The following is a 54,957-nucleotide window of genomic DNA, read 5'->3' as shown; positions in this document are numbered from 1 at the left end:
GCGCGGCGACGCTGGCCGCCGCGCTGGACGCGGACCGCTTCGCGCCGGCCGACCGGCGCCTGCTGCTGCTCAGCAACAACGCCACCACCCCGGAGACCACCGCGTCGCTGGACACCATGCCCGGCTTCGCGCGGCTGCGCGGCCGCTTCGACCGGGTGCTGTCGTGGAACGACACGATCAGCCCCTTCCACCCCGGCGGCTGGTCACCGCGTGCGGACGATGTCCCGCTGTGGGAGCGGCACTTGCGGCTGCTGTGGGGCCTGGGCGACGACCGGGTCGAGCTGATCGTCGAGTCCATCCAGGTCAACCCGGCGCTGGCGCTGGCCCAGTTGTTCCCCGACGCGTCCATCGACGTCTACGCCGACGGGCTGATGAGCTACGGCCCGACCCGCAACAAGCTCGACCCGCTGGTCGGCACCCGCATCAACCGGCTGCTGCACCTGGACCTGGTCCCGGGCCTCAAGCCGCTGCTGCTCACCGAGTTCGAGGTCACGGCGCAGACCGTGCCGACCGACGCCTTCACCAAGGTGCTCGCCGAACTCTCCGACGACAGCGGCCCGTTGGATGTCCCGGAGGGCGCGGCGCTGCTGCTCGGCCAGTACCTCTCCGCGCTGGGCATCCTCACTCCCCAAGAGGAGGAGGAGCTGCATGTGCGGATGGTGCGCGGCGCCGTCGCGCGTGGCCACCGCGAGGTGGTCTTCAAGCCGCACCCGTCCGCGCCGGCCCGCTGGTCCCGGCTGCTGGAGCGGGAGGCCGAGAAGCTGGACGTCGAGCTGACCGTGCTGGACAGCCCGGTGCTGGCCGAGGTGCTCTATCAGCGGATGCGGCCCGCCCTGGTCGTCGGCTGCTTCTCCACCGCGCTGCTGACCGCCGCCACTTTCTTCGACCTGCCGACCGCGCGGACGGGCACCGAGCTGCTGCTGGAGCGGCTCACGCCGTACCAGAACAGCAACCGCGTCCCGGTCACGATCGTCGACGCGCTGGTGCCCACCCTCGACGACCGCGGCGCGCGGCCGCACGCCGCCGTGGCGGACATCCAGGGCCTGGTAACCGCCGTCGGCTATGCCATGCAGCACCAGATCTACCCGCAGTTGCGGCCCGCCGCCGAGCGCTACCTCACGGCCCGTCTCGACCAGGGCACCTGGCGCTACTTCAAGCGCCGCCGGCTCACCTCGCTCGCGTTGCCCGGAGCGATTCCCTCGCAGCTGTCCTTCCTCCCGCGCAACGCCACCGTGCGCCGGGTCGCACGCCGGGCGCGCGCCGTGCAGCGGCGGCTGAAGAAGCGGGCCGTCTTCGGATGACCACCCAGTTGACGGCCACCCCGGCTCCCCCGGAAGCGGACCGGATACCCGACGGTGTCGGCGTCGCCACCCTGCCGGCACCGACCCCCGAGCGGGGCCCGTCGCGGCTCCGCGCGCTGGACGGGCTGCGGCTGCTCGCCGCCCTGATGGTCGCCGCGTACCACTACGGCGGGCGCGACGGCGAGATATCCCTGGCCTGGGGCGGCTCTCCGGCACAGCAGTTCCCCACCGCCTCGGGCCTGTTCGCCTACGGCTGCCTGGGCGTCCAGATCTTCTTCGTGATCAGCGGCTTCGTGATCTGCCTCAGCGCCTGGTCCCCGCCCGGCGGCCGCCGCCTCCTGCCCTTGGGCACGTCCTCGCCCGGTACGGCACGGCTGCGGGCCTTCCTCGCCTCCCGGGTATCGCGCCTCTTCCCGGCGTACTGGGTGGCGATACTCCTGGTCACCGCGGTGTTCGCGCTGCCCTGGGTCGCCTACGAGGCGCTCGCGCCCAGCGACGTACTGACGAATCTGACCATGCTGCAGGAACCGCTCGGGGTGGACCGGGTGCTCGGCGTGTGCTGGACGCTCTGGGCCGAGATGCGTTTCTACGCGCTCTTCGCGCTCTGCGTCGTGCTGCCGGGCGCGACCCGCGGCCGGGTCGTGCTGTTCTGCGCGGGCTGGACGCTGGCCGCCGCGCTGGCGCAGGCCGCCCACCAGCCGGTCCTCGACATCGTGCTGATGCCCGAGTACGCCCCGTACTTCATCGGCGGCGTGGGCCTCTACCTCCTGCACCGCTTCGGTGCCCGCGACCCGATCGCCTGGGCGATCGTGCTGGTCAGCTGGCTGATCGGCCAGCACTACGCGGTCGCGCGGCTGTGGCACGCGCAGTCGGCCGAGGGCTTCTCCTACCGCTCGGCAGCCGGCATCGTCGCCGTCATCACGCTCGGCTTCGCGCTGGTCGCGGCCGTCGCCCTGGGCAAGATGCGATGGGCGAACTGGCGCTGGCTGACCGTCGCGGGCGCGCTGACCTACCCCTTCTACCTCGTGCACGAACACCTGGGCTGGGTCGTCATACGCGCGCTGCACCACGGCGTGGGCCTCCCCTCGTACGCCACGCTGCTGCTGGCCGTCGGACTGATGCTGCTGCTGGCATGGGTACTGCACCGGTGGGTGGAACGCCCCCTGACGCCCCTGCTGAAACGGTGGATCAACCCGAAGCGGCCGGCGGTCTGAGCGACGGGGGCACGGCCCGCCACATACGCGTGCGGCCGCGCCGGCGGATGTTCGCCGGCACGGCCGCACGGAGGAACGGGCACCTGAGGGGGGTGGGGCGCCCGGGGCGGGAATCGCCCGGAGGTAGCGGGGGGGCGGTGCTAGAGCACCAGGGACAGCAGCAGGACGCAGATGATCCCGACCACCGAGATCAGCGTCTCCATGACCGACCAGGTCTTCAGGGTCTGGCCGACGCTCATCCCGAAGTACTCCTTGACCATCCAGAAGCCGGCGTCATTGACATGGCTGAAGAACAGCGAGCCGGAGCCGATCGCCAGGACCAGCAGGGCGCCGTGCGTCGTGCTCATGTCCGCGGCGAGCGGGGCGACCAGTCCCGCGGCGGAGATGGTGGCCACCGTCGCGGAGCCGGTCGCGAGGCGGATGGCGACCGCGATCAGCCAGGCCAGCAGCAACGCGGAGATGTTCCAGTCCTTGGATATCTCCAGGATCATCTGGCCCACGCCGGAGTCCACCAGCGTCTGCTTGAAGCCGCCGCCGGCGCCGACGATCAGCAGCACACCCGCGATCGGGCCGAACGCCCGCTCGACGGTGGTGGCGATCCGGCCCCGGGTGAAGCCGGCCGCCCGGCCCAGCGTGAACATCGCCACGAGGACGGCGGTCAGCAGGGCGATCAGCGGCGAACCGATGACGTCGAAGATCCGCTGGGTGACGTTCTCGGGGTCGTCGATCACGATGTCGACCAGCGCCTTGGCCAGCATCATCACGACCGGGAGCAGCACGGTGGCGACGGTGACGCCGAAGCCGGGGCGCTTCTCGAGGTCCTCGGAGGGACGCTGCGGAACCATGTTCTCCGGCGGGGCGATGTCGACCCAGCGGGCCGCGTACCGGGAGAAGACCGGACCGGCGATGATCGCGGTCGGGATGGCGACGACGACGCCCAGGGCGAGGGTGACGCCGAGGTTCGCGCCGACCGCGTCGATCGCGACGAGCGGGCCGGGGTGCGGCGGGATCAGCCCGTGCATGACGGACAAGCCCGCCAGCGCCGGGATCCCGATCCGCATCAGCGAGAAGTTTCCGCGCTTGGCGACCAGCAGCACGACGGGGATCAGCAGCACGATGCCGACCTCGAAGAAGATCGGCAGCCCGACGATGCCGGCGATCAGCACCATCGCCCAGGGCATCATCCGCCCACTGGCCCTGGCCAGGATCGTGTCGACGATCTGGTCGGCGCCGCCGGAGTCGGCGAGCAGCTTGCCGAGGACCGCGCCGAGCGCGATCAGCACACCCGTGCCGGCGACCGTGGTGCCCAGGCCGGCCGAGAAGCTGGTGATGGTCTTGTCGAGCGGCGCACCGGCCACGGCGCCGAGCACCAGCGAGCCGATGATCAGCGACAGGAAGGCGTGCAGCTTGAACTTGGTGATGAGCAGGACGATGACGGCTATGCCGGCGAGGACGGCGATGCCCAGCTGCGCATGACCGGCCGAGGTGATGGGCTCGGTCGCATCCGCTGCGAGCATCTCGACGCTGAGATGTGTCACGGCGATTCCCTTGGTTGGACGGAGGGGGGAAGGGGGGATTGCTGCGGTGCCTGTGGGGGGTGGGGCTTCGGTGGCGCGGAGGGCCGGGGCCTTCGGCCGGTCTAGGTGGCCGGCTCCAGCTGCCGCAGCGCGGCGACGGCCCGCGCGGCGATCTCCTGCGGTGTGCCGGACACGTCCACGGCGACGCCCGCCTCGTCGGAGCCGAGAGGTTCGAGCGTGGCGAACTGGGAGTCCAGCAGCGCGGTGGGCATGAAGTGGCCCTTGCGCTCGGTCATCCGCTCCTCGATCAGCGCGCGGTCCCCGGTGAGGTGGAGGAAGACGACCCCGGGCGCGGCGGCGCGCAGCCGGTCGCGGTACGCACGCTTGAGGGCGGAGCTGCTGACGACGCCGCCCTTTCCGGCCCGGTCGTGTGCCCAGGCGCCGATGGCGTCCAGCCAGGGGCCGCGGTCGTTGTCGTCCAGCGGGGTGCCCGCCGACATCTTGGCGATGTTGGCCGGCGGGTGGAAGTCGTCGCCCTCGGCGTAGGGAATGCCCAGTTCGGCGGCGACGAGCGGGCCGATCGTCGTCTTGCCCGTGCCGGCCACTCCCATCACGACGATGACGTGGGGGGTGCTCATCCCGAATACCTCGCTGTCTTCATTGACCTCGTGCGTCGCCCCACTGAAACCTATTAGGTACGACGTATTCAAGAGTCTGTGATGCAAACGTCATACTTAATCTCGGCCGAGGGGGAGAACGTAGGCTTGGCCCATGGAAAACGAGGGGAAGGGGCTGCACGCCCGGGTGCTGGAGTCCCTCGGACCCGCGATCACCGCGGGGGACTACCCTCCGGGCACGGTCTTGCGCACGGACGAGCTGGAGGAGCGCTTCGACGTCTCCCGCACCGTCATCCGCGAGGCGATCCGGGTCCTGGAGTCCATGCAGCTGGTCGCCTCACGGCGAAGGGTCGGCGTGACCGTACGGCCCACCGAGGAATGGAACGTCTACGACCCGCGGGTGATCGGCTGGCGGCTGGCCGGCCGGGACCGCCCCCGGCAGCTGCGCTCCCTGACGGTCCTGCGCTCCGCCATCGAGCCGGTCGCGGCGGGACTGGCCGCCACCCACGCCACCCCCGCCCAGTGCGCCGAGCTCACCGAGCACGCCATGGGCATGGTGGCCACCTCACGCGGTCAGCAGTTGGACGCCTACCTCGTGCACGACACGGCCTTCCACCGGGTGGTGCTCGGCGCCTCCGGGAACGAGATGTTCGCCCGGCTCGGCGATGTGGTCGCCGCGGTGCTCACCGGCCGCACCCAGCACCATGTGATGTTCACCGACCCCGACCCGGCCGCGGTCACCCTGCACGTCCAGGTCGCCGAGGCGGTACGCACCGGCGACGCGGCGCGCGCCGAGTCCCTCACCCGCGAGATCACTGTCGGCGCGATGGCCGAACTGGACGTACTGGCACCGTAGTCGACCTCCACCACCCCGCGGCCGCCCCGGATGCGCCCGGTTCAAAACAGCGGCTGCTGGCCCGGGATCGGCGGCGCCTCGGGGTCGAAGAGCTTCTCCGCCGGCGCCATCATCGGAGCCATCCGCCGCGACCCCGGACAGGAGATCAGCTCCAGTCCGGTGCGCCGGCCGGGCGGGTCGTGACGGGCGAAGCGGCCGCCGACAACGGCGATCTCTCGGGTGCAGACGGGGCACGTGCGGCGGGGTGAGGACATGACACCAGTTTGACGCAGGCCGGTTCGGCGAAAGCCGGGCCCCCGGCCGGTGGCCACCGCAATGGGTGACCTCAGGAACGCCACACGCGACTCGCCCTTCCGGGCTCGCCCCCCACCCCGCTCCCCGCTCCCCGCTCAGAACACGTCCGTCGGCTCGTACGTCCCCCACACCTCGCGCAACGCGTTGCACACCTCTCCGACCGTGGCCTTCGCCCTCAGCGCCTCACGCATCGGGTAGAGGACATTGGCCGTTCCCTCGGCCGCCGTCCTCAACTCCGCGAGCGCCGCGGTCACCGCGCTCCCGTCCCGTCCGGCCCGCAGCGCCGCCAGCCGCTCGACCTGCTGCGCCTCGATCGCCGGGTCCACCCGCAGCGGTTCATAGGGCTCCTCCTCGTCCAGCTGGAAGCGGTTGACGCCGACCACGACCCGGTCACCGGCATCCGTCTCCTGCGCGATGCGGTACGCGTTCCGCTCGATCTCGCCCTTCTGGAAGCCGTGCTCGATGGCGGCCACCGCGCCGCCCAAGTCCTCGACGCGCCGCATGAGTTCGACCGCCGCGGCCTCCACGTCGTCCGTCATCGCCTCGACAGCGTAGGACCCGGCGAACGGATCGACGGTGGCGGGCACATCGGTCTCGTACGCGAGCACCTGCTGCGTACGCAGCGCGAGACGGGCGGACTTGTCGGTCGGCAGCGCGATGGCCTCGTCGAAGGAGTTGGTGTGCAGCGACTGGGTGCCGCCGAGCACCGCGGCCAGGCCCTGGACCGCCACCCGTACGAGATTCACCTCCGGCTGCTGGGCGGTGAGCTGGACGCCGGCGGTCTGTGTGTGGAAGCGCAGCATTTGCGACTTGGGGTTGCGCGCGCCGAACTCCTCCTTCATCACCCGGGCCCAGATCCTGCGCGCGGCACGGAACTTGGCGACCTCCTCCAGCAGGGTCGTACGGGAGACGAAGAAGAAGGACAGGCGCGGCGCGAAGTCGTCCACGTCCATCCCGGCGGCGATCGCGGTACGGACGTACTCGATGCCGTCGGCGAGCGTGAAAGCGATCTCCTGCGCGGGCGAGGCGCCGGCTTCGGCCATGTGGTAGCCGGAGATCGAGATGCTGTTCCACTTCGGGATCTCGGCGCGGCAGTACTTGAAGATGTCCGCGATCAGGCGCAGCGACGGCTTGGGCGGGAAGATGTAGGTGCCGCGCGCGATGTACTCCTTGAGCACATCGTTCTGGATCGTGCCGGTGAGCTGCTCCGGCGCCACTCCTTGCTCCTCTGCGACGAGTTGGTAGAGGAGGAGAAGCAGCGCCGCAGGTGCGTTGATGGTCATGGACGTGGAGACCTCGCCCAGCGGGATGCCGCCGAACAGCAGGCGCATGTCCTCGATGGAGTCGATGGCCACACCGACCTTGCCCACCTCGCCGGCCGCGATCGGCGCGTCCGAGTCGTGGCCCATCTGCGTCGGCAGGTCGAAGGCCACCGACAGGCCCGTCGTGCCGTGGGCGATCAGCTGCCGGTAGCGGGCGTTGGACTCGCGCGCGGTGCCGAAGCCGGCGTACTGGCGCATCGTCCAGGGGCGCCCGGTGTACATCGACGGATACACGCCGCGGGTGAAGGGGAACACGCCGGGCGCGCCGAGCCGGGTGTCCGGGTCCCAGCCGGCCCGGCCCTCCGGTCCGTACACGGGTTCGACGGGCAGCCCGCTCTCGTTGCGTCGCACACTCTCCGGCTCGCGCGCCATGGGTGTCGCCCTCCACTGGTGACCGGTGATCCCCGTGACCGAGAAGTAGCAGTTCTGCCGCCGCGACGGACTGTAGCGGCGGGCCGCGTGTCGTGCGGAGCGGCACGCTGGGCCCTGCCGTGAGCATGCCCGCAGGTTCGCCGCCCGGCCGCGCTGGGAAGCATCACCGGTGGCCGGCGCAGCCGGCGAACCCGGGGGTGGGACATGCGGCGTGGTGCGGGCGGTCGAACGGTGCGCGGCGGGCAGGTGGCTGCCGCGGCGCTCGTGGTGGCGGCGTTGGCGGTGGGCTGCCGGCCGGTGACCGTCACGGGCACCGGCGGATCGGCGGACAAGAGCGGACGGCACCTCCCCACGACCGCCGCCCCCGCTCCGGACGACGGCCCGCCGGCCACCGCCCGTCCCACGCCCCCGCCGACGCAGGACCGCACCGGGCGCCCCACTCCGCCCGCCCCGCAGCCGGTGATGGCTGCCGGCTCGCAGGGTCCGCGGGTCCGCGAACTCCAGGCGCGGCTGGCCCAGCTGGGGCTCTTCGACCGCTCCCCCACGGGGTACTACGCATCCGTCACGGCCGCCGCGGTCCGCGCCTTCCAGCGGCAGCAGGGTCTGTCGCGCAGCGGCGCGGTGCAGCCCGCCGCGTGGAGCGCGCTGCGCTCCCGCACCCGGCAGCCGTCGCACGCCGAGCTGTACCCACCCACGGCCAAGCCGATCGGCGCCCCGGATCCGCGCTGTATGACGGGGCGGGTGATCTGCATCAGCAAGCGGAGCGACACCCTGGCGTGGATGGTCGACGGCCGGGTGGTCTCGGCGATGGACGTCCGCTTCGGCTCGCAGTACACCCCCACCCGCGAGGGCACCTTCGCCATCACGTTCAAGAGCAGGCATCACGTCTCGACGATCTACCACTCGCCGATGCCGTACGCGATGTTCTTCAGCGGCGGCCAGGCGGTGCACTATTCGTCGGATTTCGCCGCCCGCGGCTACAGCGGCGCCTCACACGGCTGCGTCAACGTCCGGGACAAGGAGAAGATCGCCGCCCTGTTCGCCGCGGCGAAGAAGGGCACGAAGGTGGTCGTCCACCGCTAGGGGGCGCTGCGCCGGCCGCTGCTGGGCGGGCAAAGAGAAGGGGCGCGGGCAGGGCCGGGGGAACGTGCCCCGCCCGCGCCATGTGCGCGGAGCCGAAGGTACGGGGGGAACCCCGGCTCCTGCGCAGCCGATGACCAGTCGGCTTCACTTGCTACTGCGCCACCGGGCCGAAAAACGTCACAGCACGCTGCTCAGCGCGGTACCGGGGGTGGCGCTGCCGGCGTCCGGCGCGGTGGTGGAGGGCGCGGGGGCAGGTGTGGACGCGCCGGGTTCCGGGGTGGTGCTCGGTGCGGCGGGCGGGTGTTCGTCGTCGTCCTCGTCGCCGCCGCCCTGGCCGCTGCCGTTCTGACCGCTGCTCTCGCTGCCGCCCTTGCCGCCGCCGGAGCCGTCCTCGCCCTCACCGCCCGAATCACCGTCCTGGTGGGCGCGGAGGTACTTGCGGCAGAAGGCGTGCACCTTGTCGGCGCCTCCGGCGGCGCGTTCCAGGCGGCGGATGGTGTAGCGGTCCAGTCCGCCGTGGTTGCCGGATTCGTAGGCCCGGCAGAGCTTCTCCACGTACCTCTGGCGCGCACCGCGGTCCGGCGGGGTGTCGCCGTTGTCGCCCGCGCCCGCGGTGTCCTCGGGGCCGGGGCCGTCGCCAGGGGTGCCGGTCGCCGCGCCATCGTTGTCGCCGCCCGGTGCCGGGCTGCCGCTGGGCGGTGTCGTGCCCTGGCCGGGGGTGGCGTCCGGGGTGTGCTCGGTGGTGCCTTCGGTCTGGGTGCCGGGCTCCTGGGTTTCGAAGATGCCGGGGGTCTCCGCGGCCGAGACGCTGGCGGCCGGTTCGGGCTCGCCGCCTTCGAAGGGCGTCGGGAGCATGCCGGTGCCGGCCGCGACGGCGACGCCGCCGATGGCACAGGCCGCCAGGGCGACGGCGAAGCCGCGCCGGAAGGGGCGTGCGAGCCGGGTGCGTTCGGGGAGGTCGGCGCGCAGGGTGTGGGCGACGTCCGGCTGCTCGCCGGCGACGGGCCGGCGCCGACGCCCGGCGGAGCCGTGCCGCGCCTGACGGAAGGCGGCCAGTGCCGCGTCCTCGCCGGGCAGTTCTCTCGCCTGGGCGGAGCCCGCGCCGGCCGCCGCGGCAGCGGCATCGAGAAGTTGCCTCAGTTCGCGTGCGCCGCCGCTGTCCGGGCCTATCACCGGCTCACCGCGCAGCAATCGCTCCGCGGCGTCCTTGTCGAGCCAGTTGTACCGGTCGTCGGCCATCACATGTCCTTCTGCGTTCGTGCAGCCGTTTCCGTCACACCCGGTACGTACGATTCCGCCACGCCGTCGCGGCGCCTTCTGCCCTGTGCGGGCACCCCGCCCACCGTTCCACCACCCCCGCGCGGGGTGCGCGCGGCCCGCTCGGCGGGAGCGTCCTCGCGGTGGTCCGCGTCGTCCGCGACCTCGTCCGCCGGCCCGCCCTCCCCGGCGCGTGCGACGCTGTCGCCGCCGTCGGGATCCCGGCTCAGGTCCAGGCCAGCGCCCACCTCCGGCGCGTCGGCGAGCAGTTCGGCGAGGCGTCGCAGGCCCCGGTGCGCTGCGGTTCGTACCGCGCCGGGCCGCTTGCGCAGGACCTGCGCGGCGCCCTTGGCGTCGAGTCCGACCACCACCCGCAACACCACGGCCTCGGCCTGGTCCTGGGGCAGCCGGGCTATCAGCCCGAGGGTGCGGCCGGTCCCCAGGGCCTCCAGCGCCTCACTCGCGGTGTCGGACGCGGCGGGGGTGTCGGCGAGTTCACTCTCGTCGCCGCCGACCGCGGGGCGCCGGCCGCGCATGCGTATGTGGTCCAGGGCGCGGTTGCGGGCGATACGGGCGGCCCAGCCGCGGAAGCGGTCGGCGTCGCCGCTGAAGCGGGCGAGGTCACGGGTGATCTGGAGCCACGCCTCGGACGCGACATCCTCGGCGTCCGCTTCGCCCACCAAGGTCCGTACATATCCGAGAAGTCGGGGATGCACAGCGCGATAGACGGTACGGAACGCCGCCTCGTCGCCGTCCTGTGCCGCCTGCACGGCAACCGTCAGCCGACTGTCGTCCGGCTGAATGTCGTCCCCTCGCACGGGTCCATCCTGTCGCACGCGGAAAGTCCGCCGCCCGGTCTTTGATCACTTCGCTTCGCTGACCGCTATACGTCACGCGGCTCCGGACACCTGCCGGCCACCGCCCGCCGCCGGTCACTCGGCGCGCCGGGAACTCCTGGTAACCCGACTGTTCCTGCTGACCGTAACCCGTGCCGACGCACGCTCCGAATCCGGGCCACCGCAAGGAGCGACGACCGCCTTGGCCTCCGGACAACCGTAGAGCCGGGCGGATCGGCCGGCGCGCGGCCTTCCGCCCGCCGTGACGCCCGTCCGGTGCGCGCACGGATCCATCTGAACTCCCGGAATCACGGCTTTCTTCGACCGCGCGCAGTGGCGTGATCAGTGCGCCAACCGGCGCGGATGGGCACGTTACGGGCCACGGCCGGGCCGCGTCCAGAGCACTGGCCGTGCCTCGGCCCCCACCCCGTGTGACGCTTTCGGGCCGTCCGGCGCTGTATCGAATAGGGGCCGTGAGCGGCCCCTTCGCGAACGACGGCCGGGGCCTCTCCTGTGGGGGGTGGCGGCCCCGGCCGTCCCTCGCTTCTCTTCGGAGCCGGGCCGGTCGGGCCGGCCTGACCGGTCCCTATCCGGCCCGATCCGCCAGCGCCTTGAAGTCCTGCCAGGACATGGCGGGCGTCCGCGGATCCCATGTCTTCTGGGCCAGTGCCGCCAGCGGCAACCGGATGCCCCTCGCCACCTGCTCCTGTGTCTGCGAATCGGCCAGGTCGCACCAGATCGCGAACCGCGCGCCGGGCACCCGGTCGGGGCCGGTCTGATTCTGCGGCACCGCGACCGGCGCGGTGCCGCGCAGCACCCGCGGGGTCCAGCTGCGGTAGATCCGCTCGCCGGTCGGATAGGTGAACTCGTTGGGCTCGCCGAGCACGTAGTAGAGGTACTCGTCGTTGAAGTTCATGACGGTGCGGCCCTCGCGCAGGAACTTCGCCGGGTCGTTGGCACCCATTTCCTTACCGGTCCAGTAGTCCACCGTCCGGTCCTTGTCGGGGCTCACCTCGCCGCCGGAGAAGAACCCGTCGTTCCACGCCTCGATATCGGTCTTGCCCTTGGCCCGGACGGTCTTCTCCCGGTCGTTGAGCCAGCCGGTCGCCAGATCCTCGATGGTGCCGTTGGGCCCGTACTTCTCCTGCGCGGCCCGCGAGAGCTGCGGATAGGTCGTCGCGGGGGAACTGGACATCAGCGCCTGGTACTCATCACCGCCCAGGTGCCAGTTCGGTGCGGGGAACAGCTCCGAGAATTCCCGCATCAGCTCGTCGATCAGCTGGGCGGATTTCGGATTGGAGATGTCGATGGCGCCGCGCACCGTGCCGCCCTGGGCGTTGCGCAGCTGGAGGTCCTGGTGCTTGTTCAGGACGGCGCCCAGGTGACCGGGTGAGTCGATCTCCGGCACGACGGTGATGTGCAGACCTGCCGCGACCCGCAGCAGGTGGCGTACCTGGTTCTTGGTGAGGTGGTCCGCGGAGACGATCTCGGGGTGGGTGTCGCTCTGGATCCGGAAGCCCTGGTCGTCGGAGAAGTGCAGCTGGAGCTGGTTGAGCTTGAGGTCGCCGAGCTCCCGGATGCGGGCCTCGATCCAGGCCGCGCTGAACGGCTTGCGGGCGTTGTCCAGCATCATGCCGCGCTGGGGGCGGTCCGGCCGGTCCTCGATGGTGCCCTCGGGGAGCCCGCCGGCGGTGCGTACCGCCTGTTTGACGGTCCGGGTGCCGTTGAAGACACCGGCGTCGGTGGGTGCCGTGAGGGTGAGGCGGGTGTCGCGGGCGGTGAGGGTGTAGCCCTCGTCCGCGGTGTTGCGGGGCGGGGCATTGTTCGGCCGGTCGCCGCCCTTGCCGGTCAGCTTCACCTCGACGTCGCCGGGCCGTACGGGCTGCTCGCCCCAGACCGTGGGCAGGCCGCCCAGATCGCGGGCCATCATCCGGGCCTCGTCGGCGACGGTGCTCTTCTCGCCGGCCGGCACCACCACCCGGGCTCCCTTGGACGGGCGCCAGCCCCGCCCGTCGGCCGGGCGGAAGTCCCGTACCGCCGGGACGATGCGCGGCGGCCCCTTCACCGCCGCCCAGGTCGGGGTGGGTGCGGCCGACGCGGCGCCCGCGCTCTCCGAGGAGCCGGTGCTGCCCGGGGCGTCGGAGTCCGCCGCGTCCGAACAGCCGGCGAGCGCCAGCGTCGAGGCGAGTGCCGCCACCAGTGCCGCGCGCCCCGCGGGGCCCCTGCGCGACCTCGGCCGGGACGAAGGCGATGGCCACAGGGAGGCCGGCGGCCGGGTGAAGTGCGGCGGCCGGGTGAAGTGCCACGGCCGGGTGAAGCGCGACGGCCGCATCGGGTTCAACATCGTGCAATCCTCACATTTCGGGGCGAAGATATTGCCAGGTGTATGGGGCCTGTCGTCCACTAAGCACGGGAAAGCTCTCTCATCCGGGTGAAATTCGCGCATCCGTCGGACAGCGGTCGACAAGCGTCGTTAGCGTGGGTTCTCCATAGGTCAGCCGCTCGGGGCTCCCGGCTGGCCGGAACACCGCCGGCGTGTCCCGGCGCACGCACCACCGCCACGACACCCCTCACCTCCGCAGCCCTGCACCTCTTACCGTTCCTCCGCTCGCGTACCCCGGCTTCCGTCCGGGTCCCGTCCAGCTTCCACCAGCAGTCCGCCCGGCACCCGTCGAAGGGATCCATCCGCAGCCGTCCGCATCACCCGCGCCACGCCGGAACCGCTCACACCCGGTCCGGCCCACCCCTTGCCCGCCCGCATCCGCATCCGTCCGAGGAGCCCACGCTGTCCGGCGACAATCCGGCCGCCCGGCCGACGACGCTGCACATTCCGCAGCCCACACGCTGCGGCATACGCGCGCAGGGCGGGGCCACGCTGTCCCGGGACACCCCGACCGCCACCGGACTGGACCGCTTCAACGCCGCGGCCCGGGACCTCACCGAGGCCGCCCTGCTGACCTGCTGTGGCAGCCGTCGCTGGGCCGAGCGGGTCGCCGCGCACCGCCCGTACCCGGATCCGGACTCTCTCCTCGCCGCCTCCGACGAGGCCTGCTACGACCTGACCCCGGCCGAGGTGGACGAGGCGCTCGCCGAGGAATCCTTCTCCCCGCACCCGCTGGTCGGTGCCCGCGGCCCGGGCACCCTCGCCGCCCACACCGCCCTGCGCGCCGCGCACGCCGAGTACGAGCGGCGCTTCCGGCATGTCTTCGTGATCTGCCTCGACGGCTACCGCGACGACGAGCTGCTGGACCAGGTACTGGCAGGAATCCGCACCCGGATGGGCAACGACGAGGACGAGGAGCGGGCGATCACCACCGACGAATTGCGCCGGCTGATCCGCGGCCGGCTGGCACGACTCGTGGCTTCTCATCCGTAAAGTGACGGTTCGTGTTTGTGTGATAGCCCGTTGGTGCCTGTTTGATCACACCTAAGGACCCCGGGCGAAGGAACCGACAAGTCGTCGCTACGATGGCCAGGGCCGGTGGACCGTACCCGGCCGGGCCCGACCGACAGTGAAGCCGGCTGGCCCCAATCCCCGCTCCCGGAGGGTATTTCCGTGCCGGCTGGAACGCTGTACCGCGGCCGGGAAGGCATGTGGTCCTGGGTGGCTCATCGAGTCACCGGCGTCCTCATTTTCTTCTTCCTGTTCGTACACGTCCTCGACACCGCTCTCGTCCGGGTCTCACCCGAGGCCTATGACGATGTCGTTGCGACATACAAGACGCCCCTCGTCAACGTGATGGAGTACGGCCTGGTGGCCGCCATCCTCTTCCACGCGCTCAATGGCCTGCGGGTCATCGCCGTGGACTTCTGGTCGAAGGGCCCGAAGTACCAGAAGCAGCTGCTGTGGACCGTTGTCGGTATCTGGGTCGTGCTGATGGCCGGTGCCTTCTACCCCGTGCTGCAGCACACCCTGCGCACGCTGTTCGGGAGCTGATGAAGCGAGATGTCTGCTGAAACCCACTCCCCCGCAGGTGCCTCTGCGACGGACGACGTCCCGCTCTACGACGTCGACAACCCGGCGCCGGTGATCGAGCCGCCGCGCAAGCGCACCGGCAAGACCCCGCGCGCCTCGCGCGGCAACTTCGAGATGCAGACCTGGCTCTTCATGCGCCTGTCCGGCATCGTCCTCGTCGTCCTCGTCCTGGGCCATCTGCTGATCCAGCTGGTGCTGGACGGCGGCGTCTCGAAGATCGGCTTCGCGTTCGTCGCGGGCCGCTGGGCCTCGCCGTTCTGGCAGGGCTGGGACCTGCTGATGCTCTGGCTCGCCATGCTGCACGGCGCCAACGGCCTGCGCACCGTCATCAACGACTACGCGCAGCGGGACAACACCCGCTTCTGGCTGAAGATGCTGCTGTACACCGCGACGGTGTTCACCGTCCTTCTGGGCACGCTGGTGATCTTCACCTTCGACCCGAACATCCGCTAGGCCCCGGGGCTGAGGTAACGACCAATGAAGATCCACAAGTACGACACCGTCATCGTCGGCGCCGGTGGCGCGGGCATGCGCGCGGCCATCGAGTCGACGAAGCGCAGCCGCACCGCGGTCCTGACGAAGCTCTACCCGACGCGCTCCCACACCGGCGCCGCACAGGGCGGCATGGCCGCCGCCCTCGCGAACGTCGAGGAGGACAACTGGGAGTGGCACACCTTCGACACGATCAAGGGTGGCGACTACCTGGTGGACCAGGACGCCGCCGAGATCCTCGCGAAGGAGGCCATCGACTCGGTCCTCGACCTGGAGAAGATGGGCCTGCCGTTCAACCGCACGCCGGACGGCACCATCGACCAGCGCCGCTTCGGCGGTCACTCGCGTAACCACGGTGAGGCCCCGGTCCGCCGGTCCTGCTACGCCTCGGACCGTACCGGCCACATGATCCTCCAGACGCTGTACCAGAACTGCGTCAAGGAGGGCGTGGAGTTCTTCAACGAGTTCTACGTCCTCGACCTCCTGCTCCAGGACGTCGACGGGGTCAAGAAGTCCGCGGGTGTCGTCGCGTACGAACTCGCGACCGGCGAGATCCACATCTTCCAGGCGAAGTCGATCGTCTTCGCCTCGGGCGGCACCGGCAAGTTCTTCAAGGTGACCTCCAACGCGCACACCCTGACCGGTGACGGCCAGGCCGCGGCGTACCGCCGTGGGCTGCCGCTGGAGGACATGGAGTTCTTCCAGTTCCACCCGACGGGCATCTGGCGCATGGGCATCCTCCTGACCGAGGGTGCGCGCGGCGAGGGCGGCATCCTTCGCAACAAGGACGGCGAGCGCTTCATGGAGAAGTACGCGCCGGTCATGAAGGACCTCGCCTCTCGTGACGTCGTCTCGCGCTCCATCTACACGGAGATCCGCGAGGGCCGCGGCTGCGGTCCGGACGGCGACCACGTCTACCTGGACCTGACGCACCTGCCGCCGGAGCAGCTCGACGCCAAGCTCCCGGACATCACCGAGTTCGCGCGGACGTACCTCGGTATCGAGCCCTACACGGACCCGATCCCGATCCAGCCGACCGCGCACTACGCCATGGGCGGCATCCCGACGAACGTCGAGGGTGAGGTCCTCCGGGACAACACCACCGTCGTCCCGGGCCTGTACGCCGCCGGCGAGGTCGCCTGTGTCTCCGTGCACGGCGCCAACCGCCTGGGCACCAACTCGCTGCTGGACATCAACGTCTTCGGCAAGCGGGCCGGTATCGCCGCCGCCGAGTACTCCGCGGACGCCGACTTCGTCGAGCTTCCCGAGGACCCGGCACGCCAGGTCATCGACCAGGTCGAGCGGCTGCGCGACTCCAACGGCACCGAGCGGGTCACGGAGATCCGCAAGGAGCTCCAGGAGTGCATGGACGCCAACGTGATGGTGTTCCGCACCGAGCAGACCATCAAGACCGCGGTCGAGAAGATCGGCGAGCTGCGCGAGCGCTACCTGAACGTGTCCATCCAGGACAAGGGCAAGCGGTTCAACACCGACCTGCTGGAGGCCATCGAGCTGGGCAACCTGCTCGACCTGGCCGAGGTCATGGCCGTGTCCGCGCTGGCCCGCAAGGAGTCCCGCGGCGGTCACTACCGCGAGGACTACCCCAACCGCGACGACGTCAACTTCATGCGGCACACCATGGCGTACCGCGAGGTGGGCGCAGACGGCTCCGAGTCGATCCGCCTCGACTACAAGCCGGTCGTGCAGACCCGCTACCAGCCGATGGAGCGTAAGTACTGATGAGCACCCCGACTCTCGACAAGCACTCGGCGGCGCTGGACGCGGCCGAGGACGGCGCCTCGCACACGATCACCGTCACCTTCCGGATCCGCCGGTTCAACCCGGAGGTCTCGGAGGACGCCAGCTGGCAGGACTTCGAGCTGGAGATCGACCCGAAGGAGCGCGTCCTGGACGCTCTCCACAAGCTCAAGTGGGACCAGGACGGCACGCTGACCTTCCGGCGTTCCTGCGCCCACGGCATCTGCGGCTCCGATGCGATGCGCATCAACGGCAAGAACCGCCTGGCGTGCAAGACGCTGATCAAGGACATCAACCCGCAGAAGCCGATCACGGTCGAGGCCATCAAGGGCCTGACGGTGCTGAAGGACCTTGTCGTCGACATGGAGCCCTTCTTCCAGGCGTACCGCGATGTGATGCCGTTCCTGATCACGACCGGCAACGAGCCGACCCGTGAGCGGACGCAGAGCTCCGAGGACCGCGAGCGGTTCGACGACACCACCAAGTGCATCCTGTGCGCCGCGTGCACGTCGTCCTGCCCGGTGTTCTGGAACGACGGCCAGTACTTCGGTCCGGCCGCCATCGTCAACGCGCACCGCTTCATCTTCGACTCGCGTGACGAGGGTGGCGAGCAGCGCCTGGAGATCCTCAACGACAAGGACGGCGTCTGGCGCTGCCGTACGACCTTCAACTGCACGGACGCCTGCCCGCGCGGTATCGAGGTCACCAAGGCGATCCAGGAGGTCAAGCGCGCGCTGATCACGCGCCGCTTCTGATCACGCCTGACTCCTGACCCCGGCTCCGCTCCGGGTGGCCGCCCGGACAGCGAACCGGGTGACGACCCGGGCACCGATCCGGGTCTGCACGTCACGAAGGGCCCCGCTTCCGTACCCACGGAGGCGGGGCCCTTCGGCGCTCACCGGCGCGCTGACCGGGTAGACCAGCACCGGCGGCAGCGCGTCGTCCGCGAGCGCCACCGGCTCGTCACGGCAGAAGTACGACGGGACGAACACCAGCCCCCGCCCCGCGAGGCGCAGTTCCCGCTCGATGGGATAGTCGACCTCCAGCACCGGTGCCCGCCACCGCATCGCCGGCCCGAACGTCCGCAGCATCGCCTCGGCGCCCGACTGGCCCAGCGCGTGCGTGCGTAACGCCAGGTCCGCTGCGACCCGCTGGGCGATGCGCGGCCAGTGGGGGGCCACCGCGAGATGGTGGTAGGTGCGCAGGCTGCGGGCGAGCTGCCGGAGCGCGGCCGGCTCGCCGTCCGCGATCCCGCGCGCCCAGCCCGGCAGCGGCTGCTGCGCGGCCAGCACGTCCAATTCGGCGCGGAGCCTGGCCCGTGGTGTGCTCATCACGGCCTCCAGGCCCGGCTCGACGCCGTCCGCGGCGGCGGGCGGCGTGAGGAAGTCCGGGAAGTAGCCGTGGAGCGGGACCAGCGGCAGCAACGTCCGTAACGGCCCGGGGCCCTGCCGCACCGCGTGCCGGCGCCAGGCGGCCAATGTCGGCTCGGCACGGTGATCCCGCAGGCTGTGCAGGCTCAGCACGGTCTCCCACAAGGGATCCGCCCCGTCCGCCACTCGTGTACGGGCCAGATCCTGCGCAGTGAAGTGCACTCTCAGCACGCCATCCCCCCTGCTCCCACCGCTCCCCCGAACGGCGTGGACATTGAGGATCCGTCGCCCCGGCCCGTTCCGCAAGCGAAACGCGCGAGTCGGTGGAGACGGGGGTGAATGGGGAGGTGGAGGGAGCGAGGTTGCGGCGAGGGGACGGCGGGGCGGCGGGGAACCGGTTGGTGGTGGCCGGGCAGACAGCTGTCAGGCGGACCGGAGTGCCCTCGACGCCAGTGCCTCGTCCTGGGTGCGGCGCTCCCGCATGCTCCGCTCGTACGCCCCCAGCGCCTCCCGGTGACGCAGCAACCTCTCGATCTCCCCGTCCAGCTGCGCCATCTGCCGCTCCACCACGGTGCGGGAGAGGGCGCAGGAGAGGAGTGCGGGGCCGCCCTGGGCGCAGGGCAGCAGATCACGGATGGAGTCCGTGTTCATGCCGGCGGCGAGGAGTTCGCGGATGCGGGCGACGGTGTCGACGGACTCGGGGCCGTAACTGCGGTAGCCGTTGGTGTCGCGCCGGGCGGCGAGCAGCCCCCGCTGCTCGTAATAGCGAAGCGAACGCGTGCTGACGCCGGTGCGACGCGACAGTTCACCGATTCTCATCCGATCCCCCATGTCTTCTCGACGTGTCCAGTGACGGCGTTTCGAGCGCGCTCGCCGCCGACTTGACCTTCACACCGACGTCAAGGTGCAACCTCCTACCCATGACACACATTCCCGCGACCGGCGCTGCTTCCTCCCCCGCACCGGCCTCCGCTGCCGCATCACCTGACATGGCCAACTCCGCCACGCCCGTCCTGCCGCGCCTGTCCACCGCGGTAACGGGTGACGCGCGCGGCCCCGGCATCCTGCTGGCGCACGGCGCGACCGGCAGCATCGAGGGCAACTACGCCCAGCTCATCCCCGCCCTCACCGCCTCCGGCCACCGCGTCGTCGCGCCCGACTACCCGGGCTCCGGTCGTACCCCGCGCGCCACCGCCCCGTTGACGCTGGACTCCCTGGCCGACGCGTTGGTGGCCGAGGCCGACGCGGCCGGCCTACAGACCTTCACCCTGGTCGGCTTCTCGCTGGGCACCGCCGTGTCCGTACGGGCCGCCGTCCGCCACCCCGACCGGGTCCGCGGCCTCGTCCTGACGTCGGCACTCGCCCGCCCCGACCGGCGCCTCGGTGTCTGGCTCGCCCTGTGGCTGCGGCTGCTGGCGGAGGGGGACTACGCGGGCTTCGCGCAGGTGCGGGCGCTCAGCGGCCTGTCCCCTGAGTATCTGAACGGCCTGTCGCCGGCAGAGCTGGAAGCCGTACTGGACCCGAGCCCCGACCTCCCGCCGCCCGGTTCGGCGGAGCAGGCCGCGCTCGTACGGACCGTGGACACCACCGCCGATCTCCCACAGCTCGCCGTACCTGCCCTCGTCATCGCCACCACCCGGGACCAGCTCCTGCACCCCTCGCTCTCCCGCTATGTGGCCGACCACATCCCCGGCGCCACCTACGCCGAGATCGCCACCGGCCACGTGCCGATGGTCGAGCGGCCGGACGAGTGGCTGGGCCTCATCACGGACTTCCTGGCGGCACACCGGCTGTGACGGGGACCGGACCGGGTCGGGGGCGGGGCCGGCCGCCGATTAAGGTCGTGCCGTGGACGACGCGACGACGAGCACCGGGAAGGCGGCCGGGCCCGGGAGCGGCCCCGGGGCCAAGAGCGAGCAGACCCGGCGGCTGATCCTGGAGACCGCCCTGCGCCTCTTCCGCGAGCGCGGCTACGACCGGACCACAATGCGCGCCATCGCCCAGGAGGCCGGCGTCTCCGTCGGCAACGCGTACTACTACTTCGGCTCCAAAGAGCACCTCGTTCAGGGGTTCTACGACCGGATCGCCGAGGAGCACGCGGCAGCCGTCCAAGACGTCCTCGCCCGCGAGAGGGGCCTGTCCGGGCGGCTGCGCGGGGTACTGCTCGCGTGGCTGGACATCGCCGAGCCGTACCACGAGTTCGCCGCCCAGTTCTTCAAGAACGCCGCCGATCCCGCCAGCCCGCTCAGCCCCTTCTCCGACGAGTCGCGGGGCCCGCGGGACGCCGCCATCGCCCTGCATCGCCAGGTCCTGGCCGGCGCGGACATCAAACCCGCCGCCGAACTGGCCTCCCAGCTCCCGCAGTTGCTGTGGCTCCAGCAGATGGGCCTGGTCCTCTACTGGGTCCACGACCGCTCACCGCAGGCCGCCCGCAGCCGTGCTCTGGTGGAGCGCACCACACCACTCGTCGCGCGCGCGGTGGCCGCCTCCCGCTTTCGCGTACTGCGGCCCTTGGTGCGCGAAGTGACCGAGGTACTGAGCGAGTTCCTGCTCCACCCATCGGACCGGGTCGCACCGCCGGGAGAACCGCGCTCACGCGGCGAAGGCTGCGACGGCAAGAACTGAGAAGCCGCGGGGGCCTACTCCGCCTTCCCCTCAAGCTTTCCGTCAAGGACCTTCTCCAGAAAGGCATCCAGGTTCCGCACGGTCCGTGCGATCCGCTCCTCCAGCGGCAGCGTCTCCTCATGCCGCCCGGCGAGCTGCGAACGCTTACGGCCCCGGACGTAGAGGGAGCACGCGAGGTCGGCGCAGAAGTACGTGCCCACGGTGTTCCCCTGCCGCCCCGAGGGCCCCGCTCGACGCGCGGCGAGCAGGCTGACGCCGGACCCCGGATGCCCGGTCACACAGACCGAGCACACCGTCGTCTTGGTGAAACTCCGCCGCACCCCCTGCGGAACCCGCAACGTCACACCGACCAGCTCGTCCCCGCGCGGCGCCACCAGATACCCCCGGTCCGGCGCCCCCGGATCACGCCACCCGAGAAAGTCCAGCTCCGCCCAGGGCAGCTCGGCCAACCCCACGGGCAGGTTGATCCTGCTCGCCTCCCCCTTCGAGCAGTTCACGAACGACGTGCGTATGGCCTTCTCACCTACGGGCTCCATGGCTACGGAAACTAACAGCGGGGCGGGTGGTCGGTCCTGCGATTTTTTCCCGGCCCAGCCGGCGGCGGCCGCTCCACTGGAACAACAAGAGAGCTGCCGACCGTGTGGGAACGGTCGGCAGCTCTCTCAGATGTCACATGCGCGAGGGGTGAGTATGCGCCCCTCGCGGTCTCAGCCCCAGGCCTGCGTGCGGGTGTTGTTGCGGCGACGCATGGCAATCACCACACCGGCGACAATGCCGACGACGACCAGCGCCCCGACACCGATCCCGCCGAAGAGCATGAGCTTGTCGGAGGGCCCCATGGGCTGGTTGGGGTTCTGTCCCTTGTCCGCGCCGGCGACGACGGGCGTCTTGGACGCCTTGCCCTTCGGCATCGGCAGGGGGCCCTGTGCGGGGCCGGCGGGGATGTCCTTGTTGAGCGCGGCCTCGGGAATGATGTAGCCGTACCCGTAGTGGGCGTCGGGAAGATCGAGGTTCTTCTTCGAGGGCGTCAACCCGGCCGTCTTCACGAGACGGTTGGCAATTTGCCCCGGGGTGAGGTCAGGGAACTTCTCACGGAGCAGGGCAGCTGTGGCGGAGACGTAGGCGGTGGCGATGGAAGTACCGTTGCTCGTGCCATAGGCGTCATCGCTCTTTCCAGCAAGTACAGGGACGTCCACGCCGGGGGCTAGAAGATCGACAGTGGAGTTGTAGTTACTCTCCTCCCAGACCTTCCCGTACTCATCGACCGCACCGACGCCGATGGCACCAGGGCAGGCAGCCGGCAGATTCTTTTCCTGCATCCCGTCATTACCGACACCCGCAACCACGACGACGCCCTGCTCCACCGCATAGTGGATGGATTCGCACATATCCGGCGTGTTCGGGTCCGCCACGAACGACATGTTGATGACGTCGGCACCGTGATCCACCGCGTAACGGGTTGCGTCCGGAGTGTTCTTACCCGCAGTCAGGGGCAAGATCTTAACCCCGGGCGACAAGCCCTTGACGCCCGCAGAACCGCCGGGGCCGTGCCCATGCCCAGCGATGACGCCGACCATGCCAGTACCGTGATCCCGAATGTCTCCGCCCGGCTTCACAGGCGCGCTGGCTTCGCCCGTCGCATTGGGAAAGTCCTTGCCCGGGAGAAACTGGCCAGAAAGGTCCTGGTGGGCGGTACGAAACGCATCCTCGATGACAGCCACGGTGACCCCCTTGCCAGTACTCTGCTTCCAGATGTCCTGGGCACCGAAAGCGGTCAAAGGCCACTGAGCGTCCCGTGTTTGGTCCGCCACCGCCGAGCCGCCCGTGGTCAGAAACAGCGCTCCGGTCAGCGCAGCACCGATGGTCGCGCGCAGAGTTCGTGTGACCCTCATGCCTTGCTCCTCATTGCTTCCGTTCTGGGCGGATGTGACCGCCGGACGCGGGGTGCCCCACTCCGTGAACGCGCGGAGCACCCCCTCACGCCGACAGCGTCGTCGGCGTCCTGTCGCCTTACTCGATGACTCGCGGCGCCACATTACGTTGTGGTGTCCACGTCTCTTCATCCTCGATCAGGTAATCGGGACGCTGCTTGGTGGTGCGCTCATTCTCGCCCTTGCCGTTCCCCCTGGCCCCGGGGGCTCCGGCCATACCCTTGCCGCCCTGACCGGTGCCGGCCTTCGTGCCGCCGCTGCTGCGGTGCAGCCCGGAACCACCCTGCTTTGTACCGCCCATCGGGCCACCTGGCTTACCGACCATGCCACCGCGGGTACGGGCCTGCGCTCCGCTGCGGCCGGCCGCACCGCCACCACGGCCGGCAGCGCCGCCTCCGGCTCCGCCGCCCATACCGCCGCCGGGCATGCCCGCACGCCCCGCTCCGGCTCGACCACCCATGGCTCCGCCGCCGCGGCCGCCGCCTCCGGCACCCATGGCTCCGCCGCCCTTGCCGGGCATCCCGGGCATCATTCCGGGCATGCCTGCCGAACCGCCACCACCGCCACCGGCGCTGTGGCCACCACCACCGCCCGTGGAACCGCCGCCGGGAATACCCGGGTTGGTCGGCGTCATGGTGCCGCCCTGGAGGCCGTCGAGGCCCGTCTTCACGGGAGGAGACGGGTTGATGTTCACACCACGAGGGTCGAACGGCGCGCTCGGGCCGCTCGGCCCGTGCGGCGCGAGGTTAGACGGCTTGACGCGCGGGCCACCAGGCGTCGGCATGTTGACGGGCGCTGGAGACGAAGGCTGCCTCGGCTCCGTAGGCCAGTCATGGCCAGGCCCGGGCGCGGGTCCGGGGGAATCGGAAATCGCCGCATGGTTATCCCGGTAATTACTCGCCAGTTCCTCCATGACGATGACCGCTTCGACCTGACGCTCCTTGCTCAGGGAGAGATTGTCCCGGTTGAGCTCGAGCGCCATCTTGGCGTCCATCTTGGGGTCGGCCATGTCCTTATGGAACTGAGCGTCAGCGCCGTCTTTGCCGTTCTGGTCGACGAATCCCTCGAAGCTTCCGGCATCCTCGATTTTCGACATGGCTTTCTTGGCTTCACGCACACTATGCGCAACTCCACCATGCGGACCGGACGTGCGATTGCCGATCAGCATCGTCTCAATGTTTCGCGCATGACCGTAGGTCCTGTCGATCTTGGTCAGGACCTTCAGCGCTTCACGCCGGAACGAAGCAGCCGCGGTGCCGTGCCAGTGAGCCGAAGCGTGATCGATGGCGTCCATGAACGTCTTACGGATTCCCCCGCGCCCGTCTTCGCCGGCAAGCCGGTCAGCCGATGCGCGCCAATGATCACCCGCAGACTCGAGAGCGTCCGCGTCGGAGTTTTCGACCATCGCTCGGAGCGCATCGAGCCCGTGATGATGAAAGTTGGAGCTGGACTTTTTGACGACCTTGTGCGAACCGAATTGCTCTTTGAGTATCTCTTTCCGGTTCTTCTCTTCGATCTTCTTCTCGTAGTCGTCCGTGCCGTCCGTCTTGGGCCCGCTTACCATGGCCTCCCCCTGATCGTCAGTCTGGCGTTCGTTTACCTGTGGACTCAGCTGCCTTGCCGCATGGACGCCTTGGTCTCGTGCTCCTGGTCCTCATACGCGCCCCGGCTGCGCTCGGTCTTGTCGCCGAAGTCCGTGATGAGTTCGTGGAGCGCAGTGATCACCTGGGTCATGTAGTGCTGCATCTTGTCGTGCGACTCGGCAAGCTCATGGGCTTCGTCGAATTTGGAGCCGAACGCTGACTTCGGGATGGCAGTGCTGTACTTCACCTTCTGGCTGGGCTCGTCCATGTCGCCTCGAAGATGCTTGAGTTGGCGCACGACGCTGTCCAGCTCGTCGAGGTCGACCCTGAACTGTTCACCCACTGGTTTCACTCCCCCGTTAGCCCACGTCACAGGCCGATGAAGCCTGCGGTATGGGCAGCGTAAAGAGTGCCAACAGTAGGGAGTTGATGACCTTCGTTGCAAGATCGAATGTCGGGATGTGTACGATTTAGCGCGCCATGCGACCGCAGTTTGTTGATGGGTTGTTACCTGCCCGCCGCAACCGTTGCGGGTGCCGATCACGCCCGCAGCGAAGCCAGTTCGACGATCGTGATGTCCGGTGGCGCGCCCACCCGTACGGGTGGGCCCCAGGCGCCGGCGCCTCGGGTGACGTAGAGCTGGGTGTCGCCGTAGCGCGCCAGGCCGGCGTTGGTGGGGTTGGTGGCCTCGGCGATGTAGGTGACGGGCCACATCTGGCCGCCGTGGGTGTGGCCGGAGAGTTGGAGGTCCACGCCGTGGCGCACGGTGTCGTGGATGGTGACCGGCTGGTGGGCCATCAGGACGACGGCGCGAGTGGTGTCCCGTCCGCCCAACGCGCGGGCGTAGTCCGGGCCCTGGTGTTCGGGTTCGCCGGCGAGGTCGTTGATGCCCGCGAGGTCGAAGCCGGGGAGTTCGGTGCGCGCGTTCTCCAGCGGGTGGACGCCCAACTCCCGGACGTGGTCGACCCACTGGGCTGCGCCCGAGTAGTACTCGTGGTTGCCGGTGACGAAGTACGCGCCGTGCCGCGCACGGAGGTCGCGCAGGGGTGCGGCGGCGGGTCCGAGTTCGTCGACGTTGCCGTCCACCAGGTCGCCGACGATGGCCACCAGGTCGGGAGCGGTGCGGTTGATGGCCTCGACGATGCGCCGGGTGTGCCCGCGGCCGAGGATCGGGCCGAGGTGGATGTCGCTGACGACGGCGATCCGGAAGCCGTGGGCGGCGCGCGGCAGTTTGGCCAGCGGCACGGTGACGCGCTTGATCCGCGGAGTGCGCAGGGCCGTCGCGGCGCCGTAGCCGACGGTGGCCGTCGCGGCGAGGGTCGCGCCTGCCGCGACCGCCCGTGCGATGAAGACGCGGCGGGGTGGTGCGGGCAGCGGCGAAAGGGCGGGGGTGCGGGGCGGGAGCAGGGTCGGGCCCTGCTCCCGCGGGGCGGGCGGGGCGGGCGCGGCAGAGGGCTCCGCCCGACCGTCCGAGTCGGCAGTGTCCTTCCGACCGTTCGGGTCAGCAGTGTCCTTCCGGCCGTCCGGTTCCGGCCGCGGATCGGTGGGGCCACTGCGGTCGGCCGCGTCCGGGGCGGTGGGCTCTCCGCGATCCGTCCCGCGATCCCCCGCAGCCGCTTTGCCGCCGCTCGTCCCGCCAGGCACCCGTCGCTCGCCGGACGCCCGCAGCCACACCACCCGTACGACTTCCCCCACCAGCAGCGCCAGGGTGAGGTAGAGCACCAGGGCCAGCCAGAGGTAGCCGGGCCAGGCCAGTGCCTGCTGGAGGGGCAGGGGTGCGCCGGAGCGGCCGGAGATGAGGGCGCCGAAGGCCGTCAGGGGCAGGACGTAGGCGGCTACGGTGCCGGCCCGGCGGGGCCGGCTGCCGGGTGTGGTGGTGTCGCGGACGAGCCGGCACCAGAGGTAGCGGTGCACGCCGAAGAACAGTCCGATGACCGGCACCACGATCAGGGCGAAGATCACTGCTGCTTCCCGTGCCCGTTCTTCAGGAGGTGGACGAGGAAGGCGAGGAGGACGAAGCGGACGAATCGGACTGCTCGGTCGTGTCGCCGGGCGTGCCGTCGGCCGACCGGCGGCGCAGAGCGCGCACTCCACGGAACCCGATCACGCCGATCGCCGTCCCCAAGAGAAAAGACGTCACGGCGAGCACCAGATGGACCCAGAAGTAGGCGGTCGGGTCACCCGCGTCGTCAAAGGCGAGTCCGCTCCCGTCGTTCCAGAGGTTTTTGACGAAAGTGATCCAGATGAACCAGCTCCAGACCCCGAAGGCGAGCAGGAACCAGGAGACGGGGCGAGAGAGCTTCATGAGTTCCAGTATGGGCAGAGCCTCCATCCGGCGGTCGGCAGGGGCACTCTTCCGTGGGGTACCGGCGGCGACACGCCCCGGGGCGGGTACGTTCACCGACGTGCCGACGACCTTCTCTGCTTCCACGGCTGCCCCTACTCCCACCACCGGCGCCGCTCCGGCGCGCACGGCGTTCCCCGTGCGTACCGCCGCCGCGCTGGCTTCCTCCGCGCTGCTGGTGTCGCCGCTGCTGCTGGCGGGCACCGCTTACGCCGATCCGCAGGACGGCCCCAAGCCTCCCGCGGCGCCCGCTCCGCCGGCCAAGATGTCGCAGGTCGGCGGGAATAAGCTGGGTGCGCCCGGCGTCCAGGTCCGGTTGCGGGCCGGAGCGCCGAAGCTTCCGGGACCTGACCAGATCACGGCCCGTTCGTGGATCGTGGCCGACGCCGAGTCCGGAAGGGTTCTGGCCTCGAAGAATCCGCACTGGCGGCTGGCACCGGCCAGCACGTTGAAGATGCTGTTCGCCGACACGCTCATCCCCAAGTTCGGCAAGAACCAGACGTACAAGGTCAAGCCGGCCGACCTCGCGGGCATGGGAGCGGGCAGCAGCCTCGTCGGCATAAAGGAGAACCTGAGCTACACGGTCCATGACCTGTGGCTCGGTGTGTTCCTGCGCTCGGGCAACGACGCGGTGCACACCCTCTCGGCGATGAACGGCGGCACGGCGACCACCGTCGCCCAGATGCAGCAGCGCGCCAAGGAGCTGAACGCCAGGGACACCAATGTCGTCACGCCGGACGGCTACGACGCGCCGGGCCAGGTCTCCAGCGCGTACGACCTGAGTCTGTTCGCCCGCGCGGGCCTGCAGAACGCCGACTTCCGCGAGTACTGCTCGACGCCCAACGCGCAGTTCCCCGCCGAGAAGGGGAAGGACGGCAAGCGGAAGAGCTTCGGGATCCAGAACACCAACCGTCTGCTGGTGGGCGACTTCGACGTCAAGGCGTACCCCGGCATGGCAGGTGTGAAGAACGGCTCCACCAGCAACGCCGGGGCGACCTTCACCGGCGTGGCCCAACACGGTGACCGCAAGCTCCTCGTCACGGTCATGAACCCGGAGAAGAAGGAGCACAACGAGGCGTACCGGGAGGCGGCCAAGCTCCTCGACTGGGGCTTCGCGGCGGCCGAGAAGGTGCAGCCGGTCGGGCGGCTGGTCGGCCCCCGGAGCGAAGAGGGTGACGCGACCGCGGTCGGCGCCGACAAGAAGAACCCGAAGGGTGGGAAGGAGCACACCCAGGCGGCGCTGGACTCCGCGAACGGCACAGGTGGCGCCTGGACGGCCGTGGCGCTCATGGGCGGCGCCGTGGTGCTGCTGGGCATCCTGGCGGCCGGTGTCCACCGGCACTGGCCGCTGCCGGACCTGGTGCGGGGCCGCCGCCGGAAGTAAGCGACGGGCGGGCCGTGCCTCGGAGGTGGCAGCCCGCCCCCCTGGCGCGGCCGCCCCGTTACATCCGCAGCCGATGGCCGGGCGAGGTGCCGGGCGGGCCGGCCGATCCGCCGGGCGAGGCGGGCGGGCCGTCCGGCGGCCCGCCCGGCCCGGTGCCCGACGCCCCGCCCCGCTCATCGTCTGACGGCATGTCGTCGGCTTCCGGGCCCTCCGTGCTCGCCGAGCCTCCGTCGGCCTCCGTCCCCGCGTTTCCCTCCGCCACGGCCCCGTCCCCCGCGCTCGGGCCCGATGCCTCGCTCACGGCCCGCTCCTCCCCCGCTCCCGTCTCCTCGCTCGCCGGGTCCTGCGTCGCCGTCCAGGACGCGCAGAACACCAGCAGCTTGGCGGTGAAGTTGATCCACAGGAGGAGGGCGATCGGGGTGCCGAAGGCGCCGTACATGCTCCTTGAGGCGACTCCTTGGAGGTAGCCGCTGAGCAGCAGTTTCAGCAGTTCGAAGCCGATGGCGCCGATGAGGCCGGCGACCACGACGGCGCGGCGCGGGGGTTCGGCGCCGGGCAGTCGGGTCAGGACGTAGACGAGCAGCAGGAAGTCCGCGAGCACGGCGATGCAGAAGCCGGCGGCGGTCAGCAGGCTGCTGCCGATGCCGCCCTCCGGCAGGCCGATCACGTCGGCGACCCTGCCCACGGCGGAGGCCGCGAAGATCGAGCAGGCGACCGAGACCAGGGCGACGCCGCCGAGGCCGAGCAGCAGTGCGCCGTCCCGGAGTCTGCTGACGAAGAAGTTGGTGTCCTCGTCGTCCTTCTCCCACACCGCGCGCAGGCAGTCGCGCAGCGCCTCGACCCAGCCGATGCCGGTGAACAGCAGCGCGGCTCCGGCGATGAGGCCGACCGTGGCGGCGTTGTTGACCAGTCCGGCGAGGTCGAGCTGCCCCGAGATGCCGGGGATCTGCTCGGCGAGCTTGCTCTGGAGGGTGTGCAGTTGGCTGTCGCTGAGCAGTGCGGCGCCGATGGCGGCGGCGACCGTGAGCAGCGGGAAGAGCGCGACGAAGCTGGTGAAGGTGATCGCGGCGGCGAGCCTGGTCCAGTGGACCCGCAGCATCCGCTCGTATGCGCGCCAGAGGTGCGTGGTCATCAGCCAGGTCGCGGCCGGTCCGATCACCGGCAGCTTGCTCAGCCAATCCATGGCGTTCCCCTCTCGCGCCTCATGCCCTTCTCGTCTTACGGCGAGTGCCCCCGGAAATGCGGAACACTAGCCTCCGTGTACCCCAGAAACGCAGGCAGGTAGCAAGGGCCATGCCGATTCCCGCACCGGAGACCACGTCCGCGCGCCGTGAGGTCAGGCCGAGCACGTAGTGGGAGAAGCCGAGGCAGGCGAGTTGGACCAGCGCGCCGGCCACGTTCACCGCGAGGAAGACCGCGGCCTGCCGCAGCCGGCTCACGCCCGCGGTGGCACCCCGGTAGGTGCCGACCGCGTTGCCCGCGTACGCGACCGTGCAACCGGCCAGGAACGACAGCGCCTTCGCGGTGAGCGGGCCCAGGCCGGCCGGGCCGCGCAGCCAGAGGAACAGACCGAGGTCGACGGCGTACGCGCAAGCGCCGGCGACGGCGAAGCCGGCCATCTCGGCGAGCAGCCCGCGGCGGGCCGGCGCGCCGCGTTCGGGCTCCTCACGCGGCGGAGCGGTGGTGGGTGATTCGCTCATACGTCCGCGACGGCCATGGCGTACATCCCGATCCACACCACGCCGATGACAGCCAGTGTCCGGTCCCGCAGCACGACGTCCTCCGGTGCGCCGGCCGTGCCCCGGTCGGCGAAGACCGCGTAGCGCAGGACGGCGAGGATGAACGGCACCATCGACAGCTGCCGCCAGGGCAGCACGTCCGCGCTGCTGCCGCCGCTCTCCAGCGCCCACAGGCAGTACGCGAGGACCGCGCCGCCGGCCGCGAGCTGCCAGACGAATCGCAGATAGCCCTCGGTGTACTCGCGCAGCAGCGCGCGGGTCTGCCCCTTCTCGCCGGTCGCCCGGAGGGCTTCCGAGTACCTCTTGGCGGAGACCATGAACAGCGCGCCGAAGCCCGCGGTGATCAGGAACCAGCGGGAGAGCGGGATGCCGAGCGCCAGCCCGCCGGACATCGCCCGCATCAGGAAGCCGCTGGTGACGACGACGAGGTCGACGACCAGGACGTGCTTGAGGCTGACGCAGTAGGCCAGCTGCATCACGAGGTAGGCGACGATCAGCGCGGCGGTGGCGGCGTTGCACAGCACTGCCGCGGCGAACGGCACCAGGAGCGCCAGCAGCCCTCCGACGGCGTACGCCAGCGGCACCGGGACCTCGCCCGCGGCGACCGGGCGGCGGCACTTGTCGGGGTGGGCCCGGTCGGCCGCCGCGTCCTGAGCGTCGTTGATCAGGTAGACCGCCGCCGCCGCTGCCGTGAACAGGACGAAGACCACCGCGAGTTGGCTCAGGGTGCGGCCGTGGAAGAGGTCGCCCGCGGCGGCCGGCGCCGCCACGACGAGCACGTTCTTGACCCACTGGCGCGGGCGGGTGGTGCGCAGCAGACCCAGCGGCAGCGCCACCCAGCGCGACCGGCGGGCGGGCGCGGCGGGCGGGGTGGCCGGGTCGTCGGGCCGCGGCGGCTCCTCCAGGAGGGTGGTGTGCTCAGCCATGGGTACCGCCCGGGGAGGCCGGTACGGCCGCGCGCATCCAGCCCGCGCCCATCCGCGCGGTCAGGGCGCCCAGTGCGACGCCCGCCATGACGTCGGTCGGGTAGTGGACGCCCACGACGATGCGGGAGACGCAGACCGCCGCGGCCAGCGCCGGCAGCGCCGCACCGGCGGGCCGCAGCGCGCCGAGCGCCACCACGGCGGCGGCGGCCGAGCTGGCGTGGGAACTGGGGAAGGAGTGGACGCCCGCGGTGCGGACGAGCGGGGCGAGGTCCGTCAGGCGCGGGCGGGGGCGGCGTACGGCCCGCTTGAGGGCCATGCTCGCCAGGTGCGCGCCGGCGATCAGGGCCGTACCGCGCAGCCAGGTGCGGCGCCGGGGCCGGTCGGCCGCGGCTCCCGCGAGTCCGGCGGCGAGCCACAGTGCGCCGTGCTCGCCGCCGCGGGAGAGGGCGCGGGCGACGGCGGCGACCCGCGCGTCGGCGCCGCAGTCGCGCAGCGCCACGAGCAGTCGGTGGTCGATCTCTTCCGGAGACAGCGGGGTCACCTCTATCCGATCCATACGGTGCATACGAATCCATGAGCTCGTCGAAGCCTGGGGTCGGTGCTTGTACGTCGGTGCTGCGTGCGGGTGCGGCCTTGCCTCTTCGACTCTCACTGCCCGGAGGCAGACTTTCCTCGCGATTAGCCCAGACACACCATTAATCACTCTTTTCGGCGAGGAGCTGGCCCAGGCGGGAGCAATAGCCACTGATCGCCGGATAACCGGCACTACGGTCGATGGCATGCCGCCTGACGCGACCTCCGCGCCCCCGTCCCCCACCGTCCCGGCCGGCTCCGTCGCACCGGCCGCCGCCTCGGATGACCCGGACGGCTCCGCCGACCCCGTGGCCGGCCCCATCGGCTCCGTCACCGGCTGGGGCCGGACCGCCCCCACCGCCGCCCGCCTGGTCCGTCCCGGCTCGGCGGCGGACGCCGTGACCGCGGTGCGGGAGTGCGGGCCGCGCGGCGGTATCGCGCGCGGGCTCGGCCGGGCGTACGGCGATGCCGCGCAGAACGCCGGGGGCACCGTCTGGGACATGACCGGGCTGGACCGGATCCGCGGCATCGACGCCGAGGCGGGCGTGGTGACGTGCGACGCGGGTGTGAGCCTGCACCGTCTGATGCAGGTGCTGCTGCCGCTCGGCTGGTTCGTACCGGTGACGCCCGGCACCCGCTATGTGACGGTCGGCGGGGCGATCGGCGCCGACATCCACGGCAAGAACCATCACGGCTCGGGCTCGTTCGCCCGGCACGTACGGTCCCTGGAGCTGCTCACCGCGGACGGCGAGGTCCGCACCGTCGTCCCCGGCAGCGACCTGTTCGACGCCACCGCGGGCGGCATGGGCCTGACCGGCATCATCCTCGGGGCGGTCATCCAACTCCTGCCGGTGGAGACCTCGTTGATGAGTGTCGACACCGAGCGCGCCACGGACCTGGACGACCTGATGTCCCGGCTGACGGCCACCGACCACCGCTACCGCTACTCCGTCGCCTGGATCGACCTGCTCGCCCGCGGCCGGGCGCTGGGCCGCGCGGTGCTCACCCGTGGCGACCACGCCCCGGCCGAGGCCCTGGGCGCCCGCGCGCGGCGCGACCCGCTCGCCTTCCGGCCCGGCCGGCTGCCGGCCGCACCGCGCCATCTGCCGGAGGGCCTGCTCAGCCGCCCGGCGGTGGCCCTCTTCAACGAGCTCTGGTACCGCAAGGCGCCCCGCCGTCGCACCGGCGAGCTGCAGAGCCTGTCGGCGTTCTTCCATCCGCTGGACGGCGTACCGCACTGGAACCGGATCTACGGACGCGGCGGCTTCGTCCAGTACCAGTTCGTGGTGGGGCACGGGCAGGAGGAGACGCTGCGCCGCATCGTGCACCGCATCGCGGACCGCAGGTGCCCGTCCTTCCTCGCCGTGCTCAAGCGCTTCGGTCCCGCCGGGCCCGGCTGGCTGTCCTTCCCCACCGAGGGGTGGACCCTGGCCCTGGACATCCCCGCCGGACTGCCGGGCCTGGGCGCGTTCCTCGACGAGCTGGACGAGCAGGTCGCGGCGGCGGGCGGGCGGGTCTACCTGGCGAAGGACTCGCGGCTGCGCCCCGAGCTGCTGTCCGCGATGTACGCCGAGCTGCCCGCCTTCCGCGCGCTGCGCGCCGAGCTGGACCCGCGCGGGGTCTTCACCTCCGACCTCGCCCGCCGGCTCGGCCTCTAGGGCGTGTCCGCGAAGTGCCTCCCGGAGGGCGCCGCCCCGACGGGCCCCGCCCGCCGTGTCCCGTCCCGCGCATCTCCCCGATCACATCCGTCCCGCCCATATGAAGGACGCACCTGTCATGAAAGACGCTTTCGGCACCCCCCAGTCCCTGCTCGTCCTCGGCGGCACCTCCGAGATCGGGCTGGCCACCGCCGCCCGCCTTGCCGCCCGCCGCACCCGCACCATCTGGCTGGCCGGCCGGCCCTCCCCCGCGCTGGAGGAGTCCGCCGACCGGCTGCGGGACCTGGGCGCCGACGTCCGTACGGTCCCGTTCGACGCGCTGGACACCGACCGGCACGAAGAGACCCTCGGCAAGATCTTCGCCGACGGGGACATCGACATGGTGCTGCTGGCGTTCGGGGTGCTCGGCGACCAGGCCCGCGACGAGAACGACTCCGCGCAGGCCCTCAAGGTCGTCCGGACCAACTACACCGGCGCGCTCTCCGCGGCCCTGATCTGCGGCCAGGCACTGCGGAGCCAGGGCCACGGCTCGCTGGTCGTGCTGTCCTCTGTGGCCGGCGAGCGGGCACGCCGCTCGAACTTCATCTACGGCTCCAGCAAGGCCGGCCTGGACGCCTTCGCCCAGGGCCTGGGCGACTCTCTGCACGGCAGCGGCGTCCACGTCATGGTCGTCAGGCCCGGCTTCGTCCGCACCAAGATGACGGCCGGGCTGGCTGCGGCGCCCCTGGCGACGACGCCGGAGGCGGTCGCCGAGGCGGTCGAGGAGGGGCTGCGGCGGCGTACGGAGATCGTGTGGGTGCCGGGCGCGCTGCGCTATGTGATGTCGGCGCTGCGGCATGCGCCGCGTGCGGTGTTCCGCCGGCTGCCGATGTGAGGTCCGGGCTAGGGGGCGGCCACGATGACGGCCCCCTGAGGAGGAGCGGGATCTAGCAGGAAGGGGCCGGCGGCCGGGAGAGGTCGGCGGCCTGGCGCGGCACGCCGGCCGTCTGCGGGCCGAAGGGGTACTCCCGCTCCAGCCGCCACACCGCGTCCGCGCCCTGTTCGTAGAGCGCGAACCCGCCGATCGTCCACGTGGCGGAGAAGTCCCTGAGCTCGGTCTGGGCGCGGTCCATCGCCTCCTCGCCGATGCCGTGGGCGACCGTGACGTGCGGGTGATATGGGAACTGCAGTTCACGGGCGCACGGGCCGGACGCGGCGCGAATCCGGGCCTGCAGCGCGGTGCAGGCCGCCTCTCCCTCGACGAGCTTCACGAAGACGACCGGCGACAGCGGCCGGAAGGTGTCGGTGCCCTCCAGCCGGAGCGGGAAGGGACGGAAGGACGCCGCGACCTCGGCGAGGTAGCGCTCGATGCCGGGCAGCGCCTCGGCCGGGACCTCCGTCGGCGGGAGAAGGGTGATGTGCGTGGGGATGCCGTGCGCGGCAGGGTCCCCGAAGCCCTCGCGCTTCCTCTGCAGGAAGCTTCCGTAAGGCTCCGGGACCGCGATCGAAACGCCCAGCGTTACGGTCCCCACTGCGTTCTCCCTCCGGATGTTTCTGCGGCGCTGAAGGGCGCCGCTATCAGTGTGCCGGGTGCGCGCCCCGGGCGGGGAGCGTCATCAGTCCTGTTATAACCAGGACCTCGGGCCTTCGCGCGTGGACGCGAGGTCCCCCGGCCGCCCGCCAGGCCGGTCGGAACCGGCCTCGCGGGGCGCCGCGTCAGTGCTTCGCCGACAGCAATCCGAGCCGGTCATACGTGGTGGCGAGGGTCTCGGCGGCCACCGCGCGGGCCTTCTCCGCACCCTTGGCCAGGATCGAGTCCAGCGTCTCGGGGTCGTCCAGATATTCCTGCGTACGGTCCCGGAAGGGTGTGACGAAATCGACCATCACATCGGCGAGATCGGTCTTGAGAGCGCCGTATCCCTTGCCCTCGTACGCGCTCTCCAGGTCCGGGACGGCCGTACCGGTGAGCGTGGAGAGGATCGTCAGGAGGTTGCTGACTCCCGGCTTCGCCTCGCGGTCGAAACGGATCACCGTGTCGGTGTCCGTCACGGCGCTCTTGATCTTCTTGGCGGTGGCCTTCGGCTCGTCGAGGAGGTCGATGATGCCCTTCGGCGAGGACGCCGACTTGCTCATCTTGATCGACGGGTCCTGAAGATCGAAGATCTTCGCCGTCTCCTTGACGATGTACGGGTTGGGGATCGTGAAGGTATCGCCGTAGCGGCTGTTGAAACGGTCCGCGAGATCGCGGGTCAGTTCCAGGTGCTGGCGCTGGTCCTCGCCGACCGGGACCTGGTTGGCCTGGTAGAGCAGGATGTCGGCGACCATCAGCACGGGGTAGGTGAACAGGCCGACCGTCGTGCGGTCCGTGCCCTGCTTCGCCGACTTGTCCTTGAACTGGGTCATCCGCGACGCCTCGCCGAAGCCGGTCACGCAGTTCATGACCCAGCCGAGCTGTGCGTGCTCGGGCACATGGCTCTGGACGAAGAGCGTGCACCGCTCCGGGTCGAGGCCGGCGGCCAGCAGCTGGGCCGCGGCGACGCGGGTGTTGCGGCGCAGCTCCGCGGGGTCCTGGGGAACGGTGATCGCGTGGAGGTCGACCACCATGTAGAAGGCGTCGTGGGACTCCTGCAGGGCCACCCACTGGCGCACCGCGCCGAGGTAGTTGCCGAGGTGGAAGGAGCCGGCGGTGGGCTGAATACCGGAGAGCACACGCGGACGATCGAGAGCCATGGCACCGATTGTCTCAGGTCCGCGGGCGGCCCCGCCGCGTGGTCCGCGAAGCGGGCGGAGCCGGCGTTCGGAGGGGCCCGCCGGGCGACCGGCGGACCCCTCCGCGGTACGTCAGGCGGTCGGCAGTCCCGGTGCCGGGTAGCTCGCCATCAGCTCGGTGACCTCGCCCCTGATGACGGCGAGGGCTTCCTCGTCGCCGGCGTGGGCCGCCGTCACCGCGCGGTCGATCCACTCCGCGACCAGCGCCATGCGGTCGGCGCCCAGGCCCCGGGACGTCAGCGAGGGCGTGCCGATCCTGATGCCGGACGGGTCGAAGGGCTTGCGGGGGTCGAAGGGGACGGTGTTGTAGTTCACGACGATGCCGGCCCGGTCCAGCGCCTTCGCGGCGACCTTGCCCGGCACGTCCTTGGACGTGAGGTCGATCAGCACGAGGTGGTTGTCCGTGCCGCCGGAGACCAGGTCGAAGCCGCGGGCCAGCAGCGCCTCGGCGAGCGCCTTGGCGTTGGCGACGACGGCGTGGGCGTAGTCCCGGAAGGAGGGCGCGGCCGCCTCGTGCAGGGCGACCGCGATGGCGGCGGTGGTGTGGTTGTGCGGGCCGCCCTGGAGGCCGGGGAAGACTGCCTTGTCGATGGCCTTGGCGTGCGAGGCGCGGGACATCAGCATGGCGCCGCGCGGGCCGCGCAGTGTCTTGTGGGTGGTGGTGGAGATGACGTCGGCGTGCGGGACGGGCGAGGGGTGGGCGCCGCCCGCGATCAGCCCGGCGATGTGCGCGATGTCGGCGACGAGGACCGCGTCGACCTCGCGGGCGATCTCGCCGAAGGCGGCGAAGTCGATGGTGCGCGGCACGGCCGTACCGCCGCAGAAAATGATCTTCGGGCGTTCCTTGCGGGCGAGGTCGCGCACCTCGTCGAAGTCGATGCGGGCGGTGTCGGCGCGTACGCCGTACTGCACGCCGTGGAACCACTTGCCGGTCGCCGAGACGCCCCAGCCGTGCGTGAGGTGGCCGCCCATCGGCAGCGACATGCCCAGCACGGTGTCGCCGGGGTCGGCGAAGGCGAGGTAGGCGGCGAGGTTGGCGGGCGAGCCGGAGTACGGCTGGACGTTGGCGTGCTCGACGCCGAAGACGGCCTTGGCGCGCTCCACGGCCAGCGTCTCGACGCGGTCGATGTTCTGCTGGCCTTCGTAGTAGCGACGGCCCGCGTACCCCTCGCTGTACTTGTTCTGCAGGACGGTGCCGGTGGCCTCCAGCACGGCCGCGGAGACGTAGTTCTCGCTGGGGATCAGCCGCAGCGTGTCGGCCTGGAGCTGTTCCTCCGCGCCGACGAGCGCGGCCAGTTCGGGGTCGGCGGCGGTCAGCGCGGGATGGGAAAGGGGAAGCGTCATGGCGTCCTCCGGGGCGATCGATCGGTGGTCCGGTCTCGGTCCCGGGGTGCCCAGGCGGGGCGGCACCTCGTGATGGTGGCCGCACACCGTTCCCTCGGGGTTGCTTCCCCGTACGCCAGTCGCGGTGTGCGCCGCCGAGTCTAGACAACCCGCGCGCGACGGTGGGCGGGAAGCGCCATCGCCGAAAGGTTTCTTCGCAAACCACCCGCGCGACAATGGAAAGGGACGCGAATCCGCTCGCCTCCCGCAAGGTCTACGGAACGGAGTCACCGGTGTCGTCCACGGAACGCAGCATCGCCGCCGCCGAAGCCCACAGCGCGCACAACTACCACCCGCTTCCGGTCGTCGTGGCCACCGCCGAGGGCGCCTGGATGACGGATGTGGAGGGCCGGCGCTATCTGGACATGCTCGCCGGCTACTCCGCGCTCAACTTCGGGCACGGCAACCGCCGCCTGCTCGACGCCGCCAAGGCGCAGCTGGAGCGGGTCACCCTCACCTCGCGCGCCTTCCACCACGACCGGTTCGCCGACTTCTGCACGCAGCTCGCCGAGCTGTGCGCGATGGACATGGTCCTGCCGATGAACACCGGAGCGGAGGCCGTCGAGACGGCGGTGAAGACGGCACGCAAGTGGGGCTACAAGGTCAAGGGCGTCCCGGACGGCCGGGCGAAGATCGTCGTCGCGGACAACAATTTCCACGGCCGGACCACGACCATCGTCTCGTTCTCCACGGACGCCGAGGCGCGCGCCGACTTCGGTCCGTACACCCCCGGCTTCGAGATCGTCCCGTACGGCGACCTGGCCGCCCTGGAGGCGGCGGTGGACGAGGACACCGTCGCGGTGCTGCTGGAGCCGATCCAGGGCGAGGCGGGTGTGCTGGTGCCGCCGCCGGGCTATCTGCCGGGCGTGCGGGAGCTGACGCGCAGCCGGAACGTGCTGTTCATCGCGGACGAGATCCAGTCCGGGCTCGGGCGCACCGGGCGGACGTTCGCCTGCGAGCACGAGGGCGTGGTCCCCGACATGTACGTGCTGGGCAAGGCCCTGGGCGGCGGCGTGGTGCCGGTCTCGGCGGTGGTGTCGTCCCGCGCGGTGCTGGGGGTCTACGCGCCGGGCGAGCACGGCTCGACGTTCGGCGGGAACCCGCTCGCCTGCGCGGTGGCCCTGGAGGTCATCGCGATGCTGCGGTCCGGTGAGGTCCAGCAGCGCGCCACGGAGCTGGGCGAACATCTGCACAGTGAGCTGCGGCTGCTGGTGGGCAGCGGCGCGGTGGACGCGGTGCGCGGGCGCGGCCTGTGGGCCGGGGTCGACATCAATCCGTCGCGCGGCAGCGGCCGGGCCGTCTCGGAGCAGCTGATGGCCCGCGGGGTACTGGTCAAGGACACCCACGGCCAGACGATCCGGATCGCGCCGCCGTTGGTGATCAGCAAGGAGGATCTGGACTGGGGACTGACGCAGCTGCGGGAGGTGCTGGGCGCGTAACCCGGCAGGGCGCGCCGGGCGGCGCGAGCGCGGCCCGGAGCCGGCGGGGGGGCGCAATGCGCAACGGGCGGTCGGCGGGCCGAAGCCCCGGCCGCTCGTTGCACCGTTCGTCGCACCGTTCGATGGGCGGGGCGAATGCGCCCCGCCTCGGACGCCGCGCCTGGCTCAGGTGCGCGCCCCGTCCCAGGTGCCCCGGGCGCCCCGCCTGCTCAGAGGATCACGTGCGGCAGGAAGCGGGCGTACTCGTCGGTGACCGGCCCCGAGGACTCACGGATGCCGAGCCCCGCCGCCTCGTCCTCGACGACCCACGCGCCGAGCACCACACGGTTGCCGTCGAAGTCCGGCAGCGGCGCCAACTCCTGGTAACAGCACGGGTCGTCGGGACCGCGCAGCACCGGTTCCGCGCCCGGCTCGTGCAGGGTGACACCGGCGCCCTCACGGCCGAGCAGCGGTTTGGTGGCGTAGCCGCCGGTGCGGGCCAGCTCGCGCGGCCCGTCGAGATAGGCCGGCAGCAGGTTCGGGTGGCCCGGGTAGAGCTCCCACAGGACGGCGAGCAGCGCCTTGTTGGAGAGCAGCATCTTCCAGGCGGGCTCGATCCAGAGCGTGCTGCCCGTGCCGCCGCCGTTGTCGAGGGTGTCCAGGACCTGCGGCCCGAAGCCGTCGGTGGCCAGCCACTCCCAGGGATACAGCTTGAAGCAGGCGCGCATGAAGCGCAGCCGCTGGTCGACGAAGCGGCCGGAGAGGCGGTCCCAGCCGATGTCCTCCATGGAGATCGCGACGGTCTCCAGGCCCGCCTGCTGCGCCGTCTCCTCCAGGTAGGCGACGGTCATCAGGTCCTCGCCCAGCTCGTCACCGGACGAGTGCGCGAAGTGCAGCGGCGCGCCCGGCGGCAGCAGCGGGGCCTGCCGCTTCCACGCCGCCACCAGCCGCTCGTGCAGGGAGTTCCACTGGTCTGCGCCGGGGAACCGCTCCTCCATCCAGAACCACTGGGGGCTGGCGGCCTCGACCAGCGAGGTGGGCGTATCGGCGTTGTACTCCAGCATCTTGGCCGGACCGCTGCCGTCGTAGTGCAGGTCGAACCGCCCGTACAGGGACGGCAGTTCGTCGCGCCGGCGCCAGGACTCGGCGACCAGGCCGGCCAGCCGGGGATCGTCGATCCCGAGGTCGGCGAAGCGGTCTTGCTCCACGATGTGCGCGGCCGCGGCCAGGCACATCCCGTGCAGCTCCTCGACGACCTCCTCCAGCGCCTCGACCTCGGGCAGCGAGAACTCGTAGTACGCGCTCTCGTCCCAGTACGGGCGGAGGGAGTCGTCGGGGAAGCGGGTGAGCGGGTAGATCAGGCCCTGCGCCTCCACGGTCTGCTGCCAGTCGGGGCGGGGGTCGATGGTGTGCCGTCGCATTGCCCGGGAAGCCCGCTCAGCCGCCGATGCGGCCGTGCGAGCCGCCCGAGCTCGAACCCGAGCAGCCGAAGCCGCCCCGGTCTACGGCCTGGCTCTTGCTGAATGTGCCGTCGTCGGCGTACCGGCCACCGGCGTTCTCCGGCCCGTAGTACCAGCGGCCGTCGACGGACTGCTTCCCGAGCCCGCCGCTCTTACCGCCCTTGCCGTACGAGCCCCCGCTACTGCTGCCGGACGTGCTGCCGCCGGAGGAGCAGTTCTTGGAGTCGACGATGCGGTAGCCGTTGATCGTGTCGTAGCTGTTGCGGTCCACGCAGCGCTTGTCGGGCTCGGAGCCGCAGGAGGTCAGGGCGGCGGCCAACGCACCCATGCCGCCCAGAATCACCGTGCTCGACCGCAGCCGTCGACGTGCCTTCTCGGCCATTTTCTCGCCTTCCCCCGTGAAGTTGGTATGAGCGGTGGTCAGCCTAGACGGGCACCCGCGCGCCCCCGGCAAGGGGCCGTGGACGATTCCGACTCCACCGCCTGCGTGCTGTTTTCGTCGCCCTTGAGCCGGTTACACCCCGGGCGGGCCACGGCAGGGGCCCGCCAAATCCCCTGGAAGACGCGGAGTTACGACGCTTACGCTCGCTCCGAGGAGCCTCCTACGGCTCCGATACGCAGGCCGTACGCCGCCCCTCCGACCGAAGGACCAGGACATGACGGAGCGCACACCGGTGCTGGAGCGACTGCCCGGGGAGATGACGCTGCGCCGTCCCACGGTTTCGGACCATCCGCGTCTGCTGGCGGCCCTGGCCGACTGGTGGGGTGGCCAGGGCGGCGCCGCCGGTGTGCTCCAACGGCAGCTGTTGCTACCGCGGTTGTTCCTCCAGCACTTCGCCGACACCAGCTATCTCGTCGAACGCGCCGACGGCACCGTGCACGCGTTCCTCATCGGCTTCCTCTCCCCGTCCGACCCGGAAACCGCGTACATCCACTTCATCGCGGTGTCCCCGGACGGCCGGGGGAACGGCTGGGCCGGCGGCCTCTACCGCCGGTTTTTCGCCATGGCCCGCGACCTCGGCCGCAGCCGGGTCCGCTGCATCACCAGCCCGGCGAACCGCACATCCATCGCCTTCCACACCCGCATGGGCTTCCGGATGGAGCCGGGCGACCGGCTCGACAACGGCGTCCCGGTCCACAGCGATTACGACGGGCCGGGCCTGGACCGGGTGTCCTTCGTACGGGATCTATGATCGCCCGGCAGCACCGGACCGGCCTCGCCCCGGGCTTCGGCGACCCGCAGCGTGTCCGTGAGGCACTCGATCAGCCTGGTCGCCGCGAACCGCACTTCATCCGGCGCCGCGGGCTTCGCGCCGTCCAACATGTCGCGGGCGAGTCGAACGACGGCCCGCGCCGTGTCGAGCTGCTCTCGTTCCACCTCGTCCGCCAGACGGGACAGCAGGCAGTCGCCGCCGTCCGTCGAGAGATAGGCGGGCTTGCCCTCCGGGCCGTCCCACAGGAGACGACGAAGGCCGGTCACCAGCGGGCCCCTTCCACGGACAGGACGTAGGGGCGGACCGTCGCGGTCGCGTCCCCGACGAAGACCTGGAGCACGGGCCGCCGGGCCCGAACGACAATCCTTCGCACCGGCGCGGATTCCGGCCGACTCGGCAACAGCGCCGCTTGCGTGCGCCCGGCCAGGCGCAGGCGTCCGCGTCGGGACACCGCGCCGCAGCCGGTCCGCGCCCTCTCGGACGGCGCTAGAAGCTGAAGGTCATGAAGGCCCCGTACCCGCCCTTGGCCGCCTCGGTGAAGAAGGCGACGAGTTCCTCGTAGGAGCTCTCCAGCCACTCCAGCTCGCCGTCCGGGTCGAACCTCCAGCTGTTGGGGTACACGTCTTGCTTCGTCATCAGCTCCGGGTCGTAGTGGGCCGCGAGCTTCTCCCACGGGGTCGCCCGCAGTTGCCGTGCGACGCTCTTCACCTGCTCCGCGGTCCACCCGAACAGGGTGCCTTCCTCCAGGATCTGGAACCCGTCCATCAGGAACTCGAGGTCCACGTCCGTCTCGTCGAGCAGGAACTGCAGGCCGGCCCACGCCTTGTCCGGGCCGCCGTCGGGGCGATCCGACATCGAGAGGTCGTCGGTGCCGTAGAGCTCGTCGACGTATTCATCGGCCCAACTCGGCTCCCGCTCCGCCCTGTCCAGCTCCTCCGTCGTCGCGCAGATGAACCCGATGCTCACACCCATGAAAAAAATCCCCCTTGGCGTACTGCCCGTTCGGCTTGATCGACCCTTTGATCGACCAACGCCGGCGAGTGTTCCACGGGGCTCTGACAATGGGCTGTGTCATCGCGACGAGCGACGCTACGGCTCTACGGCTCTACGGCTCTACGGCTCTACGGCGCAGGCAACGCGCTCACCAGCGCGTCCAGCACGTTCGCGAACGAGTGGTCGGGCGGGGTCCCGTAGCCGACGACCAGGGCATCGCGGGAGACCGCGGTGGCGGCCGGGTCCGTGTAGAAGGTCAGCCCGTGGACGGCCAGGCCCTGGCGGTGGGCTGTCTGGAGGGTGGACTGTTCGGCGCCCGGCGGTAGTTCGAGGATGGCGTGCAGGCCGGCGGCGATGCCGGAGATGCGGACGTGCGGGGCGTGTTCGGTCAGGGCCGCCACCAGTTGGTCGCGGCGGCGGCGGTAGCGCAGGCGCATGGTGCGCAGATGGCGGTCGTACGCGCCGGAGGAGAGGAACTCGGCGAGGGTCAACTGGTCGAGCGAGCCGGACTGCCACTCGCCGGTGCTCTTCACGGCGAGCACCTTGTCGACCAGACGATCTGGCAGCACCATCCAGGCCAGCCGCAGCCCGGGGGCGAGGCTCTTGCTGGCGGTGCCCATGTAGACGACGTGATCGGGGTCGAGGCCCTGGAGTGCGCCGACCGGCTGACGGTCGTAGCGGAACTCGCCGTCGTAGTCGTCCTCCAGGATGTAACCCCCTGTGGCACGCGCCCAGTTGACGGCTTCGGCGCGGCGGTCGGGGTGCAGTGGAACGCCCATCGGAAACTGGTGGGCGGGGGTGAGGAGCGCCGCGCGTACGTCGTCGAGCGCCGACAACTCGCTGGTGCGGGCGCCACGTTCGTCCACCGAGAGGGGGACGGTGCGCAGGCCGACGCGGGTGATGACGGTGCGGTGGAAGCCGAGGCCATAGGACTCCACGGCCAGTTGGCCGTCGCCCTGACGCCAGTCCTCGCCGGGGCGGCGGGGGTTCCGGGAAGCCTGCGCGGTGCGGCCTCGGACCTCACCGGGCCAGTTCGGCGGGCCACCGCCCTCGCCCCGCAGCGCCCGGCTGACCAGTCCCAGCCCCTGCATGAAACCGGCGCAGACGACGATGCGGTCCGGGTCGGCGCGTACGCCACGGGCGCGGGCGAGATAGTCGGCGAGGACGGTGCGCAGTTCGGGACGGCCAGCGGCTGTGCCGTAGCCGAAGACCTCGTGGGGGGCCGCGGTCAGCGCGCGGCGGGCGGCGGCCAGCCAGGCGGTGCGCGGGAACGAGGAGACGTCGGGAGTACCGGGGGTGAGGTCGAAGCGCGGCTGGTCGGGCCGGCGGTCCTGCTCCGGGGGGCGCCGCCGGGCGGGCGGGGTGGCACGCGCGCCTGGCGACGCTCCCCCGGCCCCGTCCGGGCGGTACCCCCAGGCGACGCGCGTGCCGGAGCCCTGGCGGGCACTGAGCCAGCCCTCGGCGACCAGTTCCGCGTAGGCGTCGGCGACGGTGTTCCGGGCGATGCCGAGGTCGGCGGCGAGCGAGCGGGAGGAGGGCAGCCGGCTGCCGGGAGCCAGCCGCCCGGTCCGCACGGCCTCGCGCAGCGCGCGCATCAGGGCCGCCCGCAGACCTCCAGGACCGCTGAGGTCCAGGTGTAGATCCCGCCCGAAAGTGGCCCAGGAATTGTCCATGAAAGTGGACCATACCGCTGCGCCACTGACGACGTAGCGTCATTGTCATGACGACTCAGACAGCCCGGCACACCCACGGGCCCCGGATGCACTGGACGAAGCTCGCGCCCGAGGTTTTCAAGGCCATGTCCGCACTGGACGCGGCGGCGCGGCGCGGACTCGACCCGGCGCTGGTCGAGCTGGTCAAGATCCGTGCGTCACAGGTCAATCACTGTGCGTTCTGTATCGATATGCATATCAAGGATGCACGGAAGGCGGGCGAGAGCGAGGAGCGGATCTACCTCCTCAATGCCTGGGAGGAGGCGGCCGGCTTCTACACGGAGCAGGAACAGGCCGCTCTCGCCCTCACCGAGGCGATCACCCTCCTGACCGACGGCTTCGTCCCCGACGCCGTCTACGACCGCGCCGCCGCGACCTTCGAGGACGCCGAACTGGCACAGCTGATCGCCCTGATCACCACCATCAACGCCTGGAACCGCTTCGGCGTGGCCACCCGCATGGCACCGGGACGGGTGTGAGCACGGTGTCCGCGACCGCGGCCGCGCTGCGCGCCCTGCACCACGGGCCGGAGCTGCCGCTGGTCCTGCCGGGCCCCTGGGACGCGGCCAGCGCGAAGGTGTTCGCCGACGCCGGGTTCCCGGCGCTCGCCACGCCGAGTGCGGGCGTCGCGGCGTCCCTCGGCTACGAGGACGGCCGGACCCCGGCGGACGAGATGTTCGCGGCCGTCGCGCGGATCGTACGGGCCGTGGACGTGCCCGTATCGGCGGATGTGGAGGCCGGATACGGGCTGTCCGCGAAGGAGTTGGTGGGCCGGCTCTCGGACGCGGGGGCGGTGGGCTGCAACCTGGAGGACAGCGACCACGCGTCCGGCGCCCTCCGGGACGCGCGGGAGCAGGCGGAGTGGCTGGCGCAGGTACGGGCCGAAGCGGGCGACGCGCTGGTGATCAACGCCCGGATCGACACGTTCCTGGTAGGCGTCGAGGGCGCGGAGGAGGCGATACGGCGTGGCCGGCTGTACGCCGAGGCGGGCGCCGACTGCGTCTACCCGATCCTCGCCCCGCCCCCGTTGCTGGCCGAACTGGCCGCCGGCATCGGGCTCCCCGTCAATGCGGTGGGGACGCCCGACGGACCCTCGCCGCGCGAGCTGGGGGCCCTGGGCGCGTCCCGGATCACCTTCGGCCCGGGGTTGCAGCATCAGGCGATGGCCGCGGTCAAGGGGCTGGCGGAGCGGCTGCGGGAGGCGGGCTGACCCTGCGGAACGGCGGGCCGGCGCACGGCGCGCCGGACCTCCGCACCGGGTTCGTTCACCCGTTGGCGAACTTCTGGCTGATGCCGTTGAAGACGCGCTGCGCCTCGGCGCCCAGATGGGGGCCGGCCAGCCAGGTGTGGGCGTTGGAGCTGATCGAGCTGTTGGACACCAGCGTCAGCTTGCCGCCGCGGGTGACGAACCAGCCACCGCCGGAGGTGCCGCCGGTCATCGTGCAGCCGATGCGGTGCATGGCGGGCGTGCCCTCCTGCATGGTCAGGCGGCCGGGGCGAGCGGGGCAGTTCATCATGCGGGCGCCGTCGTACGGCGCCGCCGCGGGGTAGCCGAAGGCGTCCAGCGAGCTGATGCCGTCGGCGGACGGTGCGCCGAACCAGACCTGCGCGGCGGCGCCCACGGTCTCCTGGAGCGACTTGCCGCCACCCCGTTCCGGCTTCACGTGCAGCACCGCGAAGTCGTAGGCGGAGCCGCCGTTGCCGGAATCGGTGCTGCCCATGTTCATCCACTCACCGGACGTGGTGATCCAGTCGGCCCAGAACCTGCCGTAGGGCGTGACCTCTTGGGCGGGGGCGCTGCCGACCTGGTTCATGGGCAGGCCGTTGTCGTTGTACGACGGCACGAAGACGATGTTGCGCATCCAGCCGCCCTGCTTGCCGGAGTGCACGCAGTGCCCGGCCGTCCACACCAGGTTGGACCTGCCCGGGTGCGCCGGGTCCTCGACGATGGTGCCGGAGCAGACCATCGGCCCCTTCGGGCTGTCGAAGAAGATCTTGCCGACGGGTGCCATGTTCCGGTGGTACGGCCGTCCGACCTGCTCCGCGGTGACCGGGCGCGGCTCGGGGTCGGTGGCGGCGTACTCACTGCCCGCGCCGGTGGCCCGTACGCCGATGTCGGGGGCAGCCTCGGCCTTCGCCAGCCGGTCCGTCTTCCAGTGGTCCTTGATGATCGGGTTGGCGAAGTCGGTTGCCTTGCGGGCCCAGCGGTCCCAGTTCTTCCAGCCGCCGTCCTGCCACTTCTTCAGGTCGTCGAGGCTGGTCGGCATCCCGTCCGGCAGCAGACCGCCGCCGTCCTTGCCGCCGTCCTCGCCGCTGCCGGAGCCCTTGTGCTGCTGCTCGGCGGCGGCCGAACCACCGTCCGCAGCGGCGGTGTTGTCCTCGGGGCCGCAGGCGGTGGCGGTGACCGCGAGCAGCGCGGCGAGCACCGCGGCAGCGGCGGTGGAGCGGCGTATGGATGGCATGGTGCGTCTTCCCCCTGGTGCGTGCCGGCCCGCTGCCGACCGCCGATAAATGTCATGCCCCCGGCGGGGCTGCGCCCTACTATGCCGTCACGCCGCGCAGGGGGGCCGCCCCGGGCCCGGTTGTCCGGCCTGCGCGGGGAAGGAGCGGGACGGTGACGGCGATGGAGGACGGCGGGATCGCGGTGCGGACCGCGCGGCTGGTGTTGCGCGGGTTCACCGCGCACGACGGGGCGGCGCTGGCCGCCCTGCACGGCGACGACGATGACGGTCAACTCCCGCTCGCGGCGGGTCATGGAGAAGACGGGCCTGCGGTAGGTCCGCACGTTCTTCGAGGAGTGGCCCGACCACATCGAGGGCGCGGAGTACGGCGATGTGGAGTACGCGGTGACCCGCGAGGAGTGGGCGGGCCGGTAAGCCCGGCGCCGCCGAGCGTCCGGGCCATCCGCCCCGGTGCCGCCCATCAGGCCCCCGCCGCGCCCGTTGCCCCGCCCAGCCCCGCCTGGTGCGCCAGCAGCGCGGCCTGCACCCGGCTGGCCGTGCCGGTCTTCTCCAGGATGCGGCCGACATGCGTTTTGACGGTGCCCAGCCCGATGTCGAGGCGGCGGGCGATCTCCAGGTTCGGCAGTCCCGCGCCGAGCATCGCCAGCACCTCGCGCTCGCGGCCGGTCAGCGCGGCGAGCCGCTGGTCGGCGGGGGCGGTGGCGGACGACGTCCCGATCAGTCCGCCGCCCTGCAGCATCCGTTTGACGACGTGGCCGGTGACGCCGGGGGAGAGCACCGCGTCACCGGCCGCCGCGGCCCGTACGGCGCTGATGAGTTCCTGCGGCCCCTCGTCCTTCAGCAGGAAGCCGCCGGCGCCGGCATGCAGGGCGCGGGTGACGTTCTCCTCGTCGCCGAAGGTGGTGAGCATGACGACCTGCGGCTTGGGGTCGAGCCGCACCAACCGCGCCACGGCGGCGAGGCCGTCGAGCACCGGCATCCGGATGTCGAGCAGCACGACGTCGACCGGCTGTGCGGCGGCCCGTTCGACGGCTTCCGCGCCGTTGCGGGCCTCGGCGACCACGTCGATGTCCTCGGCGTGCCGGAGGATCAGCCGGACGCCGTGCCGGATCATCTCCTCGTCGTCGGCGAGCAGCACCCGGATCCGGCCGTCGGCGGCCGGTGCGGGCGTCGGGGACTTCTCGGGGGGCGTGGCGGTCATCGGGCGCTCCGTGGGCGGTGGGTGGGTGGACGGCCATGCCTGGACGGGCCGGTCATGGGCCGGCCGGCGCCATCGGGACCGTGAAGGTGGCGCTGTTCACCAAAACGTCGCCCCGGAAGCAGTACCGGGTGACCTCCAGCCCCTTGGGCTTGCGGTGCGTCTCGTACGGGAAGAGACAGTCGGTCCCCGGCGGGCGGGGCGGCTCGCGGCCCGCCGCGGCCGCGCTGACCACGTCGCTGCCCCATCCGACCACCGACCGGACCTCTTCCCTGGTCATGCCGGTGCGCACCGTACGGTCGGGCACGCTTTCCGCGACCGGCCGGGAGCTCTCCACCAGGGAGATGCCGAAGAACAGCATCGCGCCGACGCCGGCGATGCCCAGCAACGCGGCCGCCGCACCCGGCAGATGGCGCAGCGCCCCGGAACGGGACGCCCCGGCCACCAGGTCGTCGGCGCGTGGCGCGGCGGCGTCCGTGCCGTCCTCCGGGACGGCGGTGTCGGGATGGCTGGGCAGTGACACGTCGACGAGGAACCCGCCGACCGCGGTGGGCTCCGCGCGCAGTTCACCGCCGAGCAGCCGCGCCCGCTCCCGCAGCCCGGTCAGGCCGCGCCCGGTGCCGAGGCCGGTGGTGGCCTCCGGCGGGGCGGGCGGCGCGCCGTTGCGGACCCGCACCCCGACGCGGCCGCCGGCGCGGGTCACGGTCAGCTCGACGGTGGCGCCGGTGGCGTAGCGGTGGACGTTGGTGAGCGACTCGCGGACCACGCGGTGCACGGCGCGCCGTACCCGCGGCTCCAGGTCCGCCAGATCGGGGCCGTCCCAGGCGAAGTTGACGGGAATGCCGACGGCCCGTGACTCCTCGGCGAGTGCCTCGATGTCGGCGCGGGTGCCGGTCGCGTCGGTCAGCACCCCGGTGCCGGTGTCCCGGCCCAACGGGCCCAGTACGCCCAGCACTTCGCGCAGTTCCTGCATCGCGTCCCGGGTCGCGAGCCGGACCTGCGTGGCGTCGTCCTTGAGCTCCGGCGCCTTGGCGGCCAGCGCCATCTCCAGGCCGCCGCTGTGCAGCGAGATCAGGCTGAGCCGATGGCCGACCAGATCGTGCATCTCGGCCGCGATCCGCGCGCGCTCCTCGACCCGGGAGGCGTTGTCGGCGAGCCGGCGGGCCTCCTCGGCCGCCGCGGCGCTGTGGCGCAGGGCCACGACCAGCCGGTCCTGCTGGCCGACCGAGCTGCCGACCAGGCCGGGGATCAGGACGCCGACGCCGGCGACCACCACGCCCAGGGTGAAGCCGACCAGCCAGCTGCCGTAGCCGGCGGCGGTCGTGCCGTACACGCTGATGACCACCGGGAGGCCGGCCGAGGTCAGCAGCATCCCGCCCCGGTGGCGCGGGGCCTCGATCCGGCGGGCCACGGTGAAGGCGGCCACCGCCGTCAGCAGCCCGACGGTCGGCAGCGCGCCCGCGATGGCCGCCAGGCCGAGCAGCGCCATCAGCGGCAGCCTCCTGCGCAGGAGCACGAGGGCCACCGCGGCGCACCCCAGGGCCGCCTTCACCTCGGAGGGCAGTTCGTCGAAGAAACCGAAGGTGCTCGTGGAGGCGGCCACGAGGTAGAGCACCACCACGCATCCCTCCGCGGTGCGGGCGAGCCAGCGGCGTCCGGGCGCGGTGCTGTCCCGGGGAGTGCGGTGCGGATCGGGCGGCAGGGAGGACATGCACTTGATTATCGGCACGGGACCGGCGCCCGCCGTGCACCCGGAGAACGAGCCGGGGCGCGGGCCCGTATACCCAAAGGCATACAGGGCCCGCGCCCCGGGCGCGGCTGCTCGGCGCGGCTACTTCTTGTGCAGCCAGGACTTCCAGACGTCCGGGTGCTTCTCCACCCAGCGCTTGGCCGCCTCATCGGCGGTCAGCCCCTGCGAGGCGATCATCTCGGAGACCTCGTTCTGGTCGTCCTTGGTCCACTTGAAGGACTTCAGGAACTCCGCGGCCTTGCCACCGCTCTTGGCGAAGTCGGTGTTGAAGAACTTCTGCAGCGGCGTGGTCGGGTACTCGCAGTCGACGGACTCGGGGTCCTTCGCGCCCTTATCCGCGCACTCGTCGGTGTACTTCGGGAGCTTGACCTCCACCATCGGCACCTGGTTGAAGAGCCACTGCGGCTCGTACCAGTACGTCAGGAAGGGCTTCTTCTCCTTGGCGAACTGCTGGATCTGGGTGATCTGCGCCGCCTCGGAGCCCGCGAAGACGACCTCGTAGTCGAGGTTCAGGTTCTTCACCAGCGCCTTGTCGTTGGTGACATAGGACGGCGAGCCGTCCATCAACTGGCCCTTGTTGCCGCTCTCCGAGGTGCGCAGCTCCTTGGCGAACTTGTTGAGGTTCTTCCAGTTGGTGACCTCGGGGTGGGCGTCGGCCCAGTACTTCGGGACGTACCAGCCGATGTGGCCGGTGACGCCGTTGCCGCCGCCCGCCGTGATCGTCTTCTTGTCCTTGACGTAGCGCTGCTCCTCCTCGGGGTGGCCCCAGTCCTCCAGGATCGCGTCGACCCGGCCCTGGCTGAGCGCGTCCCACGCGGGGATCTCGTCCACCTGGACGGTGTCGACGTGGTAGCCCATCTCGTGTTCGAGGAGGTACTTCGCCACCGCGACGTTCGACTGCGCGCCGACCCAGGTCTGCACCGAGAGGGTGACGGACTTGGAGCCCTTGGCCGCGGCGAACGGCGAGGTCTGCTTGGTCATGTCGGCCTTGCCGCAGCCGGACAGCGACAGCAGCACCGCGCCGGCCAGCACCGAGGTGCCGAGGGCAGTTCTGCGGGCCACGCGCGGCTTTCGCGCCTTGGATGCAGGAGTACGGGACATGGTCAGGCTCCCTTCCCCGTGCGGCGTTCGGTGGGCTGGGTGACCCGGTCGAGCATCAGGCCCAGGCAGACGATGGCGACGCCCGCGACCAGGCCGAGGGCCAGGTCGCCGGTGGCGAGGCCGGTGACGACGTCGTAGCCGAGCGCACCGCCGCCCACCAGACCGCCGATGATGACGACGGCGAGCACCATGACGACACCCTGGTTGACGGCCAGCAGCATCGCGGGCCGGGCCAGTGGCAGCTGGACCTGGCGCAGGATCTGCCAGCGGGTGGCGCCGAGCGAGCGCGCCGACTCCATGGCCGCCGGGTCCACCTGGCGCAGGCCCTGGGTGGTGATGCGGATGACGGCGGGCAGGGCGTAGACCACGGCCGCGGCGGCCGCGGGGGCACGGCCCACCGCGAACAGCGCGACGACCGGGATCAGGTACACGAACTGCGGCATCGTCTGCATGACGTCCAGCACCGGCCGCAGGATGGCCTCCAGGCGCTTGCTGCCGGCGGCCAGGATGCCCACGCCGAAGCCGATCACCAGGGTCACCACGAGAGCGGCGATGACCTGGGAGAGGGTGTTCATGGAGGGCTTCCAGACGCCCAGCACGCCGATGGCGGCCATCGCGAGGACGGCGGTCAGCGCGGTGCGCCAGGTGCCGATGAGCCAGGCCAGCGCGGCGACGATGAGCAGCGCCCCGTACCAGGGCAGTGCGGTCAGGCCGTCGCGCAGCGGGTTGAGCACCCAGTCGGTGAAGTGGCTCGCCCAGTCGGCGGTGCCGCCGACGACGGGGACGCCGGAGTAGAGGTGGTCGACCATCCACTCCTTGAAGTTGTTGACGGGCCGGGCGATGGGCACGGTCCAGGCGGTCGGCCAGATCAGCGAGCCGGACAGCCGGCCGGCCACCGCGAGGAGGGCGGTGAGCACGGCGATACCGGCCCACGCCGGCCAGCCGCGCAGCAGCTTCGGGCCGGTGGTGTCGGCGTCGGCGCCGAGGCGTTCGCCGGCCGCCGCGGTGGTGCGGTCCATGACGATGGCGAGCAGCACGATCGGGATGGCGGCGGCGAGCGCGGCGCCGACGTCGACCGAGGCAAGCGCCTGGTAGACGCGGTCACCGAGACCGGCCGCGCCGATCATGGAGGCGATGACGACCATGCCGAGCGCCATCATGATCGTCTGGTTGAGGCCGAGCAGGAGTTCCTTGCGGGCCAGCGGGAGGCGGGCGGTCAGCAGCCGCTGCCGGCTGGTGGCGCCGAGCGAGGCGACGGCTTCCAGGACGCCGGCGTCGGCGCCGCGCAGACCGAGGGCGGTCAGCCGGGCCATCGGCGGCGCCGCGTAGATGACGGTCGCCAGCAGCGCGGCCGGGACGCCGATGCCGAAGACCAGCACGACCGGCAGCAGGTAGGCGAAGGCGGGCAGCACCTGCATGGTGTCGAGGACCGGCCGCAGCAGTCGGAACGTGCGGTCCGACAGCCCAGCGGCGAGGCCGAGCAGCGCGCCGACGACGACCGAGGCGAACACCGCCACGACCATCAGCGCGAGCGTCTGCATGGTCGGCACCCACATCTCCAGCAGACCGCTGACCACGAAGGAGATCAGAGCGGTCGCGGCGATCCGGAGGCCGGCCACGCGCCAGGCGATCAGCGTCACGCCGGCCGTCACACCGGTCCAGCCGAGGGCGAGCAGCAGCAGGTACACGCCGCGTACGGAGATCACGACGGCGTTGCTGAGGTGGCCGAGGAAGTAGACGAACAGCGGGTGGCTGTCGCGGTTGTCGATGATCCAGTCGCTGGTGCTGCCGAGCGGGCCGGAGACATCGACGGTCAGCGAGGAGGGCCAGGCGGCGCCGTACTTGGCCTGCAGCAGGGGGGCGAGGACCGCCGCGACGACGGCGAGCAGCAGGAGCTTGGCCAGGCCGCGGCGGTTCAGCATCTGCTGCACCGGGGTGGGCTTGACGAGGGTGGCGAACCGCTGGGGGGTCGGGGGCGTGGCGAAGCTCATGCACGCCCCCGCTTCACGGTGCCGGCGGACACCTGCATCGCGGCGGCGCGCTGGGCCTCGCGCCAGCGGCGCAGCAGGCCGGCGCGCAGCCGCGCCGCCGGGGTGGCGGCCGGTGCGCGGGAGGCGGCGGCGCGCAGGGGGCCGCCGCGGGGGGTGGCGGCATACATCAGGCAGCCACCTCGCCGGGCTGGGGGCGGTCGATGCGGGCGACCACGTTGAGCAGGCAGGCGTGGTCGACGATGCCCAGGCAGCGGCCGTTGTCGACGACGCGGGCGGCGCCGCCGGAGCGGACGACCGCCTCGATGGCGTCGGAGATCAGCGTGTCGGGGGTGAGCGCGGGGCCCTCGTCGGCCTCGCCGTCCTTGGCGGGGCGCATCGCGCGGCGGACGGTCAGCACCTGCTCACGCGGGACGTCCCGGACGAAGTCGCGGACGTAGTCGTCGGCGGGGGAGCCGACGATCTCCTCGGGGGTGCCGAGCTGCACGATCTTGCCGTCGCGCATCAGGGCGATCCGGTCGCCGACCAGCAGGGCCTCGGCGAGGTCGTGCGTGATGAAGACCATGGTGCGGCCCTCGTCGTGGTGCAGCCGGACGACCTCTTCCTGCATATCGCGCCGGATGAGCGGGTCGAGGGCGCTGAACGGCTCGTCGAAGAGCAGCACCTCGGGGTCGACGGCGAGCGCGCGGGCCAGCCCGACGCGCTGCTGCTGGCCGCCGGAGAGCTGGCCGGGGCGGCGCTTCTCCAGGCCGGCCAGGCCGACCTTCTCGACGACCTCGGCGGCCCTGGCGCGGCGCTCGGCCTTGCCCACGCCCTGGATCTCCAGGCCGTAGGCGACGTTGTCGAGGACGGTGCGGTGCGGCAGCAGGCCGAAGTGCTGGAAGACCATCGAGGCGCGGCGGCGGCGCAGCTCGCGCAGCGCGCCGCGGTCCATGGCGCGGACGTCCTCGCCGTCCATCTCCAGGCTGCCGCTGGTCGGCTCGATGAGCCGGGTCAGGCAGCGTACGAGGGTGGACTTGCCGGAGCCGGACAGGCCCATGACGACGAAGACCTCGCCCTTGTGGACGTCGAAGGAGACGTCGCGGACGGCGGCGGTGCAGCCGGTCTGCTCGCGCAGTTCCTGTGCGTCCAGGTCGGCGACGGAGGCGTCGTCGGGGATGCGCTCCGCCTTGGGTCCGAAGACCTTCCAGAGGTTGCGGACGGAGAAGACGACCTCACGGCCGTCCCGCTCCACGGCCTGCTCGTTGACCGAGGTCTCCTCGGTCGTGCGGGCCTCGGGTATGTCGGATGCGCCGGCGGAGGTGGTAGCCATCACGCATCACCTCCTTGGGTGGTGGCCTTGTGGAGCAGTTCTGCGCACTTCTCTCCCACCATCAGGACGCCGAGCATCGGGTTGACCGCGGGCATCGTCGGGAAGACGGAAGCATCGGCGATCCGGATACCGGACATCCCCCGGATCTTCAACTCCGGGTCGACGACCGCGAGTTGGTCGTCACCGGCACCCATCTTGCAGGTGCCGGCAGGGTGGTAGACGGTGTGCGCGGCCTTGCGGACCAGCTCGCTGATCTGCTCGTCGTCGGTGACGTCCGGGCCGGGGAATACCTCGCGCTTGAGCCACTTGGCGAACGGCTCGGCCCGGGCGACCTTCCGCGCCAGCTTGATGCCGTCGACCAGCGTCTTGCCGTCGTAGTCGTCCTCGTCCTCGAAGTACCGGAAGTCGAGCGCGGGCTTGACCTCGGGGTCTGCGGAGGTGAGGTAGAGCCGACCGCGGGAGCGGGACTTGGGGATGTTCGGGGTCATCGACACGCCGTGCTCGGGGCGTTCGTAGCCCAGCCGCTCGGGGTTGTCGGTGAAGGGGATCTGGTAGAAGTGGAACATCAGGTCAGGGCCCTTGTGCTCCGGGTCCCGCTTGACGAACAGACCCGCGTCGGAGTCCATCGCGGAGTTGCCCGGGATCGGCCCGTTGGTCTCCCAGACGATGACCGACTCGGGGTGGTCGATCAGGTTCTCCCCGACGCCCGGCAGGTCGAGCACGCACTCCATACCCAGCGCTTCGAGGTCCTTCCTCGGCCCGATGCCCGAGTGCATCAGCAGCCGCGGGGTGTCGACCGCTCCGGCGCAGACCAGCACCTCGCGGCCGGCCTCGACCAGGACCTCTTCGCCGTCCTTGGTGCGGACGTGCACACCGGTCGCCCGGGTGCCGTCCAGCTCCAGCCGGGTCGCCCAGGTCTCCAGCAGCAGCGTGAGGTTCGGGCGGTCGCCGGCCTCCATGTGCGGATGCAGGTAGGCGACCGAGGCGGAGGAGCGCTTGTTGTTCTCCGGGTGGTACGAGAGGTCGAAGAAGCCGACCCCCTCGTCGAACGGCTTGTCGTTGAAGCCGACGACCTCCGGGACGCCGAGCGCCGACTTGGTGGCCTCGATCCAGTCCGAAGCGATCTCGTTCTGGTCCTTCTTCGCCACCCGCACGACGTTGTTGCGCAGCTTGCCGAAGTACGGGTCCAT

At 71.3% G+C, this 54,957-nt stretch carries 53 protein-coding genes and 1 pseudogene (2 of these 54 cut by a window edge); 19 read left to right on the top strand and 35 right to left on the bottom strand.

The features are described from left to right. Positions 1-1,301: the 3' portion of an alpha-2,8-polysialyltransferase family protein gene (locus ACH4FH_RS10860; protein WP_398555442.1), read on the top strand. Its footprint begins 49 nt before the window's first position; only the last 1,301 of its 1,350 coding nucleotides appear in the window; its start codon lies off the left edge, out of view; its stop codon occupies positions 1,299-1,301. After that, positions 1,298-2,515, top strand: coding sequence for an acyltransferase family protein (locus tag ACH4FH_RS10855; RefSeq protein ID WP_398555441.1), 1,218 nt, complete (start codon positions 1,298-1,300; stop codon positions 2,513-2,515). The genes ACH4FH_RS10860 and ACH4FH_RS10855 overlap by 4 nt, the downstream gene beginning before the upstream one ends. A gap of 140 nt (positions 2,516-2,655) precedes the next feature. Here the strand turns inward: ACH4FH_RS10855 and ACH4FH_RS10850 are convergent, their stop codons facing one another. Next, entirely contained in the window at positions 2,656-4,053 is a 1,398-nt protein-coding gene (locus ACH4FH_RS10850) for a gluconate:H+ symporter (protein ID WP_398555440.1), read from the bottom strand. Positions 4,054-4,154: 101 nt separating this feature from the next. Next, on the bottom strand, positions 4,155-4,670 hold the full coding sequence (locus ACH4FH_RS10845; RefSeq protein ID WP_398555439.1) for a gluconokinase: 516 nt from the start codon (positions 4,668-4,670) through the stop codon (positions 4,155-4,157). A gap of 133 nt (positions 4,671-4,803) precedes the next feature. Here ACH4FH_RS10845 and ACH4FH_RS10840 point away from each other — a divergent pair, with 133 nt between their 5' ends. Continuing rightward, positions 4,804-5,505 carry a FadR/GntR family transcriptional regulator gene (locus ACH4FH_RS10840; protein WP_398555438.1) on the top strand — a complete coding sequence of 234 codons (702 nt, stop codon included), beginning with the start codon at positions 4,804-4,806 and terminating at the stop codon, positions 5,503-5,505. 41 nt (positions 5,506-5,546) lie between these two features. On the opposite strand, the gene ACH4FH_RS10835 is transcribed toward ACH4FH_RS10840, so the two are convergent. Both ACH4FH_RS10835 and ACH4FH_RS10830 read right to left on the bottom strand, forming a co-directional pair. Then, positions 5,547-5,759: a hypothetical protein gene (locus ACH4FH_RS10835; RefSeq protein ID WP_393894581.1), complete on the bottom strand. Its 213-nt coding sequence runs from the start codon at positions 5,757-5,759 to the stop codon at positions 5,547-5,549. A gap of 135 nt (positions 5,760-5,894) precedes the next feature. Continuing rightward, a complete protein-coding gene (locus ACH4FH_RS10830; RefSeq protein ID WP_398555437.1) occupies positions 5,895-7,493 on the bottom strand; it encodes a methylmalonyl-CoA mutase in 1,599 nt (532 codons plus the stop codon). Positions 7,494-7,697: 204 nt separating this feature from the next. Between ACH4FH_RS10830 and ACH4FH_RS10825 the strand changes: the two genes are divergently transcribed. Beyond that, positions 7,698-8,576, top strand: coding sequence for a L,D-transpeptidase family protein (locus tag ACH4FH_RS10825; protein ID WP_398555436.1), 879 nt, complete (start codon positions 7,698-7,700; stop codon positions 8,574-8,576). Between the two features lie 177 nt (positions 8,577-8,753). Here ACH4FH_RS10825 and ACH4FH_RS10820 read toward each other — a convergent pair whose 3' ends face one another. The 3 genes from ACH4FH_RS10820 to ACH4FH_RS10810 all read right to left on the bottom strand — a co-directional run bounded on the left by ACH4FH_RS10820 (position 8,754) and on the right by ACH4FH_RS10810 (position 13,013). Beyond that, positions 8,754-9,815 (bottom strand): hypothetical protein, encoded by a 1,062-nt coding sequence (locus ACH4FH_RS10820; protein WP_398555435.1) that lies wholly within the window; start codon positions 9,813-9,815, stop codon positions 8,754-8,756. Beyond that, complete coding sequence (locus tag ACH4FH_RS10815) at positions 9,815-10,651, bottom strand: RNA polymerase sigma factor (RefSeq protein ID WP_398555434.1); 837 nt, start codon at positions 10,649-10,651, stop codon at positions 9,815-9,817. The genes ACH4FH_RS10820 and ACH4FH_RS10815 overlap by 1 nt, the downstream gene beginning before the upstream one ends. A 604-nt stretch (positions 10,652-11,255) precedes the next feature. Then, complete coding sequence (locus ACH4FH_RS10810) at positions 11,256-13,013, bottom strand: glycoside hydrolase family 20 protein (RefSeq protein ID WP_398555433.1); 1,758 nt, start codon at positions 13,011-13,013, stop codon at positions 11,256-11,258. Between the two features lie 87 nt (positions 13,014-13,100). Between ACH4FH_RS10810 and ACH4FH_RS10805 the strand changes: the two genes are divergently transcribed. The 5 genes from ACH4FH_RS10805 (at position 13,101) to ACH4FH_RS10785 (ending at position 17,650) form a co-directional block, all read left to right on the top strand. Then, entirely contained in the window at positions 13,101-14,045 is a 945-nt protein-coding gene (locus tag ACH4FH_RS10805) for a 2-oxo-4-hydroxy-4-carboxy-5-ureidoimidazoline decarboxylase (protein ID WP_398555432.1), read from the top strand. Between the two features lie 180 nt (positions 14,046-14,225). After that, positions 14,226-14,606 carry a succinate dehydrogenase, cytochrome b556 subunit gene (sdhC, locus tag ACH4FH_RS10800; RefSeq protein ID WP_393894587.1) on the top strand — a complete coding sequence of 127 codons (381 nt, stop codon included), beginning with the start codon at positions 14,226-14,228 and terminating at the stop codon, positions 14,604-14,606. A 9-nt stretch (positions 14,607-14,615) separates the two neighbouring features. Continuing rightward, the gene (locus tag ACH4FH_RS10795; RefSeq protein ID WP_393894588.1) at positions 14,616-15,098 is read left to right on the top strand and encodes a succinate dehydrogenase hydrophobic membrane anchor subunit; all 483 of its coding nucleotides are present in this window, start codon (positions 14,616-14,618) and stop codon (positions 15,096-15,098) included. A 24-nt stretch (positions 15,099-15,122) separates the two neighbouring features. Continuing rightward, positions 15,123-16,877 (top strand): succinate dehydrogenase flavoprotein subunit, encoded by a 1,755-nt coding sequence (sdhA, locus tag ACH4FH_RS10790; protein WP_398555431.1) that lies wholly within the window; start codon positions 15,123-15,125, stop codon positions 16,875-16,877. Continuing rightward, the gene (locus ACH4FH_RS10785; protein WP_398555430.1) at positions 16,877-17,650 is read left to right on the top strand and encodes a succinate dehydrogenase iron-sulfur subunit; all 774 of its coding nucleotides are present in this window, start codon (positions 16,877-16,879) and stop codon (positions 17,648-17,650) included. The genes sdhA and ACH4FH_RS10785 overlap by 1 nt, the downstream gene beginning before the upstream one ends. Here ACH4FH_RS10785 and ACH4FH_RS10780 read toward each other — a convergent pair whose 3' ends face one another. Both ACH4FH_RS10780 and ACH4FH_RS10775 read right to left on the bottom strand, forming a co-directional pair. Next, the gene (locus ACH4FH_RS10780) at positions 17,651-18,487 is read right to left on the bottom strand and encodes a DUF5937 family protein (RefSeq protein WP_398555429.1); all 837 of its coding nucleotides are present in this window, start codon (positions 18,485-18,487) and stop codon (positions 17,651-17,653) included. 201 nt (positions 18,488-18,688) lie between these two features. Continuing rightward, positions 18,689-19,084 (bottom strand): MerR family transcriptional regulator, encoded by a 396-nt coding sequence (locus ACH4FH_RS10775; RefSeq protein ID WP_398555428.1) that lies wholly within the window; start codon positions 19,082-19,084, stop codon positions 18,689-18,691. A gap of 101 nt (positions 19,085-19,185) precedes the next feature. Between ACH4FH_RS10775 and ACH4FH_RS10770 the strand changes: the two genes are divergently transcribed. Both ACH4FH_RS10770 and ACH4FH_RS10765 read left to right on the top strand, forming a co-directional pair. Next, on the top strand, positions 19,186-20,061 hold the full coding sequence (locus ACH4FH_RS10770) for an alpha/beta fold hydrolase (RefSeq protein WP_398555427.1): 876 nt from the start codon (positions 19,186-19,188) through the stop codon (positions 20,059-20,061). A 52-nt stretch (positions 20,062-20,113) separates the two neighbouring features. After that, a complete protein-coding gene (locus ACH4FH_RS10765) occupies positions 20,114-20,890 on the top strand; it encodes a TetR family transcriptional regulator (protein ID WP_398555426.1) in 777 nt (258 codons plus the stop codon). Between the two features lie 14 nt (positions 20,891-20,904). Here the strand turns inward: ACH4FH_RS10765 and ACH4FH_RS10760 are convergent, their stop codons facing one another. From ACH4FH_RS10760 to ACH4FH_RS10735, 6 genes are all read right to left on the bottom strand, one after another. Next, positions 20,905-21,426, bottom strand: a complete 522-nt coding sequence (locus ACH4FH_RS10760; protein WP_398555425.1) for an FBP domain-containing protein — start codon at positions 21,424-21,426, stop codon at positions 20,905-20,907. Positions 21,427-21,597: 171 nt separating this feature from the next. Next, positions 21,598-22,782: a S8 family serine peptidase gene (locus tag ACH4FH_RS10755; protein WP_398555424.1), complete on the bottom strand. Its 1,185-nt coding sequence runs from the start codon at positions 22,780-22,782 to the stop codon at positions 21,598-21,600. Positions 22,783-22,900: 118 nt separating this feature from the next. Continuing rightward, positions 22,901-24,385, bottom strand: a complete 1,485-nt coding sequence (locus ACH4FH_RS10750) for a hypothetical protein (RefSeq protein WP_398555423.1) — start codon at positions 24,383-24,385, stop codon at positions 22,901-22,903. A gap of 44 nt (positions 24,386-24,429) precedes the next feature. Beyond that, a complete protein-coding gene (locus tag ACH4FH_RS10745) occupies positions 24,430-24,747 on the bottom strand; it encodes a hypothetical protein (RefSeq protein WP_398555422.1) in 318 nt (105 codons plus the stop codon). A gap of 197 nt (positions 24,748-24,944) precedes the next feature. After that, positions 24,945-26,366, bottom strand: a complete 1,422-nt coding sequence (locus ACH4FH_RS10740; protein ID WP_398555421.1) for a metallophosphoesterase — start codon at positions 26,364-26,366, stop codon at positions 24,945-24,947. A 22-nt stretch (positions 26,367-26,388) separates the two neighbouring features. Continuing rightward, the gene (locus ACH4FH_RS10735) at positions 26,389-26,709 is read right to left on the bottom strand and encodes an SCO4848 family membrane protein (RefSeq protein ID WP_398555420.1); all 321 of its coding nucleotides are present in this window, start codon (positions 26,707-26,709) and stop codon (positions 26,389-26,391) included. Positions 26,710-26,719: 10 nt separating this feature from the next. Here ACH4FH_RS10735 and ACH4FH_RS10730 point away from each other — a divergent pair, with 10 nt between their 5' ends. Further along, positions 26,720-28,132, top strand: a complete 1,413-nt coding sequence (locus ACH4FH_RS10730; RefSeq protein WP_398555643.1) for a D-alanyl-D-alanine carboxypeptidase family protein — start codon at positions 26,720-26,722, stop codon at positions 28,130-28,132. A gap of 58 nt (positions 28,133-28,190) precedes the next feature. Here the strand turns inward: ACH4FH_RS10730 and ACH4FH_RS10725 are convergent, their stop codons facing one another. From ACH4FH_RS10725 to ACH4FH_RS10710, 4 genes are all read right to left on the bottom strand, one after another. After that, on the bottom strand, positions 28,191-29,315 hold the full coding sequence (locus ACH4FH_RS10725) for a YhjD/YihY/BrkB family envelope integrity protein (protein ID WP_398555419.1): 1,125 nt from the start codon (positions 29,313-29,315) through the stop codon (positions 28,191-28,193). Positions 29,316-29,334: 19 nt separating this feature from the next. Then, positions 29,335-29,751, bottom strand: coding sequence for a GtrA family protein (locus ACH4FH_RS10720; protein WP_398555642.1), 417 nt, complete (start codon positions 29,749-29,751; stop codon positions 29,335-29,337). A 77-nt stretch (positions 29,752-29,828) separates the two neighbouring features. After that, positions 29,829-30,797 (bottom strand): decaprenyl-phosphate phosphoribosyltransferase, encoded by a 969-nt coding sequence (locus ACH4FH_RS10715; protein ID WP_398555418.1) that lies wholly within the window; start codon positions 30,795-30,797, stop codon positions 29,829-29,831. Beyond that, positions 30,790-31,362 carry a phosphatase PAP2 family protein gene (locus tag ACH4FH_RS10710; protein ID WP_398555417.1) on the bottom strand — a complete coding sequence of 191 codons (573 nt, stop codon included), beginning with the start codon at positions 31,360-31,362 and terminating at the stop codon, positions 30,790-30,792. Before ACH4FH_RS10710 ends, ACH4FH_RS10715 begins: the two co-directional genes overlap by 8 nt. Positions 31,363-31,576: 214 nt before the next feature. Here ACH4FH_RS10710 and ACH4FH_RS10705 point away from each other — a divergent pair, with 214 nt between their 5' ends. Beyond that, entirely contained in the window at positions 31,577-33,028 is a 1,452-nt protein-coding gene (locus ACH4FH_RS10705; protein WP_398555416.1) for an FAD-binding protein, read from the top strand. Between the two features lie 118 nt (positions 33,029-33,146). Beyond that, positions 33,147-33,902: a decaprenylphospho-beta-D-erythro-pentofuranosid-2-ulose 2-reductase gene (locus ACH4FH_RS10700; protein WP_398555415.1), complete on the top strand. Its 756-nt coding sequence runs from the start codon at positions 33,147-33,149 to the stop codon at positions 33,900-33,902. A 52-nt stretch (positions 33,903-33,954) separates the two neighbouring features. On the opposite strand, the gene ACH4FH_RS10695 is transcribed toward ACH4FH_RS10700, so the two are convergent. The 3 genes from ACH4FH_RS10695 to glyA form a co-directional block, all read right to left on the bottom strand. After that, positions 33,955-34,539, bottom strand: coding sequence for a 2'-5' RNA ligase family protein (locus ACH4FH_RS10695; RefSeq protein ID WP_398555414.1), 585 nt, complete (start codon positions 34,537-34,539; stop codon positions 33,955-33,957). A gap of 184 nt (positions 34,540-34,723) precedes the next feature. Further along, positions 34,724-35,737 (bottom strand): tryptophan--tRNA ligase, encoded by a 1,014-nt coding sequence (gene trpS / locus ACH4FH_RS10690; protein ID WP_398555413.1) that lies wholly within the window; start codon positions 35,735-35,737, stop codon positions 34,724-34,726. A 111-nt stretch (positions 35,738-35,848) separates the two neighbouring features. Then, positions 35,849-37,120, bottom strand: coding sequence for a serine hydroxymethyltransferase (glyA, locus tag ACH4FH_RS10685; RefSeq protein ID WP_398555412.1), 1,272 nt, complete (start codon positions 37,118-37,120; stop codon positions 35,849-35,851). Between the two features lie 272 nt (positions 37,121-37,392). On the opposite strand from glyA, the gene rocD reads away from it, so the two are divergent. Continuing rightward, positions 37,393-38,598, top strand: a complete 1,206-nt coding sequence (gene rocD, locus ACH4FH_RS10680; RefSeq protein ID WP_398555641.1) for an ornithine--oxo-acid transaminase — start codon at positions 37,393-37,395, stop codon at positions 38,596-38,598. 209 nt (positions 38,599-38,807) lie between these two features. Here rocD and ACH4FH_RS10675 read toward each other — a convergent pair whose 3' ends face one another. Both ACH4FH_RS10675 and ACH4FH_RS10670 read right to left on the bottom strand, forming a co-directional pair. Continuing rightward, positions 38,808-39,998, bottom strand: a complete 1,191-nt coding sequence (locus tag ACH4FH_RS10675; protein ID WP_398555411.1) for a glutathionylspermidine synthase family protein — start codon at positions 39,996-39,998, stop codon at positions 38,808-38,810. A 16-nt stretch (positions 39,999-40,014) separates the two neighbouring features. Continuing rightward, the gene (locus ACH4FH_RS10670) at positions 40,015-40,419 is read right to left on the bottom strand and encodes a hypothetical protein (protein WP_398555410.1); all 405 of its coding nucleotides are present in this window, start codon (positions 40,417-40,419) and stop codon (positions 40,015-40,017) included. Between the two features lie 274 nt (positions 40,420-40,693). Here ACH4FH_RS10670 and ACH4FH_RS10665 point away from each other — a divergent pair, with 274 nt between their 5' ends. Next, positions 40,694-41,230 carry a GNAT family N-acetyltransferase gene (locus tag ACH4FH_RS10665; protein ID WP_398555409.1) on the top strand — a complete coding sequence of 179 codons (537 nt, stop codon included), beginning with the start codon at positions 40,694-40,696 and terminating at the stop codon, positions 41,228-41,230. Here ACH4FH_RS10665 and ACH4FH_RS10660 read toward each other — a convergent pair. The 3 genes from ACH4FH_RS10660 to ACH4FH_RS10650 all read right to left on the bottom strand — a co-directional run bounded on the left by ACH4FH_RS10660 (position 41,182) and on the right by ACH4FH_RS10650 (position 43,917). Beyond that, positions 41,182-41,517, bottom strand: a complete 336-nt coding sequence (locus ACH4FH_RS10660) for a hypothetical protein (RefSeq protein WP_398555408.1) — start codon at positions 41,515-41,517, stop codon at positions 41,182-41,184. The two genes, ACH4FH_RS10665 and ACH4FH_RS10660, sit on opposite strands and share 49 nt — an antisense overlap. 220 nt (positions 41,518-41,737) lie before the next feature. Continuing rightward, positions 41,738-42,223: a YfbM family protein gene (locus ACH4FH_RS10655; RefSeq protein WP_398555407.1), complete on the bottom strand. Its 486-nt coding sequence runs from the start codon at positions 42,221-42,223 to the stop codon at positions 41,738-41,740. A gap of 149 nt (positions 42,224-42,372) precedes the next feature. Next, the gene (locus ACH4FH_RS10650) at positions 42,373-43,917 is read right to left on the bottom strand and encodes a PLP-dependent aminotransferase family protein (RefSeq protein WP_398555406.1); all 1,545 of its coding nucleotides are present in this window, start codon (positions 43,915-43,917) and stop codon (positions 42,373-42,375) included. 47 nt (positions 43,918-43,964) lie between these two features. Here ACH4FH_RS10650 and ACH4FH_RS10645 point away from each other — a divergent pair, with 47 nt between their 5' ends. Then, positions 43,965-44,435, top strand: coding sequence for a carboxymuconolactone decarboxylase family protein (locus tag ACH4FH_RS10645; protein WP_398555405.1), 471 nt, complete (start codon positions 43,965-43,967; stop codon positions 44,433-44,435). Beyond that, positions 44,432-45,166, top strand: a complete 735-nt coding sequence (locus tag ACH4FH_RS10640; RefSeq protein WP_398555404.1) for an isocitrate lyase/phosphoenolpyruvate mutase family protein — start codon at positions 44,432-44,434, stop codon at positions 45,164-45,166. Before ACH4FH_RS10645 ends, ACH4FH_RS10640 begins: the two co-directional genes overlap by 4 nt. A 55-nt stretch (positions 45,167-45,221) precedes the next feature. Here ACH4FH_RS10640 and ACH4FH_RS10635 read toward each other — a convergent pair whose 3' ends face one another. Then, positions 45,222-46,418, bottom strand: coding sequence for a trypsin-like serine peptidase (locus ACH4FH_RS10635; protein WP_398555403.1), 1,197 nt, complete (start codon positions 46,416-46,418; stop codon positions 45,222-45,224). 249 nt (positions 46,419-46,667) lie between these two features. On the opposite strand from ACH4FH_RS10635, the pseudogene ACH4FH_RS10630 reads away from it, so the two are divergent. Beyond that, positions 46,668-46,832 (top strand): annotated as a pseudogene (locus tag ACH4FH_RS10630) (GNAT family N-acetyltransferase); the annotation flags it as partial. Between the two features lie 46 nt (positions 46,833-46,878). On the opposite strand, the gene ACH4FH_RS10625 reads toward ACH4FH_RS10630, so the two are convergent. The 7 genes from ACH4FH_RS10625 to ACH4FH_RS10595 form a co-directional block, all read right to left on the bottom strand. Continuing rightward, positions 46,879-47,619, bottom strand: coding sequence for a response regulator (locus ACH4FH_RS10625; RefSeq protein WP_398555402.1), 741 nt, complete (start codon positions 47,617-47,619; stop codon positions 46,879-46,881). A 52-nt stretch (positions 47,620-47,671) separates the two neighbouring features. After that, positions 47,672-49,327 (bottom strand): sensor histidine kinase, encoded by a 1,656-nt coding sequence (locus tag ACH4FH_RS10620; RefSeq protein WP_398555401.1) that lies wholly within the window; start codon positions 49,325-49,327, stop codon positions 47,672-47,674. 120 nt (positions 49,328-49,447) lie between these two features. Continuing rightward, positions 49,448-50,467, bottom strand: coding sequence for an ABC transporter substrate-binding protein (locus ACH4FH_RS10615; protein ID WP_398555400.1), 1,020 nt, complete (start codon positions 50,465-50,467; stop codon positions 49,448-49,450). A 2-nt stretch (positions 50,468-50,469) separates the two neighbouring features. Then, the gene (locus ACH4FH_RS10610; RefSeq protein ID WP_398555640.1) at positions 50,470-52,389 is read right to left on the bottom strand and encodes an ABC transporter permease; all 1,920 of its coding nucleotides are present in this window, start codon (positions 52,387-52,389) and stop codon (positions 50,470-50,472) included. A gap of 65 nt (positions 52,390-52,454) precedes the next feature. Continuing rightward, on the bottom strand, positions 52,455-52,625 hold the full coding sequence (locus ACH4FH_RS10605; RefSeq protein ID WP_398555399.1) for a hypothetical protein: 171 nt from the start codon (positions 52,623-52,625) through the stop codon (positions 52,455-52,457). After that, complete coding sequence (locus ACH4FH_RS10600; RefSeq protein ID WP_398555398.1) at positions 52,625-53,767, bottom strand: glycine betaine/L-proline ABC transporter ATP-binding protein; 1,143 nt, start codon at positions 53,765-53,767, stop codon at positions 52,625-52,627. Before ACH4FH_RS10600 ends, ACH4FH_RS10605 begins: the two co-directional genes overlap by 1 nt. Next, a protein-coding gene (locus tag ACH4FH_RS10595; RefSeq protein WP_398555397.1) for a GMC family oxidoreductase crosses the window boundary here: on the bottom strand, positions 53,767-54,957 show its 3' portion. It continues 375 nt past the right edge of the window; 1,191 of the gene's 1,566 nt are visible here — the last part of the coding sequence; the start codon falls outside the window, past its right edge; it ends in the stop codon at positions 53,767-53,769. The genes ACH4FH_RS10600 and ACH4FH_RS10595 overlap by 1 nt, the downstream gene beginning before the upstream one ends.

This window comes from Streptomyces sp. NPDC017993 (assembly GCF_044328065.1).
In the GTDB taxonomy this organism is placed as follows: Bacteria; Actinomycetota; Actinomycetes; order Streptomycetales; family Streptomycetaceae; genus Streptomyces.
Note: the sequence above shows the minus strand (reverse complement) of the source record. Positions and strands in the feature narration are given on the sequence as shown.

Excerpts from the sequence above, each read along its gene's own strand:
- ACH4FH_RS10775 (WP_398555428.1), bottom strand. The coding sequence starts at position 19,084 with ATGAGAATCGGTGAACTGTCGCGTCGCACCGGCGTCAGCACGCGTTCG.
- ACH4FH_RS10825 (WP_398555436.1), top strand. The coding sequence starts at position 7,698 with ATGCGGCGTGGTGCGGGCGGTCGAACGGTGCGCGGCGGGCAGGTGGCT.
- ACH4FH_RS10730 (WP_398555643.1), top strand. The coding sequence starts at position 26,720 with ATGGGCAGAGCCTCCATCCGGCGGTCGGCAGGGGCACTCTTCCGTGGG.
- glyA (WP_398555412.1), bottom strand. The coding sequence starts at position 37,120 with ATGACGCTTCCCCTTTCCCATCCCGCGCTGACCGCCGCCGACCCCGAA.
- ACH4FH_RS10760 (WP_398555425.1), bottom strand. The coding sequence starts at position 21,426 with ATGGAGCCCGTAGGTGAGAAGGCCATACGCACGTCGTTCGTGAACTGC.
- ACH4FH_RS10750 (WP_398555423.1), bottom strand. The coding sequence starts at position 24,385 with ATGGTAAGCGGGCCCAAGACGGACGGCACGGACGACTACGAGAAGAAG.
- ACH4FH_RS10670 (WP_398555410.1), bottom strand. The coding sequence starts at position 40,419 with ATGGCCGAGAAGGCACGTCGACGGCTGCGGTCGAGCACGGTGATTCTG.
- ACH4FH_RS10675 (WP_398555411.1), bottom strand. The coding sequence starts at position 39,998 with ATGCGACGGCACACCATCGACCCCCGCCCCGACTGGCAGCAGACCGTG.
- ACH4FH_RS10830 (WP_398555437.1), bottom strand. The coding sequence starts at position 7,493 with ATGGCGCGCGAGCCGGAGAGTGTGCGACGCAACGAGAGCGGGCTGCCC.
- ACH4FH_RS10600 (WP_398555398.1), bottom strand. The coding sequence starts at position 53,767 with ATGGCTACCACCTCCGCCGGCGCATCCGACATACCCGAGGCCCGCACG.
- ACH4FH_RS10755 (WP_398555424.1), bottom strand. The coding sequence starts at position 22,782 with ATGAGGGTCACACGAACTCTGCGCGCGACCATCGGTGCTGCGCTGACC.
- ACH4FH_RS10840 (WP_398555438.1), top strand. The coding sequence starts at position 4,804 with ATGGAAAACGAGGGGAAGGGGCTGCACGCCCGGGTGCTGGAGTCCCTC.
- ACH4FH_RS10615 (WP_398555400.1), bottom strand. The coding sequence starts at position 50,467 with ATGTCCCGTACTCCTGCATCCAAGGCGCGAAAGCCGCGCGTGGCCCGC.
- ACH4FH_RS10610 (WP_398555640.1), bottom strand. The coding sequence starts at position 52,389 with ATGCTGAACCGCCGCGGCCTGGCCAAGCTCCTGCTGCTCGCCGTCGTC.
- ACH4FH_RS10835 (WP_393894581.1), bottom strand. The coding sequence starts at position 5,759 with ATGTCCTCACCCCGCCGCACGTGCCCCGTCTGCACCCGAGAGATCGCC.
- ACH4FH_RS10635 (WP_398555403.1), bottom strand. The coding sequence starts at position 46,418 with ATGCCATCCATACGCCGCTCCACCGCCGCTGCCGCGGTGCTCGCCGCG.
- ACH4FH_RS10855 (WP_398555441.1), top strand. The coding sequence starts at position 1,298 with ATGACCACCCAGTTGACGGCCACCCCGGCTCCCCCGGAAGCGGACCGG.
- ACH4FH_RS10700 (WP_398555415.1), top strand. The coding sequence starts at position 33,147 with ATGAAAGACGCTTTCGGCACCCCCCAGTCCCTGCTCGTCCTCGGCGGC.
- ACH4FH_RS10720 (WP_398555642.1), bottom strand. The coding sequence starts at position 29,751 with ATGGCCGGCTTCGCCGTCGCCGGCGCTTGCGCGTACGCCGTCGACCTC.
- ACH4FH_RS10820 (WP_398555435.1), bottom strand. The coding sequence starts at position 9,815 with ATGGCCGACGACCGGTACAACTGGCTCGACAAGGACGCCGCGGAGCGA.
- ACH4FH_RS10655 (WP_398555407.1), bottom strand. The coding sequence starts at position 42,223 with ATGGGTGTGAGCATCGGGTTCATCTGCGCGACGACGGAGGAGCTGGAC.
- ACH4FH_RS10725 (WP_398555419.1), bottom strand. The coding sequence starts at position 29,315 with ATGGATTGGCTGAGCAAGCTGCCGGTGATCGGACCGGCCGCGACCTGG.
- ACH4FH_RS10650 (WP_398555406.1), bottom strand. The coding sequence starts at position 43,917 with ATGGACAATTCCTGGGCCACTTTCGGGCGGGATCTACACCTGGACCTC.
- ACH4FH_RS10645 (WP_398555405.1), top strand. The coding sequence starts at position 43,965 with ATGACGACTCAGACAGCCCGGCACACCCACGGGCCCCGGATGCACTGG.
- ACH4FH_RS10795 (WP_393894588.1), top strand. The coding sequence starts at position 14,616 with ATGTCTGCTGAAACCCACTCCCCCGCAGGTGCCTCTGCGACGGACGAC.
- ACH4FH_RS10665 (WP_398555409.1), top strand. The coding sequence starts at position 40,694 with ATGACGGAGCGCACACCGGTGCTGGAGCGACTGCCCGGGGAGATGACG.
- ACH4FH_RS10625 (WP_398555402.1), bottom strand. The coding sequence starts at position 47,619 with ATGACCGCCACGCCCCCCGAGAAGTCCCCGACGCCCGCACCGGCCGCC.
- ACH4FH_RS10710 (WP_398555417.1), bottom strand. The coding sequence starts at position 31,362 with ATGCACCGTATGGATCGGATAGAGGTGACCCCGCTGTCTCCGGAAGAG.
- ACH4FH_RS10705 (WP_398555416.1), top strand. The coding sequence starts at position 31,577 with ATGCCGCCTGACGCGACCTCCGCGCCCCCGTCCCCCACCGTCCCGGCC.
- ACH4FH_RS10735 (WP_398555420.1), bottom strand. The coding sequence starts at position 26,709 with ATGAAGCTCTCTCGCCCCGTCTCCTGGTTCCTGCTCGCCTTCGGGGTC.
- ACH4FH_RS10620 (WP_398555401.1), bottom strand. The coding sequence starts at position 49,327 with ATGTCCTCCCTGCCGCCCGATCCGCACCGCACTCCCCGGGACAGCACC.
- trpS (WP_398555413.1), bottom strand. The coding sequence starts at position 35,737 with ATGGCTCTCGATCGTCCGCGTGTGCTCTCCGGTATTCAGCCCACCGCC.
- ACH4FH_RS10785 (WP_398555430.1), top strand. The coding sequence starts at position 16,877 with ATGAGCACCCCGACTCTCGACAAGCACTCGGCGGCGCTGGACGCGGCC.
- ACH4FH_RS10770 (WP_398555427.1), top strand. The coding sequence starts at position 19,186 with ATGACACACATTCCCGCGACCGGCGCTGCTTCCTCCCCCGCACCGGCC.
- ACH4FH_RS10845 (WP_398555439.1), bottom strand. The coding sequence starts at position 4,670 with ATGAGCACCCCCCACGTCATCGTCGTGATGGGAGTGGCCGGCACGGGC.
- ACH4FH_RS10605 (WP_398555399.1), bottom strand. The coding sequence starts at position 52,625 with ATGTATGCCGCCACCCCCCGCGGCGGCCCCCTGCGCGCCGCCGCCTCC.
- sdhA (WP_398555431.1), top strand. The coding sequence starts at position 15,123 with ATGAAGATCCACAAGTACGACACCGTCATCGTCGGCGCCGGTGGCGCG.
- ACH4FH_RS10715 (WP_398555418.1), bottom strand. The coding sequence starts at position 30,797 with ATGGCTGAGCACACCACCCTCCTGGAGGAGCCGCCGCGGCCCGACGAC.
- ACH4FH_RS10810 (WP_398555433.1), bottom strand. The coding sequence starts at position 13,013 with ATGTTGAACCCGATGCGGCCGTCGCGCTTCACCCGGCCGTGGCACTTC.